42 protein-coding genes (2 of these 42 cut by a window edge) are annotated in these 57,671 nt (G+C 45.8%); 25 read left to right on the top strand and 17 right to left on the bottom strand.

The window, feature by feature from the left end; translation table 11 throughout:
- A protein-coding gene (locus tag CCC32_RS07455) for a glycosyltransferase family 2 protein (RefSeq protein WP_502705608.1) crosses the window boundary here: on the top strand, positions 1 to 162 show its end. 777 nt of this gene lie to the left of the window's left edge; 162 of the gene's 939 nt are visible here — the last part of the coding sequence; the start codon falls outside the window, past its left edge; it ends in the stop codon at positions 160 to 162.
- On the opposite strand, the gene CCC32_RS07450 is transcribed toward CCC32_RS07455, so the two are convergent.
- From CCC32_RS07450 to CCC32_RS07435, 4 genes are all read right to left on the bottom strand, one after another.
- Positions 152 to 4,135, bottom strand: a complete 3,984-nt coding sequence (locus CCC32_RS07450; protein ID WP_197065824.1) for a translocation/assembly module TamB domain-containing protein — start codon at positions 4,133 to 4,135, stop codon at positions 152 to 154. The genes CCC32_RS07455 and CCC32_RS07450 overlap by 11 nt on opposite strands.
- A gap of 561 nt (positions 4,136 to 4,696) precedes the next feature.
- Positions 4,697 to 4,828, bottom strand: coding sequence for a hypothetical protein (locus CCC32_RS07445; protein ID WP_022317323.1), 132 nt, complete (start codon positions 4,826 to 4,828; stop codon positions 4,697 to 4,699).
- Between the two features lie 15 nt (positions 4,829 to 4,843).
- Positions 4,844 to 6,424, bottom strand: a complete 1,581-nt coding sequence (locus CCC32_RS07440) for a DUF4270 domain-containing protein (RefSeq protein ID WP_042519442.1) — start codon at positions 6,422 to 6,424, stop codon at positions 4,844 to 4,846.
- 32 nt (positions 6,425 to 6,456) lie between these two features.
- Complete coding sequence (locus CCC32_RS07435; RefSeq protein ID WP_022317321.1) at positions 6,457 to 7,269, bottom strand: glycogen/starch synthase; 813 nt, start codon at positions 7,267 to 7,269, stop codon at positions 6,457 to 6,459.
- A 217-nt stretch (positions 7,270 to 7,486) separates the two neighbouring features.
- On the opposite strand from CCC32_RS07435, the gene panC reads away from it, so the two are divergent.
- Positions 7,487 to 8,341 (top strand): pantoate--beta-alanine ligase, encoded by an 855-nt coding sequence (gene panC, locus CCC32_RS07430; protein WP_022317319.1) that lies wholly within the window; start codon positions 7,487 to 7,489, stop codon positions 8,339 to 8,341.
- 12 nt (positions 8,342 to 8,353) lie between these two features.
- On the top strand, positions 8,354 to 8,701 hold the full coding sequence (panD, locus tag CCC32_RS07425; protein ID WP_022317318.1) for an aspartate 1-decarboxylase: 348 nt from the start codon (positions 8,354 to 8,356) through the stop codon (positions 8,699 to 8,701).
- Between the two features lie 113 nt (positions 8,702 to 8,814).
- On the opposite strand, the gene hemW is transcribed toward panD, so the two are convergent.
- The gene (gene hemW / locus CCC32_RS07420) at positions 8,815 to 9,939 is read right to left on the bottom strand and encodes a radical SAM family heme chaperone HemW (protein WP_287073386.1); all 1,125 of its coding nucleotides are present in this window, start codon (positions 9,937 to 9,939) and stop codon (positions 8,815 to 8,817) included.
- 174 nt (positions 9,940 to 10,113) lie between these two features.
- Here hemW and fusA2 point away from each other — a divergent pair, with 174 nt between their 5' ends.
- Positions 10,114 to 12,273 (top strand): elongation factor G2, encoded by a 2,160-nt coding sequence (gene fusA2, locus CCC32_RS07415; protein ID WP_287073384.1) that lies wholly within the window; start codon positions 10,114 to 10,116, stop codon positions 12,271 to 12,273.
- A gap of 175 nt (positions 12,274 to 12,448) precedes the next feature.
- Here fusA2 and tamL read toward each other — a convergent pair whose 3' ends face one another.
- Complete coding sequence (gene tamL, locus CCC32_RS07410) at positions 12,449 to 14,620, bottom strand: translocation and assembly module lipoprotein TamL (RefSeq protein WP_287073461.1); 2,172 nt, start codon at positions 14,618 to 14,620, stop codon at positions 12,449 to 12,451.
- A gap of 121 nt (positions 14,621 to 14,741) precedes the next feature.
- Here tamL and CCC32_RS07405 point away from each other — a divergent pair, with 121 nt between their 5' ends.
- Complete coding sequence (locus CCC32_RS07405) at positions 14,742 to 15,494, top strand: TrmH family RNA methyltransferase (protein WP_042519439.1); 753 nt, start codon at positions 14,742 to 14,744, stop codon at positions 15,492 to 15,494.
- Positions 15,495 to 15,524: 30 nt separating this feature from the next.
- Here CCC32_RS07405 and CCC32_RS07400 read toward each other — a convergent pair whose 3' ends face one another.
- Both CCC32_RS07400 and rfbC read right to left on the bottom strand, forming a co-directional pair.
- Positions 15,525 to 16,322, bottom strand: a complete 798-nt coding sequence (locus CCC32_RS07400; RefSeq protein WP_156139336.1) for a DUF4738 domain-containing protein — start codon at positions 16,320 to 16,322, stop codon at positions 15,525 to 15,527.
- A 77-nt stretch (positions 16,323 to 16,399) separates the two neighbouring features.
- Positions 16,400 to 16,948 carry a dTDP-4-dehydrorhamnose 3,5-epimerase gene (rfbC, locus tag CCC32_RS07395; protein WP_287073380.1) on the bottom strand — a complete coding sequence of 183 codons (549 nt, stop codon included), beginning with the start codon at positions 16,946 to 16,948 and terminating at the stop codon, positions 16,400 to 16,402.
- 134 nt (positions 16,949 to 17,082) lie between these two features.
- Between rfbC and CCC32_RS07390 the strand changes: the two genes are divergently transcribed.
- From CCC32_RS07390 to CCC32_RS07365, 6 genes are all read left to right on the top strand, one after another.
- Positions 17,083 to 18,216 carry an HU domain-containing protein gene (locus CCC32_RS07390; RefSeq protein ID WP_287073378.1) on the top strand — a complete coding sequence of 378 codons (1,134 nt, stop codon included), beginning with the start codon at positions 17,083 to 17,085 and terminating at the stop codon, positions 18,214 to 18,216.
- Positions 18,217 to 18,222: 6 nt separating this feature from the next.
- On the top strand, positions 18,223 to 18,756 hold the full coding sequence (locus CCC32_RS07385; protein ID WP_022317311.1) for an FHA domain-containing protein: 534 nt from the start codon (positions 18,223 to 18,225) through the stop codon (positions 18,754 to 18,756).
- Positions 18,757 to 19,102: 346 nt separating this feature from the next.
- Entirely contained in the window at positions 19,103 to 22,669 is a 3,567-nt protein-coding gene (gene ileS / locus CCC32_RS07380; protein ID WP_287073376.1) for an isoleucine--tRNA ligase, read from the top strand.
- A gap of 44 nt (positions 22,670 to 22,713) precedes the next feature.
- Positions 22,714 to 23,097, top strand: a complete 384-nt coding sequence (locus CCC32_RS07375) for a TraR/DksA family transcriptional regulator (RefSeq protein ID WP_022317309.1) — start codon at positions 22,714 to 22,716, stop codon at positions 23,095 to 23,097.
- A gap of 5 nt (positions 23,098 to 23,102) precedes the next feature.
- Positions 23,103 to 23,759, top strand: a complete 657-nt coding sequence (locus tag CCC32_RS07370; RefSeq protein ID WP_287073372.1) for a lipoprotein signal peptidase — start codon at positions 23,103 to 23,105, stop codon at positions 23,757 to 23,759.
- A 65-nt stretch (positions 23,760 to 23,824) separates the two neighbouring features.
- Entirely contained in the window at positions 23,825 to 24,790 is a 966-nt protein-coding gene (locus tag CCC32_RS07365; protein WP_042519511.1) for a DUF4296 domain-containing protein, read from the top strand.
- A gap of 355 nt (positions 24,791 to 25,145) precedes the next feature.
- Here CCC32_RS07365 and CCC32_RS07360 read toward each other — a convergent pair whose 3' ends face one another.
- A complete protein-coding gene (locus tag CCC32_RS07360) occupies positions 25,146 to 26,603 on the bottom strand; it encodes an aminoacyl-histidine dipeptidase (RefSeq protein WP_044065923.1) in 1,458 nt (485 codons plus the stop codon).
- Between the two features lie 295 nt (positions 26,604 to 26,898).
- Here CCC32_RS07360 and CCC32_RS07355 point away from each other — a divergent pair, with 295 nt between their 5' ends.
- From CCC32_RS07355 to CCC32_RS07335, 5 genes are all read left to right on the top strand, one after another.
- A complete protein-coding gene (locus CCC32_RS07355; RefSeq protein WP_042519431.1) occupies positions 26,899 to 27,489 on the top strand; it encodes an OmpH/Skp family outer membrane protein in 591 nt (196 codons plus the stop codon).
- Between the two features lie 400 nt (positions 27,490 to 27,889).
- Entirely contained in the window at positions 27,890 to 29,458 is a 1,569-nt protein-coding gene (locus tag CCC32_RS07350; RefSeq protein ID WP_042519510.1) for an NAD(P)/FAD-dependent oxidoreductase, read from the top strand.
- Between the two features lie 142 nt (positions 29,459 to 29,600).
- Positions 29,601 to 32,063, top strand: a complete 2,463-nt coding sequence (pheT, locus tag CCC32_RS07345; protein WP_287073368.1) for a phenylalanine--tRNA ligase subunit beta — start codon at positions 29,601 to 29,603, stop codon at positions 32,061 to 32,063.
- Positions 32,064 to 32,131: 68 nt separating this feature from the next.
- On the top strand, positions 32,132 to 32,863 hold the full coding sequence (locus tag CCC32_RS07340; RefSeq protein ID WP_042519429.1) for a YebC/PmpR family DNA-binding transcriptional regulator: 732 nt from the start codon (positions 32,132 to 32,134) through the stop codon (positions 32,861 to 32,863).
- A gap of 397 nt (positions 32,864 to 33,260) precedes the next feature.
- Positions 33,261 to 34,355 (top strand): nucleotidyltransferase domain-containing protein, encoded by a 1,095-nt coding sequence (locus CCC32_RS07335; protein WP_052485505.1) that lies wholly within the window; start codon positions 33,261 to 33,263, stop codon positions 34,353 to 34,355.
- 290 nt (positions 34,356 to 34,645) lie between these two features.
- On the opposite strand, the gene CCC32_RS07330 is transcribed toward CCC32_RS07335, so the two are convergent.
- Positions 34,646 to 35,284, bottom strand: a complete 639-nt coding sequence (locus CCC32_RS07330) for a DUF3256 family protein (protein WP_287073364.1) — start codon at positions 35,282 to 35,284, stop codon at positions 34,646 to 34,648.
- 561 nt (positions 35,285 to 35,845) lie between these two features.
- Between CCC32_RS07330 and CCC32_RS07325 the strand changes: the two genes are divergently transcribed.
- The 6 genes from CCC32_RS07325 to CCC32_RS07300 all read left to right on the top strand — a co-directional run bounded on the left by CCC32_RS07325 (position 35,846) and on the right by CCC32_RS07300 (position 43,924).
- Entirely contained in the window at positions 35,846 to 36,529 is a 684-nt protein-coding gene (locus CCC32_RS07325; protein WP_022317296.1) for a cell division ATP-binding protein FtsE, read from the top strand.
- Between the two features lie 31 nt (positions 36,530 to 36,560).
- Positions 36,561 to 37,877 carry an aspartate kinase gene (locus tag CCC32_RS07320; RefSeq protein WP_022317295.1) on the top strand — a complete coding sequence of 439 codons (1,317 nt, stop codon included), beginning with the start codon at positions 36,561 to 36,563 and terminating at the stop codon, positions 37,875 to 37,877.
- 45 nt (positions 37,878 to 37,922) lie between these two features.
- Positions 37,923 to 39,092, top strand: a complete 1,170-nt coding sequence (gene lysA / locus CCC32_RS07315; RefSeq protein ID WP_287073362.1) for a diaminopimelate decarboxylase — start codon at positions 37,923 to 37,925, stop codon at positions 39,090 to 39,092.
- A 33-nt stretch (positions 39,093 to 39,125) separates the two neighbouring features.
- Positions 39,126 to 40,292 (top strand): glycosyltransferase, encoded by a 1,167-nt coding sequence (locus tag CCC32_RS07310; protein WP_022317293.1) that lies wholly within the window; start codon positions 39,126 to 39,128, stop codon positions 40,290 to 40,292.
- A 283-nt stretch (positions 40,293 to 40,575) separates the two neighbouring features.
- The gene (locus CCC32_RS07305) at positions 40,576 to 41,844 is read left to right on the top strand and encodes a glycosyltransferase (RefSeq protein WP_287073360.1); all 1,269 of its coding nucleotides are present in this window, start codon (positions 40,576 to 40,578) and stop codon (positions 41,842 to 41,844) included.
- Between the two features lie 91 nt (positions 41,845 to 41,935).
- Positions 41,936 to 43,924: a fructose-bisphosphatase class III gene (locus CCC32_RS07300; RefSeq protein WP_022317291.1), complete on the top strand. Its 1,989-nt coding sequence runs from the start codon at positions 41,936 to 41,938 to the stop codon at positions 43,922 to 43,924.
- 137 nt (positions 43,925 to 44,061) lie between these two features.
- Here the strand turns inward: CCC32_RS07300 and CCC32_RS07295 are convergent, their stop codons facing one another.
- Positions 44,062 to 46,425, bottom strand: coding sequence for a bifunctional dihydroorotate dehydrogenase B NAD binding subunit/NADPH-dependent glutamate synthase (locus CCC32_RS07295; RefSeq protein WP_287073358.1), 2,364 nt, complete (start codon positions 46,423 to 46,425; stop codon positions 44,062 to 44,064).
- 107 nt (positions 46,426 to 46,532) lie between these two features.
- Between CCC32_RS07295 and CCC32_RS07290 the strand changes: the two genes are divergently transcribed.
- Positions 46,533 to 47,249 carry a PriCT-2 domain-containing protein gene (locus tag CCC32_RS07290; RefSeq protein ID WP_287073356.1) on the top strand — a complete coding sequence of 239 codons (717 nt, stop codon included), beginning with the start codon at positions 46,533 to 46,535 and terminating at the stop codon, positions 47,247 to 47,249.
- 202 nt (positions 47,250 to 47,451) lie between these two features.
- Here CCC32_RS07290 and pyrF read toward each other — a convergent pair whose 3' ends face one another.
- The 3 genes from pyrF to proS are packed head-to-tail and all read right to left on the bottom strand — an operon-like array spanning position 47,452 to position 50,920.
- Positions 47,452 to 48,276, bottom strand: a complete 825-nt coding sequence (gene pyrF, locus CCC32_RS07285; RefSeq protein WP_287073354.1) for an orotidine-5'-phosphate decarboxylase — start codon at positions 48,274 to 48,276, stop codon at positions 47,452 to 47,454.
- Positions 48,277 to 48,309: 33 nt separating this feature from the next.
- The gene (gene prfA, locus CCC32_RS07280; protein ID WP_044064544.1) at positions 48,310 to 49,422 is read right to left on the bottom strand and encodes a peptide chain release factor 1; all 1,113 of its coding nucleotides are present in this window, start codon (positions 49,420 to 49,422) and stop codon (positions 48,310 to 48,312) included.
- Positions 49,423 to 49,438: 16 nt separating this feature from the next.
- Complete coding sequence (gene proS / locus CCC32_RS07275) at positions 49,439 to 50,920, bottom strand: proline--tRNA ligase (protein ID WP_022317286.1); 1,482 nt, start codon at positions 50,918 to 50,920, stop codon at positions 49,439 to 49,441.
- Between the two features lie 387 nt (positions 50,921 to 51,307).
- On the opposite strand from proS, the gene mutA reads away from it, so the two are divergent.
- The gene (gene mutA, locus CCC32_RS07270; protein ID WP_042520074.1) at positions 51,308 to 53,170 is read left to right on the top strand and encodes a methylmalonyl-CoA mutase small subunit; all 1,863 of its coding nucleotides are present in this window, start codon (positions 51,308 to 51,310) and stop codon (positions 53,168 to 53,170) included.
- Entirely contained in the window at positions 53,167 to 55,311 is a 2,145-nt protein-coding gene (gene scpA / locus CCC32_RS07265) for a methylmalonyl-CoA mutase (RefSeq protein WP_022317284.1), read from the top strand. Before mutA ends, scpA begins: the two co-directional genes overlap by 4 nt.
- Positions 55,312 to 55,525: 214 nt before the next feature.
- On the opposite strand, the gene cbiB is transcribed toward scpA, so the two are convergent.
- The 3 genes in view from cbiB to CCC32_RS07250 are tightly spaced (each overlapping or abutting the next) and all read right to left on the bottom strand, a layout consistent with a single transcriptional unit that may run on beyond the window.
- The gene (gene cbiB / locus CCC32_RS07260) at positions 55,526 to 56,524 is read right to left on the bottom strand and encodes an adenosylcobinamide-phosphate synthase CbiB (RefSeq protein WP_156145341.1); all 999 of its coding nucleotides are present in this window, start codon (positions 56,522 to 56,524) and stop codon (positions 55,526 to 55,528) included.
- Positions 56,521 to 57,534 carry an aminotransferase class I/II-fold pyridoxal phosphate-dependent enzyme gene (locus tag CCC32_RS07255; protein ID WP_022317282.1) on the bottom strand — a complete coding sequence of 338 codons (1,014 nt, stop codon included), beginning with the start codon at positions 57,532 to 57,534 and terminating at the stop codon, positions 56,521 to 56,523. The genes cbiB and CCC32_RS07255 overlap by 4 nt, the downstream gene beginning before the upstream one ends.
- Positions 57,531 to 57,671 carry the 3' end of a cobyric acid synthase gene (locus tag CCC32_RS07250; protein WP_022317281.1) on the bottom strand. 1,323 nt of this gene lie beyond the right edge of the window, so the window shows 141 of its 1,464 coding nt (coding positions 1,324-1,464); its start codon lies beyond the right edge, outside the window; its stop codon occupies positions 57,531 to 57,533. Before CCC32_RS07250 ends, CCC32_RS07255 begins: the two co-directional genes overlap by 4 nt.

Raw genomic sequence — 57,671 nt, 5'->3', positions numbered from 1 at the left:
GGTAATACCATAGAGGGTTGGACTTCATTGCTCGTGAGCATGTGGTTCATTGGCGGTTCGATACTTCTGGCATGTGGCGTTACTGGTGAATATATTGGTAAAGTGTATCTTGAGGTGAAAGAACGCCCGAAATATTTCGTTGAGAAGAAGGTCAACGTTTGACAATCTTCTTCTTCTTTGTCTTGAACAAATCCCACCATGTCTTGAAATCCTTCTTCAGTATGATTCCAAGTCCTTGGGTGTTGAGTGATGATTTCGTGAAGTATCTGTCATTGGTCTGATTGTATACTTTAATGGCAACGCTCCCGTTGGGAGTAAGCAGATACTTAACGTCAAAATCACCGATGAACGACGACGTGGTGTTGGGGTTGTCTCTATACCCGAACTGTCCGTTTATCAGGAGCCTGTTGCTGAACAGGCTTCCTGAAAGCAGTCCTTCGTATTCTGCATTGTTGAAACCTTCGGTACCAGTACTTATGTTGGTGCCGAAGTTCCAGTTGTTGTTCTTTATCAGTGTGCCCAGGATATTGTTTACCTGTTGGCTTATCGTTCCGCTGAGCAGACTTTGCATAGCAAGACTTGTCTGGCTTTGCTGTGCATCTTCCTGTTTTGAGTTGTTTTTTGAGTCTGTGTAGAATCGTCCTATGGCAAGCAGATATACCACTTGCTGGTTCATTTCCTCCTCGCTGTTTATCAATGATCTCACCATTTGCTTGGCATCATTGTTTACTGTGGGCATGTCAAAGTCGAAGTCTACCTTTATGGTCTCTGGCGTTCCGCCGATATTCATGATGCAATCTACCTTTACGTTGTTGCTTGAAAAGCTGTTTCCGATGCGCAAATCAGCGAGTGAAACACCATTGACGGGGTATATGGCTTTGAGGTTCAGCTGAGAGTTGAACGGGTTGCCGCCGAAAACGATGTTGCTGCCTTGCTGGAAGCGGAAATCTTTCTTTATGATGTTCTGTATTGTGAGGTTGTAAGAACCATGGTCGATGACGTATGTGCCGTACATGTCAAAGCTGCCTTTGTTGAAATATGTGGCTTTAAGAGCACCGTTCCCGTTGAGGGATATCTTGTCGCCGGTAGCCTTGTCCATCAACACACGGAGGGTGAAGTCGGGGGTAGCGGCCACGTTGAAGTTGATGAACATGTCGGAAGCGTCGTTCAGATCCTTCTCATCTTCATCTTTCTTTGTTGCATGATAATAGTAGTCTTCTGTATTGTTCTCGACTTTTGGCGTTTCGTGACTGACCCATCTGAGAAAATTACTGTCGGTTATGGCGTCAGGACTAGCCGCATTGTATTCTATGAACGAACCTTTGTTTGGTGTCATGTCAATATCGAATACAATGCTGTGTGGGCGACCGGTGATATTGCAGTCGCCGGTGCCGTATACTGTGCCATAGAATGAGTTGTTGCCGTAGTCGTTGAAGTCGTAACACAGAAATTTGTTGGCATGTATGCCGAGGTCGAATGTCAGCCTCGTCAGATGCTTGTGATGCAAGGCTCCAGTGACCGTTGCCACATTGCCGTGTCGGTCTGTTACGGTGTCACCCTTGAATATGATTTCGTCGGGTACCATTCTTATCGTGTCGTTCTTCAGTCTGTATACAGTGTTGAGTGGACTGATGCCGATAGTGCCGTCGGCAACCAATAGTCCTTGGAGGTTTACCTCGCTCAAATCTCCGAATACCTGTGCAAAACCATTGGCATGTGCGTCGATTTTGTTCATGAAACTTCCGCAAAAGCTTTTCAAGAACTCAATGTTTGTATTATGGGCGGTTATGCCGAGATCTATATAATTCTTCTCTGGGGAGACATAGCCTTTGATGATTGTCTTGACATTGTTGTCATCATCCGCATGGGCGTCGATGTCTATCTGCTTGTCGTGCTTGTTCCATTTCACGTTGGCGAATAACTTGCCCATCCTTCCGTCCTGGAACTTGAAGTTATCGACAGTGAGGTCCACCCAGGCGTCTGGATCTTGCATGATTGACTTTAGATATGCAGTTCCCGAAGCCTGTCCGCCGAAGGTTACAGAATGGAAGTTGACTAAGTTCAGGATATAGTTCACGTCAACGTTTTGCAGATCTACCCTAAGAGAGTCGTCAGCACTGCTTGTCGCCTTTCCGTAAATTTTTATGAACTGTCTGTCACGCCCTATGGCAAAGTGGTTTACCTGTATCTTGTCCTTGTTGTATATGATGCTCGAAGGAGATATGTGCCATATTGTGTCATTAAGAGACAGTGTGGAGGGCTTGATGTTTATATATGCCGATTTTTCATTATTTGCATCATTATAGAAGCTTGTTTCTGTTTCAATAGTGCCTCGTATGTTCAGCGGTGAGTTGTAGGCCATGTCGATATGACTGTTTAACTTATTGTCTATAGCGCTTGCCTTGACATTCAGAAGAATGCTCTTTCCCTTGTCTTCAATTTTCTTTATGTTGCATTCGGCAATCAGACTGTCGTTGACTGTCTTGACATTGAGCTTGGCGTTCTTGAAAGATTCTCCTGCGTAAGTGAATCCAGGCATTGTAACATCAGCGTTTATCTCTTTTTTCATGTCGTTGATGTTTGCTTTGATATGAATCGGCTCGTTCGATGTGTATGGTATGCCTAAGATAGCGTGGATCCATTTAGTATCGTATATGTTTGCTTTGAGAGAGAAATTGTTGTCTGCACAATACACTTTATTGCGTTCGATGCCAGGAGCCGTAGGCAGTTGCTTCTTGATGATGGAAAGCATACTCTGTCCGATTGTAGAGAATTGGTATTTGCCTCTGATTTCAATTTCACCGATATCAGACTTGATGTCGATGTCTCCTTTGTTGATATTCGCTGTCAGTTCGTTGAGTGAGTAGTTCTCTGTAGGTGACTGCATGCTGAATTCTTTCAGTTGCAGCTTTCCTGTCAGATCATACAGACTCTTTCCTGTGGCGCAGATGTTGATCTGTGTAGAGAATCTTGCATCACCCCATTTGTTCGTTATGTTGAGGCGTTGCGGATTAATATTCTTCAAATCCATTGAAATGTCTGAAATGGGCGACTTCATGAAGTTCTTGATGGATCCGATGAGAGACAAATGGCAGTTCTCGTCGTTCACATTAAGTCTGCCGTTTATGTCTGTGCCGTTATACGCACCATCGATGTCAATGTCTTTGTATGTATATTTGTTGTATTCAAAGTCTGAAATTCGACCTCTGACTTTGGTATCAGTTATTTTGTTGTTGTGGATGCGGGCTTCGCCGTGCAGGTTTGCGCTTATATTCCCGAATTTATTGTCTGCCAATAGTTCATTCAGATTGATGCGGCCGGCTGAAATTTCAGCAGCTAGTTTCGTTGCCCTTTTCTGGATAGCAAACTGAATATTTCCTAGATTCGTGTTTACATTTCCGCATGCACTGATGTTGTCATTGTTAGTTTCACATGTTGCAGCGGCGGTAATTGCTTTAAGTTTTGTCAATGGGGTGGGGATATCTATTCTGGCAGTTCTTGCAGCTTTGAAAACCAATGCCAAATAACTCTCGTTTACAGACAGCTGGCTTATCTTTGCTTTCCATGTCTTGCAGCCGTCGAAAGGAGTAAACATGCCATTGGCATTAAACTTGAATGCTGTGTCTTGTGAATATAATGACAGTCTGCTGACTTTTGCTTTGCCGTCGGTGTAAGAGAAATCTGCAACTAAGTTTAACTTGTTGGAAAGATCATTCAGCTCTGGCACGATGAAGGCAAAGTCGGAAAGCGTTATATTGTTTCCAATGATGTTTCCTTTGCCTTTAATGGTATTGCCGACAATGCTACCGCCATCTGTTCTATAGGTGGCGGTAATGGAGTCTGAATAAATTGTACTGTGGGGCAGGCATAGTCTGAAATTCTTGACAGATGCCTTTTGGGGAGTTACAAGAGCACTGAATGTCAGTTTGCCTATGTTGAGGCCGGATTGCTCTTTGAACGATAGCTTCTTGACTATGGCGTTGGCCATATCGTTTGTGATGTGTCTTATTATTATGTGTGAGCTGATGTCGGAAACGTGGATATGGTAGGGAGATAGTTTATTCGAAGTGTTCGGCATATCCCATTGGTCATATTGTATCGCTCCGTTTCTTATGATGAAAGAGTTAATTCTCAAATCAAGTTCGCTTTCCTCTTTTTTATCAGAAGAAAGTGAATCAATTACGAATTGGAAATTTGGTTGTGAATATTTGTCTTTCTTGTATAATTTTGCTCTCAATCCGAATATTTGAGCCGATGAGATAGAGATATTTCCTTTGGCTAGTTCCAGAATGTCTATACTGATAGATACGCGGGAGGCGTGCAACATGTCTTTGTTGCTTTTGTCTAGCATGTTGAAGTCGTCAATAATGACCCTGTTGAGGAAACCTAAATTTATGTTGCTTATGGTTATTTCTGTGCCAAAAGTTTTTCTCAAGATTTTTGCCACATAAGCTCCTGTATATGCCTGTACTGACGGTATGTGAAGCAGTATTGACAATGCTATGTAAATGGACATGACGGTCCAAATTATAGTCGTGGTTATGTGGCGTAGTCTTTTCACCTTATATTCTAATTTGTTTGCTTTATGATAACTGTCTGTAGAACCTTTGTTTGCTTATCCTTTTTTAGTTGGTTCTTGACTGTATTATAATTTAAAAGAAGCGCCGACGTATTTATGCGTGGCGCTTCTTGAGTGTTACAAAGCTTCATCTTCAGGCTTTTCAATCCTGTTGTGACCTTTCAGCTTGATATGCTTTTTCCGCGCTATCCATTTAGCTTTCTTCTTTTCATAATCAAGCATGTGTCGTTCCAAGAAATTGTCTGCCATTTGTATTGATGTATATTATTTCTGGAATTTACTGTATACTACGTCTATTGTAATATTGGCGTCACCTGTCATAGAGCCTTTCACAAACTTCGATGCCGTAAGGCTCATGTCGTTTGTCACTTTTACGAGCTTCGTCGTTTGTCCCGTTGTGACATAAGTCGTTTCTACAGGTATGACAAGTACCTTGTTCCATGTAGGGTGTTTTTTCTCCCACATAGTCTTGGCATCTGCGCTCGACATTCCTTTTCCTTCATATTCCTTGATGCCTTCAGAGCGTTTCCTGCTCATGTAAGCAATCAGGTTTGCCACATTGTGGAAGGTATATGAGTTTTGTTTAGCCAATGACGACTGGTCGCTTGTTGCGAAGACGGCGGTGTATGTCTGTACATTGTCCGGTATCTTTCCTTCTTCGAAGAAACTTGTGCGCATATCGTTAGGTATGAGGAGAAGGGTGGTGGGGATGTCCAGATTGTATTTCTCGTGCTTCGTGTTGTTTATCCTCGTAAGGGAAATGCGCGCAGAATTGATTGTGTCGTTCTCGTGTCCGTTTAGAATCTCGTCCACAGGAATTGTCAGTTCGGTAAATATTCCCGCAGGTGACTTGATGTAAGTGATGTCGTTCTTGTTTCCTTCCTCAACCATCTTGTCTATGGCGGCATTGTCGTTGGAAATACGTGTCGACTGTATTACTTCTTCTGTACCTGCGAATGTAGTCACGACATTTACAGTTGTGTCTTTTTTCTCACCGTTGGTGGTCTTCTCATACTTGTATTTATAATATACAAGCATCTGGCTCATATTTATATAAGCCATTGAGCCAAGTCCATCTGATGATTTGAAATAGAAACCGGGACAGATGTTGTGGATGAAGCTGTATGAATCTTTGAAGAGCTTGGGATTACTATAGTATTTTTGCATTATATAAGTACCATAGTTATAGTATCCTTTTTTCTCCTTATCCTTGTATGCAGCCTTTTCTTCTATCAAGTTGCCATTTTCGTCGAGTTCTGAATTCGGCAGATTGATCTTGATTTTCTTTGGTACGGTGTCTGATGCCAAATCATATAAGGTATAAGTCTTGTTGACGTTGACTCTTCCCTCATCTGTGCGACAATAATTATCGTCAGACTTCAATGGGTTGAAGTCTGAATAATATTTCTTGTTTTCCTCCATTGGCTTTGACAACTCTAGCATATTGAGTTTCATGGTAGACAGAGAGTCGCCATAATACTTGTCGTAATATAGGTAGATCACGCACGAGTCTGCTATTATTGAGCCGTCTTTGAGTCTGCTTACTATTGATTTTTCTGCAGGCAGTTGTGTTCCTTCAAGAGTATAGAATTGTGTCAGGAAGTCTCCTTTCACGAATGCTCCTGTTTCAGGGTCTTTCACTTTTCCCAAATATCCAGTGGCTGATCTTGAATATACAGAGTCAGCCTTCACGGATTTTGAACTTATAGGGAAAGATCTTGCGGTGACATTGATGTTGTCGAGGTCGTCGATGATGCTTCCTCCGATGTTGTCAGTATTGTCATCACAAGAGCATAGACAAGAAAATATTAATGCGAGGCTTAGAAATACCTGTTTTGCTTTCATGAAATGTATTTGTTTTTCTGTGTTTATGGAATTTACTCCAAGATGCTGTCGTAGAAATTGTCGTATGCGTCAACGTCTAATTCTGTTGCGGCAGCCTGAGACATGAATGGAATACCCTTCGATTTTGTATATTCAACAAGTTGTTGGTTGACGCCAGGACCTGCCTCTATGACACCGTCGGAATAGTCGATGGCCAATTTTTCGAATTCTGTGAAGTCGAATTTCTCATTGTAGTTCTTCAGTATGTCGCTATGGGCATCCTTGAATTCAAGACATTGTCCAAATGTTTTCTCAATGTCCTTCTTCAAACCGTTTCCGAAGAGGGATGTGATGATCTTGGTGTTTGCGAACGAAGGCTCGTCCTTGTATGCGGTTTTCACATAATAGGGTACAATGTTGCCTATCCACCCCTGGCAATGGATGATGTCAGGGGTCCAATGCAGCTTCTTTATTGTCTCCAGTACGCCTCTTGCGAAGAATATTGAACGTTCGCCGTTGTCTTCGTATTCTTCGCCGTTTTCATCGTTTGCCATGAGTCTCTTTGTGAAGTAGTCGTCGTTGTCGATGAAATATACCTGTATCCTTGTCGAAGGGATTGAAGCGACCTTGATTATCAGAGGGTGGTCAGTGTCATCAAAGATTATCATCATCCTTGAAAGACGAATCACTTCGTGTAGCTGGCCTCTCCTTTCGTTTATGTTTCCCCATTTGGGCATGAAGGTCCTGATTTCATATCCTTTTTCAAGTATGGACTGAGGAAGCTCGCGGCCTATGTGGGACAATTCGCTGTCAGAAACGTAAGGCGTTATCTCTTGGTTGATAAATAGAATTTTTTTTGACTTCATCATTGTTTTTCTTTAATCTTTGCAAAGATACGAAAAAAAACTTACTTGGTGCCTTGCTTCTCGCAAAATTGCTCAAAACTCATTGCTAATTGGCTTTTTTTTAAACATATTCTTTCTTGTTTAAGAAAAATGTTGTTATTTTGCACCGATTTTTCATTCGCAGTCGGTCTCTTTCGGGTGATTGGCATTTTTGGAAAAGGTTTATAAATATAATATAATGAAAGTTTTTAGTAAGATAGCAGACCTCCAGAACGAGTTGTTCGAAGCTCGTAAGAATAAAAAAACAGTAGGTCTTGTTCCCACGATGGGAGCTCTTCATGCAGGACATGCGTCTTTGGTTAAAAGAAGCGTTTCGGACAATGACGTTACAGTAGTGTCGGTATTTGTCAATCCGACGCAGTTCAATGATAAAACCGACCTGAATACTTATCCGCGTACACTTGATGAGGATTGTAAGTTGTTGGAATCCGTAGGGGCTGATTGTGTGTTTGCTCCTTCTGTAGAAGAAGTTTATCCATCGCCTGATACGAGAAGCTTTGAATTTCCACCAGTGACAACGGTTATGGAAGGCGCTCACAGACCAGGACATTTCAACGGAGTATGCCAGGTCGTAAGCCGGTTGTTTTACATCGTACGTCCAGACAAGGCTTATTTCGGAGAAAAGGATTGGCAGCAAATTGCAGTAATCAAGGCGTTGGTGAAATATCTAGGTCTGAAGTTGAATATTGTTGAATGTCCTATTGTCAGAGAAGAGGACGGATTGGCAAAGTCGTCTCGCAACACATTGTTGGCTTCAGATGAGCGTTCTGTTGCTCCCATGATATTCAAATATCTTAACGAGAGCGTGGATTATGCGAAGAAGCACACTTTGAAAGAAACCCATGATTGGGTAGTGGACAGTATCAATGCCGTGGACGGATTAGAAGTGGAATACTTCTCTATTGTTGATGGCGATACATTGCAGGATGTAGAGAACTGGGAGGATTCTTCGGATACGGTAGGATGTATTACTGTGTATTGTGGAAAGAAGCCAGTCAGGCTTATAGATCATATAAAATATAACGCCAAATAAAAGATATTTATCATGTTGATTGAAGTTTTGAAGAGCAAGCTGCATTGTGTTCAGGTTACAGAGGCAAATCTGAATTATATGGGTAGCATAACCATAGACGAGGACTTGATGGATGCGGCTAATCTTATAGCTGGTGAAAAGGTTCAGATAGTAAACAACAATAACGGAGAACGTTTTGAAACATATATAATCAAGGGAGAGCGTGGCAGCGGATGTATTTGCCTTAATGGTGCAGCTGCAAGAAAATGTGTTGTAGGTGATACAGTTATAATAATTGCTTATGCACTTATGGACTTTGAAGAGGCCAAGTCTTATAATCCGGTTGTGGTTTTCCCTGTAGACAACAAGATACAGAAGTAATTCATCTTTGCATGTCATATCATTGAAGCAGCGTATGGTCTTGGCATTACGCTGCTTCAATGTATCTACGCAAATCGTTTGAAGTGAAGATTATGCTTCCGGTTTCTTGTTTCCTATACGTGCATCAAGTCGCTGATAATGCTGTCGCTCACAAACAGTCCCTTCCTTGTCAGATGTAGGTGGCTGCCTTCGAGTGTCATCAATCCATTTTCGATATGTGGGGCAGCTTCTTTGTACAGGAAGGCAAGATAGTCTTCGCCAAAATTTTTCTTTATGCCGATCATGTCAATTCCTTCGCATGTGCGTAGTCTTGTCATGACCACGTCGTCAAATCTTGAGTCCTTGGTTAGAAATTCAGTTTCGGCAGGAATCGTTTTATTACTGATAGATTCCATGTAGGACGATATGTCGTCAATGTTCCATTGTCTTGACATTCGGTTGAAAGAATGTGCAGAAGCTCCGATGCCCAGGTATGGGATGTCATTCCAATAGTTGCTGTTGTGTATAGACCGGTAACCGCTTTTTGCAAAGTTGCTTATCTCGTAATGTTCGTATCCGGCAGCAACAAGTTTGTCTATAAGTATGTTGTACATGGCAAGATACGTTTCCTCGTCGCATTCCTTTATCCTGTTCTCAAGAAGAAGTTTTGTCATTGCAGTCCCCTCTTCATACATCAGACTATAAGCAGAGATGTGCTCAATCTCCAGGTTGAGGGCGCTTTCAATGTCTGTCCTCCATGTTTGTATGCTTTCTTGTGGAAATCCGAACATTAGGTCAATGCTGATGTTCGACACGTCAGCCTTTCTCAGCCTTTCCACCGCCGATATGATTTGTGACGCATTGTGCCTTCTCCTTATGAAGGATAGAATATCGTCAGAAAAAGACTGTGCTCCCATACTGACCCTATTGATGGGAGAACTTTTTATATAATCGGCAAGAGATTCCGTGATGTCGTCTGGGTTGCATTCAAAAGTCGCTTCTATGGAGTCTTCCACCTTATTATATTTATATATGGCATCGAAAATCCTGTCAATGTCAGTTTGGCAGAGCTGTGAAGGCGTGCCACCTCCAAGGTATATCGTGGAGATTCTGTCGTCCAGATAATCCCTTCTCAACCTTAATTCTTCGCAAAGGCTGTCTACGTAACGTGAACGAAGTTCTTCGTGAGTTGTTGAATAGAAGCCGCAATAGATGCAACGGCTCTTGCAAAATGGGATGTGAACGTATAATCCTGACATAATTTGTAATTTTTGTATTGCAAAAGTACTAATATGTTTTAAAAAACAGGATTTTTTGTAGCAAATATTTTGTAAAATGAAGAAAATATGATAACTTAGTTGCCGTTAAATCTAATTAAGTCGCCACAAGAACATGAAAGCACTTGGAACGACAAATCTAAAATCTATAATAACATGAGAGTTTACCAGACTAATGAAATCAAGAACATTGCCTTGCTTGGCAGTGCGGGTTCCGGCAAGACTACTCTTGCCGAAGCGATGTTGTATGAGAGTGGTGTCATCAAGCGCCGTGGTACAATAGAAGCAAAGAACACGGTTTGTGACTACTTTCCAGTAGAACAGGAATATGGCTATTCTGTATTCTCTACTGTATTTAATGTGGAGTGGAATAACAAGAAACTGAATATTATCGATTGCCCTGGCTCAGATGATTTTGTGGGCGGAGCAATTACAGCGCTTAATGTCACAGACCAGGCATTGGTGCTTATTAACGGTCAGTATGGTCCGGAGGTCGGAACTCAGAATTTATTTAGATATACAGACAAGCTGAAGAAGCCGGTTATCTTCCTCGTCAACCAGTTGGATAGCGAGAAGTGTGATTTTGAATCCATTATTGCACAAATGAAAGATATCTACGGCACCAAGTGCGTGCAGATACAGTATCCTTTGAATACGGGACCAGAATTCAATTCCCTTATCGACGTGCTTCTCATGAAGAAATATTCATGGACGCCTGAGGGCGGTGCACCTATCATCGAGGATATTCCTGAAGAAGAGATGGAGAGGGCTATGGCTCTACATAAGGAGCTCGTTGAGGCTGCTGCAGAGAACGACGAGACTCTGATGGAGAAATTCTTTGAAGAAGAGACACTTACAGAGGATGAGATGCGTGAGGGTATCCGCAAGGGACTCATCACACGCTCGATATTCCCAGTGTTCTGCGTTTGTGCAGGCAAGAGTATGGGCGTTCGTCGCTTGATGGAATTCCTTGGTAACGTAGTGCCGTTCGTTAGTGACATGCCGAAGGTGCATAATACGAGAGGACAGGAAGTTCCTGCCGATACCGACGCGCCTACTTCTTTGTATTTCTTCAAGACAGGAGTAGAGCCGCATATTGGTGAAGTCTCATATTTTAAGGTTATGAGCGGAAGCGTGAAGCCGGGTGATGATTTGACGAATGCAGACCGTGGATCAAAGGAGCGTATGGCGAATATCTTCGTATGTGCAGGAGCTAACCGTCAGTCTGTAGAGCAGTTGCAAGCTGGGGATATCGGTTGTACGGTAAAATTGAAGGATGTCAAGACCGGTAATACTCTCAACAGTAAAGACTGCGAGAATAGATTTGATTTCATCAAATATCCTAACTCAAAATATTCACGTGCGATAAAGGCTGTCAACGAAGCTGACACAGAAAAGCTTATGGCTGCTCTGACTAAGATGAGACAGGAAGATCCGACATGGGTCGTTGAGCAGAGCAAGGAACTTCGTCAGACTATCGTTCACGGACAGGGAGAGTTCCATTTGCGTACATTGAAATGGAGACTTGAAAACAATGAGAAATTGCAGGTTGAGTATCAGGAACCACGTATTCCATATCGTGAAACAATCACAAAACTTGCACGTGCAGACTATCGTCACAAGAAACAGTCAGGTGGAGCTGGCCAGTTCGGTGAGGTACATCTTATCATAGAACCTTATGCCGAGGGAATGCCGGATCCTGTTTCTTACAATATCAATGGCCAGGAGTTCAAGATGAATATCAAGAACAAGGAGGTCGTTGATTTGGATTGGGGAGGCAAACTTGTATTCATCAACTCTGTTGTTGGAGGAGCCATCGACCAACGTTTCATGCCTGCAATCTTGAGGGGAGTGATGGAGCGTATGGAGCAGGGACCGCTTACTGGAAGCTATGCTCGTGATGTTCGTGTTGTCGTTTATGATGGAAAGATGCATCCGGTAGACAGCAATGAGTTGTCATTCATGTTGGCTGCAAGAAATGCGTTCTCAGAGGCATTCAAGAATGCAGGTCCAAAGATTCTTGAGCCGATTTATGATCTGGAAGTTTTTGTCCCTTCAGATTTCATGGGAGATGTGATGAGTGACCTTCAGGGACGCCGTGCTCTAATCATGGGAATGGATTCTGAGGCAGGTTATCAGAAGCTTCAGGCGAAGATTCCATTGAAGGAACTCTCAAACTACAGTATCTCACTGAGTTCTATAACAGGTGGTAGAGCTTCGTTCACAACTAAGTTCGCAAGCTATGAACTTGTTCCTAACGATATTCAGCAGGAGCTGATTAAGGTTCATGAAGCAGAAATCGACGGAAAAGAATAAAGGTCTGTTGGAAACATAAATTAAGGGGGCATGTCATGAGATATGTCCCCTTATTTATGTTGAAAACGTGTAGAGTCTTTTCCCATTTGAATTGTGCAAGTCTTGCCGTTTTCGAAAGTACTGACAGAAGTGGTTTGTCTCTTGATTTGTATTTTCTGTTAGTTGTTGTGATTATTTAGAATGGCATGCCTACAGCGAAATGGAATGCAAAATCTCTGTTCATGTTCGGGTGGAATAATGGATAATGATCATTTTTAGATTCGTAAGCTGGATTTATTGCTTTCATTCCCATGTCGAAGCGCAGGATGAAATAGCTGAAGTTCAAGCGTATCCCCAATCCATAGGCAACGGCAATTTGTTTGTAGAAAGAGTCCAGATGGAACTGTCCACCTGGTTGTTCCTTGTATTCTCTCAATGTCCAAATGTTTCCAGCATCAATGAATGCCGCTCCGTGTAGTTTCCAGAACAAGGCGGTTCTGAATTCCATATTGAGGTCGAGTTTCATGTCTCCAGTTTGGTTTATGAAGTCAATGGCGCCATCTTTGCCTTTGAAGCTACCTGGGCCGAGTCCGCGTACGCTCCAGCCTCTGACCGAGTTCGCACCACCGGAGAAATATCTCTTTTCAAACGGTAAGACTGTACTGTTGCCGTAAGGATAGGCCACACCGAGAGCTGCATGCATAACAAGCTGGTTGTTCTGGTCGAACGAAAACTTGTGTGTGTAGTCGAAGTCGAATTTCGCATATTGGGCATAAGCGATGTTGAAAATCTTGTAGTGTTTATTGGCATCCTTCTGCATTTTCGTGATATGCGATATACCGTTGAGGATATTACCGGCTGTCTCGCAGTTTATTTTGAATGCATTGTTTTTGTGGCTGTATGTCATTCCAAATCCGATTTTCATGATGAAGAGATCTTCGTAGTTGTATTTCAAAATGACGTTTTTATTGTCTACATTATCAAGATAGTTGTCTTTGAATGTAGATGATATCCATGGCATATAGACATAATTGAGGTCTATGATGTCAACTTTGTATTGGTGTTTTTGGCTAGAGTCTGTCCATCTGTATCTTACAGAGCCTGAGAATACTCGTCTGTGGAACTCTGGACGGTTTTGCAGGTTATAGCTCACTCCGATTTCCGTCGTAGAGTAAGAACGCCTTTTGAAGTCATATGACAGAAACGGACACATGAAGCTGGGGAAAAGAATCTTTGACTCTATTCCGTATTCTATATAATTCTGATTCTGGTAGCCTTCAAGACCGGTTATCGCTTCGTAAGCCCCTCTTAGTTTCACGCTGAACACTTCAGAGCCTCTGAACAGATTCCTGTTTTCGTATGTAAGCGATACTGCGGCACCAAGGTCTCCGGCTGTATTTGTACCTTCAGGTTGGAAACTGATACTGTTGGGGGTGCTCGGACTCACTCTGATGTTGCAGTCGAGCAGGCCTTCACCTGCTTCTTTGAATTGAATGTTCGTGTATTTCACAGCTTGAAGCTTTCCGAGACTGTTATATGTTCTTTTGAGCATTTCAGAACTGAAGGGCTTACCTTCTTCGAGCCATGTGTTTTCCTTAAGCACATTAGCTCGCAATGGAATTCTGTCTCCTTCTGTGCTACTGTAGATAATATTGTTTATCTTGTAGCAAGTATGTAGTGTGTCTGTCTTTACTCCTGGTTTTTCGTATTTTGCTATGTGGAGTATCAAATCTACAAGTTCTTTGCCAGGTATTGAGTCTGCCGTATACGATATGAAATTCTTGTGAAAGTGGTAATATCCATTGTTTGTCAGGGCAGATGTTATAATTCGGCGCTCCTGTTCAAGACTGTTGATGCTGAATACCGCTCCTGCCTTTATCCTTTTTTCTTTAGGGTATATTACATCAAGCTTCTTTTCGATGTTGTCGTCTTGGATGTCGTATGTTATGTTGTTTATGTGAAATTTCTTCCCGGGAGTAAGGATGTATGTTATATCAATCTTGTTTTTCTTATGAATCTTCGTACGGGTCTCCACATTGGCATTGAGAAACCCGTTGTTCTGCATTGCGCTTCGAAGATCGTTGCAAGTCGATTCTGTAAGTGTGGAATCCAGAGTTACTGGCTTTTCCCCGATATTCTTTAAAGTCTTGTTGATCCACTTTGTTGAATCTTTGCCTGCAAGTGAATATGTCGCAAGTGGTATGCGTAGTGCTGAAAACCACTTTGTGTTTCCTTTCTGCTTTATATATGGTTCATATTCTGAAGCGTTTATGCTTTTGTCTGTGCTCTCTATCATCACCTTGTTAATGAGAAACTCGTTTTCCGGTATGAATTTGGTTATGCTGCATCCCGTCATGACAGATGTCATAAACGCCACACAAAAGTGTATTAAGATATGTTTTATAGGTTTGTTCGTCACTTCTCTTGGTTTTGTTGTGCAAAAGTATAAAAAAAATTGTACTTTTGTGGCTCAAAAACTATAAAATGAAATGTTAAGCAAGAATCAGATAAAATTAGTTCATTCGTTGCAGTCAAAGAAAGGACGCGACAAAGAGGGTTGTTTCGTTGCAGAAGGTCCTAAGGTGGTGTCAGATTTGATGGAGATACTGAAGCCGAAAATGTTTTTTGCCACTCAGGGGTGGATAGATTCTAATCCTCAGATAGATAATGATATAGTTGTTGTCACGGATGATGAACTGCGTAAAATCAGTTTCTTGCAGCATCCACAGGGAGTGCTTGCCGTATTCCCGATGCTTGTGAGTCAGCCTAAATGTGATTTCGACGATTCTTCCCTTTACATTGCCCTTGATGGGGTGCAGGATCCTGGTAATCTGGGCACTATCATACGTGTGGCCGATTGGTTTGGTATAACGAAAATTTTCTGCAGCCGTAACACCGCTGACGTGTATAACCCCAAGGTCGTGCAGGCTACTATGGGCAGTATCGCCAGAGTGCGGGTTGAATATTGCGATTTGCAAGTGCTTTTCGATTCGCTCCCCGCCGGTTATCCCGTTTATGGAACATTCCTTGATGGTGAAGATATTTATAAGAAATCCCTCACTCCCAACGGTATTATAGTGATGGGGAATGAGGGGAATGGCATTTCCGCAGCTATGCGAAGCCGTATAAACAACAGGCTTCTGATACCGAACTTTCCTGAGGGGCGCCAGACTGCAGAAAGTCTGAATGTGGCAATAGCCACTGCCATAACATGTTCGGAGTTCAGAAGATGTTCGTCTTGAACTTTTCTGGTCTCTTTGCGTCTTGGCCTTCTATTTCGTTACGTTCATTGAAATCTTTCCGTCAGTCGTTATGACAATATTCACCATGTAGCTTACATAGCTGTCGGGGATGGCGAGTTCTGCTATATAGTGGAATCCTTTGCTGTCGGATGTGCTTGCTGTAAGGTCGCTCAATACGCTCTGTTTCAGAAAGTCTTTGGGAACATATTGTGTGAAGTCGCTTTTCTTAAAGTCTTTTGAGAAAATCTTTGTTTCCTGCTTGAAGATCCCCAGGTGGATAGTGTTGTCGAAATATACGCTTTCGATTTCCAGCCCGTCATCATTATATGATGTCTTCAACACTTTATATGTTGTAGGATTTACTTGAATGTAAGAGTGGTATCTCTCATTGTTACAGAACAATATGGTGTCGCTTTTAATTGTCTTGTTCTGGTTTACGCTCGTTGGCTTCTTGTTGGCGAACTGTAGTTCAAAGCTCGGGTCTTCGCCTTTTATCAGTTTCACTATGTCGCCATTTGAGTTTTTAAATTCAAATATATGCGCCGATTGTTTTAATATGGCGTATTTAGAGTCGTTTGCGCTTTTTAGTTCCAGAGTGTCGCCATATATGGCAAATTTGATAGGCTGGCTCAGGGAGTCTGGGTAGTATATGGTGTCCCCTTTGACTTTGAAGACGACATTCTCTTCGTCAGAGTCTACCCATATGCCTTGAAAAAGTTGTTTTGCCTTCAGGTCTTCTGTACGTACGGCTGTGTCTTCTCCTTTGTTTTTGCATGAAAAGGCAGTCGTGCACAAGAAAACCAAAAGGATGAAAGTCTTTATGTTCATTGTCATTAGATGTTGTGTGCCATAAGGCATCTGTGTTCATTTTGAGTCTCTGTCAAGAGATTGTCGGCGTATTTGCATCATTCGAACAAGACTGCCTCGGAAAATAGTTTTCCGTTGAAGTCTTTGTCGCTTGCCTGCACGTCTTTTTTTTCGATAGGCCATTCTATGTTGATTTCCGGGTCGTCGAATCGTATGGATGCTTCATACAGTGGGGCATACACGTTGTCTACCTTGTATGTGAATATTGCTTCTTGGCTCAAGACAAGAAATCCGTGGGCAAATCCTCTCGGTATGAAAAGTTGTCTTTTGTTGTCTTCGCTGAGTTCCACCTTCACGTGTTTGCCGAATGTGGGTGAGCTTTTTCTTATGTCTACAGCCACGTCAACCACTTTGCCTTTGATTACCCTTACGAGTTTCGCCTGCGAATATTCTCCCTTTTGATAGTGGAGTCCCCTTAAGACGCCGTAAGACGATTTCGATTCGTTGTCTTGCACGAAGTTCACGTTTCCGATGTTCTTTTCGAATTCTTCCTGTTTGAATGCCTCAAAGAAATAACCTCTTGGGTCGTTGAAGACTTTTGGTTCTATAATGAAAACTCCATCAATCGCGGTCTTTATAAAGTTCATGGTCGTATTTTATTTTGTTGCAAAAGTAATCAATATTATTTTATTCCGTATGTGTTTTTTACTTTTTTTTATTTCACCGATTGGTTTTGAAAGTTTTATTTGGCATTGTAATGGGAAAAGTGTAATTTTGCAACGTGATAGAATTGAAAAGACATATTGAAATATTGCTTTTGGACAATGACTGTGTTGTCGTGCCAGGCTTGGGAGGCTTTGTGGCGCATCATATAGATGCTCGCTATGATGCCCGTGATGGTGTGTATCTTCCGCCGTTGCGTACGCTTGGGTTCAACCAGAAACTCGATATGAACGACTCCCTTCTGGCGCAGTCGTATGTCGAGGCGTACGACATGAGCTATCCGGAGGCGATGAGAAAGATAGACGAGGAAGTTGGCGAACTGAAATCGGTGTTGGAAAAAGACGGTTTCTATGATTTGAGCGACATCGGAACTTTAGTCGTGAATGCTGACGGCCGTTATGAATTCGACCCTTGTGAGTCTGGTATCCTTACTCCGTCTTTGTATGGCTTGTCGAGTGTAGATGTGTCTCTATTGCTTGAGGATGGCGTGACTGCGACAATTCCTGCAGCAATTGATATGCCGGTGAAATCTATTACAGAGGAGCAGAGTGGGTCTGAAAAGTCTGCTGCTCAGCAGTCGCAGCAAGTGTTCCCGTATGGTGAATCGAAACTCGCAGAAAAACTATGCGCTGATGGTGACGTTGATTCGGAGAAGACAATCAGTATAAAGGTCAGTCTGATACGTAACGTGTTGGCCGTAGCGTGTGCCGTCTTGGCTTTCTTCATGTTGGCGACACCGATTAATAATGTAAATGACGAGACGTCGGTTTCAATGAGTGGAATCGGTAGCGGTCTATTATATAACTTGGTTTCCAGAGATGCGAACTCAGGAGTAACCAATGTAGTGGGTGAGAAAATCAATGCCATTCCAAGTGCCAAGTCTGGCAATATTATGGATAAAAAGATCGAGCCCCCAATAAAAAGAGTGGAACCTGTGTCGAAGCAGAAAGACATGCAGACGGAAGTCTATTGCATTGTTCTGGCTTGCAGAATAACCAAGTCTAATGCCGACGCTTTCGTCAAGAGTCTGCATGAGCAGGGGTTGGTCGAGGCCAGAGTCCTTGAGCAGGAGGGTGAATCCTTGAAGGTGGTATATGGTAATTACGAATCTAAAACGAAAGCTTTAAGCGAATTGACACAACTTCGTGAAAATGAGATGTTTTCAAGTTCTTGGATATATAAGGAAAACTAAAAAAAGATGAAAAGAGTACGCTGCCCTAAATGTGACAACTACATCATATTCGACGAGACAAAGTATGCCGACGGACAGTCTTTGGTATTCCAATGTCCAGAGTGTGGCAAGGAATTCGGTATACGAATGGGTGTGTCGAAATTGCGTGAACGCCAGAAAGACGAGAATCCAGACGAGAATGCGGATGAGAATGGATGTGGTTCAATCGTCGTCATTGAGAATGTCTTCCATTATAAACAAGTCTTGCCATTGAAGATGGGTGACAATATAATAGGTCGCTATATGAAAAATGCGAAGGTGGACTTGAAGATAGAGACAAACGACCCGAGTATGGATATCAGCCATTGCGTTATAAATGTTTCGAGAGACAAGAAGACGGGCAAGCTAAAATATATATTGCGCGATGGACCTAGTTATACTGGAACTTTCGTAGACAATGAAATCCTTGGCGATAAAGAGCGTCGCGTGATTTATGACGGCACTCTGTTCACTCTCGGAGCTACTAGCATAATACTGCGTGCAGCAGAAGAAGATGATTGATTTATTCTTTATGCATTCAGAAAAGAGTGCAGACAAGGAATATTACTGATAGGGTTAAGCCGTAAAACTCGGCTACTTATGATATGAAACTCACTGAGTTGCAACATGTAATTCAGTGAATTTTTTGTATGTACTCCATATGTATTCCTTTTCTTTTGGAACATAACTTGTTTCCTTTGCATTGTCTTCATCCGTTCTTTGTTTCAAACGTGTAATAATAAATAGGAATGGAACGGCTTCTATTTGTCTAATGGCAAAGAATTTATAAAGTATTTTGCAGAAAAATATTTTTTGTGTATCTTTGCCGCTCGATAATAGAATGTAAAGAAACAAATACAAAAAACATATGACCAAGAAATTTGCCGAGCATTCAGGCTTGGATCTGACAAAAGTAAACAATGAGATATTGGAAATGTGGAATAAGAATGATATATTCCACAAGTCTATTGATGAGCGTGAGGGATGTCCACAGTTTGTGTTCTTCGAAGGTCCTCCTTCGGCAAATGGTCATCCAGGCATTCATCATGTGCTCGCCCGTTCAATCAAGGATACCTTCAACCGCTATAAGACGATGAAGGGAATGCAGGTACACCGCAAGGCTGGATGGGATACCCACGGACTGCCTGTTGAACTCGGAGTGGAAAAGGAACTTGGCATTACCAAAGCAGACATTGACAACAAAGAGTCAAGCAAATATATCTCTGTAGAGGATTACAACCACAAGTGTCGTGAGAACGTAATGAAGTTCACGGCCGAATGGAGAAAACTAACTGAGGAGATGGGATATTTCGTAGATCTTGACCATCCTTATATAACATACGAGAATAAATATATTGAAACCTTGTGGTGGCTTCTGAAGCAGTTGTACAGCAAGGATCTTCTGTATAAAGGATATACCATCCAGCCTTACAGTCCGGGTGCAGGAACGGGACTCAGTTCTCACGAGCTTAACCAGCCCGGATGTTACAGGGATGTGAAGGATACAACCTGTACTGCCCTCTTTGAGGTGCTTGACCCGAAAGAAGAATGGACGAAATGGGGCAAGCCATATTTCATGGCGTGGACGACAACTCCTTGGACCTTGCCTTCAAACACTGCTCTTTGTGTGGGTCCATCCATAAAATACCTTGCTGTACAGACATACAATGCTTACAATGACGAGCAGGTGACTGTCATAATCGCCGAACCGCTTCTGCATTCCTATTTTAAGGCAGAAGGAAGTGAGGCTCCGATGGATGACTATAAGCATGGCGACAAGGTTGTTCCTTATCGTGTCGTTGGCGAGTATATGGGTACTGAACTTGAGGGATTACATTACAAGCAGCTGATGCCATGGGTTAAGCCAACGGCTAAGGTTGATAAAAACTCTCCTGCATTCGTTGCCGAATATGCTTCGGCACATCCCGAAAAAGTCTTCGTCGCAGAGAATGGCAAGGATAGCTTTGTTGAAATGGAAGACAGCGCTTTCCGCATTATCCTTGGTGACTATGTCACTACGGAAGACGGTACAGGTATCGTGCACATCGCCCCAACATTTGGTGCAGATGACGCCAAGGTGGCTAAGGATGCTAGAATTCCATCCCTGTTCCTGATTAACAAGAAGGGTGAGACACGTCCTATGGTTGACCTGCAGGGTAAATATTACACGCTTGATGAACTTGACGCAAACTTCGTGAAAGATTGCGTGGATGAAGGAAAATACGGACATCATGCAGGTGATTTCGTAAAGAACGCCTATGCTCCAGAATTCAATGTGGACGGTAAATATGATGAGAAGGCTGCAGCAAAAGCTGAAGACCTGAATATCGTGTTGTGTATGGAGATGAAACAGGAGGGAAGCGTGTTCAAGATAGAAAAGCACGTGCACAATTATCCACACTGCTGGCGTACAGACAAACCTATCCTCTATTATCCGCTTGATAGTTGGTTCATACGTTCCACTGCAAAGAAGGAGCGTATGGCAGAACTCAACAAGACAATCAACTGGCAGCCAGAATCAACTGGAACAGGACGTTTTGGCAACTGGCTTGAGAATCTTAATGACTGGAACCTCTCTCGTTCACGCTTCTGGGGAACACCGCTTCCGATCTGGCGTGATGAAGATGGAGAGGAAATCTGTATCGGTTCGCTTCAGGAACTCTATGATGAGATAGAAAAGAGTGTAGAGGCGGGATATATGAAGTCAAATCCTTTGAAAGACAAAGGATTTGTTCCAGGTGACTATTCAAAGGAAAATTATGACAAGGTGGATCTCCATAGACCATACGTTGATAATATCGTTTTGGTAAGCCCTACAGGAAAGGCAATGAAGAGAGAAACCGATCTTATTGATGTGTGGTTTGATTCAGGCTCTATGCCTTATGCGCAGATTCACTATCCGTTTGAGAACAAAGAACTGATAGACAAGCGTCTGGCTTTCCCTGCGGATTTCATCAACGAGGGAGTAGACCAGACACGTGGATGGTTCTTCACTCTGCATGCCATAGCAACTATGGTGTTCGACAGTGTCGCTTTCAAGAACGTCATCTCTACAGGACTCGTTCTTGATGCCAAGGGAGACAAAATGTCGAAGCACAAAGGAAATGTCGTTAACCCGTTCACGATGATTGACAAGTATGGTGCTGATCCGGTGCGTTTCTATATGATGACGAATTCAGAGCCATGGGACAACTTGAAATTTGACGAGAAGGGAGTAGACGAAGTTAGAAGAAAATTCTTCGGCACCCTATACAATACATATTCGTTCTTCAGTCTTTATGCTAATGTAGACGACTTTGACTACTCTCAGCCTGAAGTGCCTCTGAATGAGAGACCGGAGATTGACCGCTGGATTCTTTCCGCACTTCATTCATTGATAAAGGGTGTTGACAAAGAACTCGGCAATTATGACCCGACACGTGCGGGCAGACTGATTGACAATTTCGTAAACGATGACCTCAGCAACTGGTATGTACGTCTGAACCGTAAACGCTTCTGGGGCAAGGAGATGAGCAAGGACAAGTTGTCGGCTTACCAGACTCTCTATACATGTCTTGAGACTGTAGCCAAACTGTTGGCGCCTTTTGCTCCTTTCTACTCTGACCAACTCTATCTCGATCTGACCAAAGCAACGGGCAGAGGTGGAGAACAGTCTGTACATTTGGCTAAATACCCTGAGGCAGACGAGAGCTTCATCGATTCGGATCTGGAAATCCGTATGGGAATGGCACAGAAAATCACATCAATGGTGCTTGCTCTTCGTCGCAAAGTAAATATCAAGGTAAGGCAACCGCTTCAGGCTATCATGATTCCTGCAGTTGATGATGAACAAAAGAATCATATAGAGGCAGTCAAGGACTTGATAAAGAACGAAGTAAACGTCAAGGAATTGCGCTTCGTTGAAGGCTCTGGAGTATTGGTGAAGAAGGTGAAATGTAATTTCCGTACGATGGGAAAGAAGTTCGGAAAGCTCATGAAGGGTATTGCAGCAGCAATGGGTAATCTTTCTCAGGAAGAGATTTCACAACTTCAGACAACAGGTTCTTATGAGCTCGAGGTTGAAGGTCAGAAGGCTGTTGTTGAAACAACTGACGTAGAGATAATCAGTGAGGATATCCCAGGATGGCTTGTCAGCAATGAAGGTAACCTTACTGTCGCTCTCGATGTCGAGCTTACAGACGAGCTGCTTAATGAGGGAATGGCACGTGAACTTATCAACCGTATCCAGAATATCCGTAAAGAGATAGGTCTGGAGATTACAGACCGTATTAACGTGACGCTTTCTCCAGATTCCAAAGTGGAAGCAGCACTGGCAGGATTTGCTGATTATATCAAGGCGCAGGTCCTCGCTGATAATGTATGTATTGCAGACAACGATGGAATAGCAGCTGAAATCGAAGATTTGAATATCAACATCAAAGTAGCTAAGGCGTAATGCCTTAGTTGCTTTATATGTCTAACTCTTAAGAAATCAATATTATGGCAACAGAAAAAACACGTTATAGCGATGAGGAACTTGAAGAGTTCCGTGAGATAATAAACTCAAAGTTGGCTCTCGCACGTCGCGATTATAGTCAAATGATGCGCTCTTTGATGAACGCTGATGGTAATGACGTTGACGACACCTCGCCTACATACAAAGTGTTGGAGGAGGGTAGTACGACGCAGTCAAAGGAAGAGATGATGCAGTTGGCTAGCCGTCAACAGAAATTCATACAGGGACTTGAAGCTGCATTGGTGCGTATTGAAAACAAGACTTATGGAATCGACCGTATTACCGGCGAGTTGATACCTAAGGAGCGCCTTCGCATCGTGCCTCACGCAACATTGAGCGTTGCATCGAAGAATGCAAGAAAGAAATAAAAACGATGGCATTTATTAAGGTAAACAAGAAAGGGCTTCTCGTAAGCGTCGTGATAATACTGGCACTCCTTATCGACCAGATCATAAAGATTGAGGTTAAGACAGGAATGCCGTTGGGAGGACAGATCCATATAACGGACTGGTTTTATATAAAGTTTATTGAGAACAACGGCATGGCATATGGCATGACGTTTATAAACAAGCCTGTTCTAAGCGTTTTCCGTATAGTTTTGATCAGTTTGCTTGGATGGTATATTTGCCGTCAGGTGAAAACTGGAGCACGTACGTTCTATATTATTGTCCTTGGCCTTGTTTTTGCAGGAGCTTTGGGCAATCTTATAGATTGTATGTTCTATGGTCTTGTATTCAGTGGCTCATCGCCTTATTTCACATCTTATCTCGTCCCGTTTGGAGAAGGCTATTCCGGCTTCCTTACAGGTAGGGTCGTGGATATGTTTTATTTTCCGTTGATAGTCACGACATGGCCTAAATGGGTGCCGGTTTGTGGAGGTGATGAATTCGTTTTTTTCAGTCCGATATTCAATTTCGCTGATAGTTGTATCAGTGTAGGTTTTGTACTTCTTGTGCTTTTCTGTCGTCAGGAACTTGCACAATTGTCTTCGGATTCTAAAAAGTCAATGCGAAGAGATGAGCCAGAGTGATTCTGCCCTTTTGATGGGCGACAATGGAATTTGGATTTTTTTAGGGTAAGGTTTTGAACAAACAAATGATGGAACGAGGTTTCTATTTTCTTACATTGCTGTTTCTGTCCTGCTCTTTGCTGTATTCGTGCAAGCCACAGGTTCCTGGCGAATATCTGCAACCTGACGAGATGGAAGATATCTTGTATGACTATCACATAGCTTTGGGTATGCTTGATGACAACTCTGATGACGGAATGAAGCGAACCATGTATGAGATGTCTGTATTGAGGGAACATGGAGTTTCACAAGCGTTGTTTGACTCTTCACTTGTTTATTATAGTCGTCATTCGGACAGATTTCAGAAGATTTACGAGAATCTGACAAAACGTCTTGGTGACGAGGCTGTAGCATTAGGTGCTTCGGCAAGTGATATAGGCAATTTTGGAGACAGTATGGAGAAAGGCGATACGGCAAATGTCTGGAAAGATGCCACGTCATTTATGTTGGCCACTCTTCCTCCCAACAATGTCAGATCCTTTACTTTGTCTGCAGATACGGCTTTCCACAATGGGGATAAAATCGTGTTGAGTTTTAAAACACAGTTCATCTTCCAGGATGGGTATAAAGATGGCGTGGCTCTGTTGGCTGTAAGATTCTCCAACGACAGTGTTGCAACTCGTACTGTCCATCTCTCTGAGTCAACGAGCTATGATTTGGCGATATCTGATGATGCAAGGCTTGGTATAAAGAATGTAAGTGGCTTTATTACTTTGCAAGGTTCGGCAAACTCTTCTCAGACGACTTTGAAGCTGATGTTCGTTGAAAACGTTCGTTTGATAAGATGTCATGTAAACGGTATCCCATCTTCAGCTGCTTCTTCCGTAGATGTAATTGATTCTGTAAAGGCTGATGGGCTGAAACCCGTTACTGAACAGTCTCAACATCCGCAACCTGTCAAGCAGTCTCCTCAGCCTCTTAGGGAAATTGGCCCACAACCTGATAAGCTGATGAGGATGACGGATAATAAACTTTCTGACAAGATATCATGAGCAGGAGGGGATTCACACGTAGGATAGCATCTAATGGTGTTTCTTTAGATGGAAAGGAACTAGGGCGCTATGTTGTTGAGTTGCGGGATGATGAGGTGATTGATTATTATCCCTTATTGTCTGAGCTGCCTTTTACTGAATGGATACCCACGTCGGTAAAGTTGGTTAGAGAAAAGGGGCGCATTATATGGTTGGTGTAGTGATTTTCCGAATCTGCTTTTTGTCCTGTTTTCAATGATGCCTTTCCAGTTCGTGGTGTCATCGTTTTAATATGAAACAACAATAAAAGCTGAACTGCATTTTACATATGCGGTTCAGCTTTTATTGTTGTTCTCTTTTCTAGAGTCTGATCTTGTTATTTCTTAGGCATGTTCTTTAGAATCTCTAACAGGTGATCCCAAACCATTTGTACGGTAGGAATGAGAAGACGCTCGTCTGGAGAGTGAACGCCACGGAGTGTAGGTCCGAAAGAAACCATATCCATCTGTGGATATTTCTCTGAGAAGAGACCACATTCCAGACCGGCGTGAATACCGATTACCAGTGGGTCTTTCTTGAAAAGTTTCTTGTATGTTTCAACAACTATCTTTGTCAGCTCGCTGTTTGGATTCATCTTCCATGCTGGGTAAGAGTCGTCAACAGTGACTTCAGCTCCTCCCAATATGAAAGCTGCCTTGACTGTGTTTGTCATATTCTGCAGGTTGCTCATCACGTTTGAGCGTTGTGAAGCTACTACAACGATTTCTGTATCCTTCGTTACAACACTTGCAACATTGTTGGATGTCTCCACCATCCATTCAAGTTCTTTGTCCTGGCACATTGCCAATACACCGTTATATACGGCTTGAAGGGCGTATATGAACTTTGTAGAGTTCTCTTTCGGTAAAACTCTTTCAGCCTCGCAACTCTCAAGGGCGGCGGTCATATTTGGTTCTGTTACGTGGAACTCATCCTCAAATCCTGCTACCATGATGTTCCAGTCAGCCTTTATGGTTTCCTTGTCTTTTGCAGGCACGGCGAACACTACCATTCCATCGCGGGGGATAGCGTTGTGCATGCGGCCGGCATTGAAGTTAGCCAAGCGGAGGTCTGTCTTCTCCTGCTCGGTGAAGAGGAAACGGGTAAGGAACTTGATGCAGTTTGCACGCTTCTTGTTGATGTCGTCACCGCTATGTCCGCCTACGAGTCCGTTGATGCTTGCCTTCATGAAGAAATAGTCAGCGGGAGCCTCTTCCTTGTTGAATTTGAAGGTTGCAGTAGTTGTCTGTCCACCGGCACAACTTATAAATATCTGTCCTTCGTCTTCGCTATCCAGATTGATAAGCATGTTACCTTTCATGAATCCAGACTCCATTCCGTGAGCTCCGGTAAGTCCTGTTTCCTCGTCGCGTGTGAATACGCATTCAATAGGTCCGTGCTCTATCTCGTTGCTGTCGAGAATAGCCATTTCGATGGCACATCCGATACCGTCATCAGCTCCCAGAGTAGTTCCCTTTGCCTTCATCCATTCACCGTCAACATAAGTTTGGATAGCGTCTTTCGTGAAGTCGATATCGACGTCTACAAGTTTTTCGCAAACCATATCCATGTGGCTCTGCAGAATTACGGTCTTGCGGTCTTCGTATCCCTTGGTAGCAGGTTTCCTGATGATTACGTTGCCTGTCTTGTCTACCTGTGTGTCGAGGTTTCTGCTCTCTCCGAATTCTTTCAAGAATTCAATCATCTTCTCTTCGTGTTTAGAAGGGCGGGGAATTTGGTTGACCCTTGCAAATTGTTCAAAGACACAAGCTGGTTTTAATTCGCTGTTGTTCATAAATGTATATTTATTTAAAGTTTAAAGTTTGTAAGTTCAGAATCTTTGAATGATGAAAATATTGTTAGCAACGTCAATAAAATCAGTAGCTTGACCAAAATTCTTCATTCTTCATTCTTTATTTTTCATATAATATTCTATCTTTGCATGCAAATTTAGGCAAAAAGCTTGAAAACCGCTTATTGCGCATGTTAATATTTGCAATATATGCAATAATTAATGGAGAATCCGTTATATATGCGGTGTCTGATGGCAAATATAAATTGGTAATAACAAAAAACGGAATATTAATAAGATGAACAAGAAAATGGTTCGTGTAATGTCAGTTATGGCGATTGCTTTGCTGGCAATGGCTTCTTGCAACAAGGAAGCGCAAAAGGTTGATGAAAAGACTCAGGCTCATGCTACTCAGTCTGGCTCTGTAAAGATTGCTTATGTTGAGGTAGACTCAATCATGTCACAGTATAAATTCTGTAAGGAATATTCACTTATACTCCAGAAAAAGAGTCAGAATATAGAAAACACTCTGGCTGCTAAGCAGAATTCTTTGCAGGCTGCAGCTGCAAAGTTTCAGCAGGATGTACAGAACAACAAATATACTCAGCAACAGGCTGAGGCTGTCCAGGCAAATCTTCAAAAACAGGGTGCTGACTTGCAGGCTCTTCAGCAGAGACTAGGAGCAGAGTTCCAGAATGAGACCAATACATTCAACAAGGCATTGCGCGATAGCATACAGCATTATCTTGCTGCATACAATAAAGACAAGAAATATGGCTTGATATTGAGCAAGGCCGGTGATAATATTCTCTATGCTGACAAAGCATACGATATAACCAATGAGGTTATCGCGGGCTTGAACAAGGCTTATAAGCCAGCTAAGAAATAAATACGATGATAATAAAGGTTAAGGGACGATACCAAGGATTCGTTCCTTAATTTTTTATTTCGCTTTTCATCGTCGTTCTTGTCCTATGATATAGGTATAGTTTTGCATTGATGAAATATGATTGACAGGCAGAAGACATTGGTCTCTATATGTTGAATGTATTTTAGATGCTTTAATGGGGTGTCTTCTTCTGTCGGAATAGGTGGGTATTAACACTGAGTTCTTATTGTGCTCATTGTTATTTTTGCTTGATTGTTGTTCTGTGTAACCTTTGTCTTGCATAAGAAACACTTGTTCGCATGTCTTCATGGCGTTGTTTCCGCATTGTCAAAGCAGTCTTTTGCCTTAATGGAGAATGGCGATTTCTTTTCAGGATGCTGATATCAATATAAATGATAATATGATAAAAGAGTTACATGTTAGAGTCGCTCCTCAGATTGCGGCTACAGAAAGTCTATTGAAGGATTATCTTGCTGAAGAACTGGCAATTGATACACGGACAATCACGTCAGTGCGAGTGCTCAGACGTAGTATTGATGCTAGGCAACGCAATATATTTGTGAATCTTAAAGTGAGGACATACATAAATGAACAACCGACAGACGAGGAGTACGTGCATACAGAATATAATGATGTGTCGGATGGCAACTGCGTCATTGTGGTAGGAGCCGGTCCGGGAGGTCTTTTTGCTGCCCTGAGGCTTGTGGAGAAAGGCTTTAGACCAATAGTCTTAGAGCGTGGCAAGAATGTGCGGGACAGAAAGAAAGACCTGTCGCTTATAACCAAGATGCAGAAAGTAGATCCAGAGAGCAATTATTGCTTTGGCGAGGGTGGAGCAGGGGCATATTCTGATGGAAAACTGTATACTCGAAGTAAGAAACGGGGCGACATAGAAAAAATACTCAATGTCTTCTGCCAGCACGGTGCATCTACATCAATTCTCTCAGACGCTCATCCGCATATAGGTACCGACAGGCTTCCGTCGGTCATAGAATCAATGCGCAATACTATAATCAGATGTGGTGGTGAAGTTCATTTCCAAACTAAGATGACTTCATTGTTAGTTGAAGGTGATGCGGTAATAGGCGTTGAATGCATAGACCTCCAGAATGGCATCCAGAAGGTTTTCCATGGACCGGTTATCCTTGCCACTGGCCATTCTGCCCGTGATGTGTATCGGTATCTTGGCTCGGCTGGCGTAGCGATAGAGGCAAAAGGCATTGCAGTCGGAGTTAGACTTGAACATCCTGCTGCGCTAATAGACCAGATTCAGTATCATAACAAGAAAGGACGTGGCAAGTATTTGCCTGCAGCAGAATATAGTTTTGTCACTCAGGTTGAGGGTAGGGGCGTTTATTCTTTCTGCATGTGTCCGGGTGGCTTCGTTATTCCTGCGGCTACTGACAAGGAGCAGATTGTTGTCAACGGCATGAGTCCCAGCAATAGAGGAACACAATGGTCTAACAGTGGTATGGTCGTAGAGGTTAGGCCGGAGGACATAGACGGAGAAGGGGATTTGAAAATGATGGCTTTTCAGGAAAAATTGGAACGTGATTGCTGGATAAACGGCAATATGCGGCAGACTGCTCCTGCACAAAGAATGGGAGATTTCGTGAAGTCGAAGCTTAGCTATGATTTGCCAAAGGCATCTTATGCTCCGGGATTGATTTCCAGTCCGTTGCATTTTTGGTTGCCCCCAATGATAAGCCATAGATTGCAGCAGGGGTTCGTGAAATTTGGCGGTATGAGTCGCGGTTTCTTGACAAACGACGCTGTGCTTATGGCGGTAGAAACAAGGACTTCCTCACCAGTACGGATATTGCGAGACAAAGAGACTCTCCAGCATGTTACTTTACATGGGCTCTTCCCGTGTGGCGAGGGTGCTGGTTATGCAGGCGGAATAGTCTCTGCAGGAGTAGATGGAGAGCGATGTGCCGATGCAGCAGCTGAATATGTAGCCAGACTTTAACTGCCTTTCATTCAGAAAGAGAATAGGCGTTTTAGAAGGTTACGTCAGGACATATTGTCATTTTTTAGGTAAAGGTTTGTTTAATAGCCTATTTTTTAGTACTTTTGTCCCGACTCAAACGAAATTGTAAAAATACATCATAATGAATATATCTTACAAATGGTTGAAGGAGTATGTTGATTTCAACCTTACTCCACAAGAAGTATGCGACGCTTTGACTTCTGAAGGTCTTGAAGTAGATTCTCTTGAGGAAGTGCAAAGTATACAAGGTGGTCTCAAAGGCCTGTTTGTAGGCAAGGTCCTTACTTGTGAGGCCCATCCCAATTCGGATCATTTACATGTTACAACTGTTGACTTAGGACATGAAACCCCTTCTCAGATAGTGTGCGGAGCGCCTAATGTTGCTTCTGGTCAGAAGGTTATTGTGGCAGATTTGGGTTGTGTGCTTTATGATGGCGATAAGGAATTCGTTATCAAGAAGTCTAAACTACGCGGAGTGGAAAGCTATGGTATGATATGTGCCGAAGATGAAATAGGCGTAGGTACAAGCCATGATGGTATCATCGTTTTGCCGGATACTGCTAAAGAGGGTACACCCGCTGCAGAATATTATAATCTGGAGAGTGACTGGTTGATAGAAATCGACATAACGGCCAATCGTGCGGATGCTCTTTCGCATTGGGGAGTGGCACGTGATCTCTATGCGTGGTTGAAACGTAATGGCTATGAGACAAGTCTCCATCGTCCGGGCTGCGATGCATTTGAAGTTGACAATGAATGTCTTCCGATTGATGTCGAAATTCAGTGTGCCGAGGCTTGTAAACGTTATGCTTGTGTTAGTCTGACAGGCTGTAAGGTTACCGAAAGTCCGGAATGGCTTCAGAAAAAACTCAACGTAATAGGCATTCGTCCGATAAACAACATAGTTGACATTACCAACTATGTGATGATGGCATATGGACAGCCACTGCATTGCTTTGATGCAGATATGGTGAAGAATCACAAGATAGTAGTTAAGACTATGCCAGAGGGAACGCCTTTCGTTACTCTTGATGGAGTGGAACATAAGCTCAGTGAGCGCGACCTTGCCATATGCAATGCTGAAGAACCGATGTGTATAGCTGGCGTTTTTGGTGGCAAGGGTAGTGGCACTTACGATACTACGGTGAATGTAGTGCTTGAGAGCGCATATTTCCATCCGACCTGGATACGTAAAAGTGCTCGTCGTCATGGATTGAGTACTGATGCATCTTTCCGTTTTGAGCGTGGTATAGATCCAAACGGAGTGATTTATGCTCTGAAGCAGGCAGCTCTGTTGTGTAAGGAACTTGCTGGTGCAAAGGTGTCTATGCAGATAAAGGATGTATATCCTGAACCGATACCCGATCCTGTGGTTGAATTAAAGTATGAATACGTTAATTCTCTTGTTGGTAAAGTCATTGGGGAAGACATGATAAAGAGCATTGTCGAATCTCTTGAGATGAAGGTGCTGGATGAGAATGCCGAAGGTCTGAAACTTCAGATACCAGCTTATCGTGTTGACGTGCAGCGTCCATGCGACGTGGTTGAGGATATCTTGAGGATTTATGGCTATAACAACGTAGAGATACCAACACAGCTGAAAAGCTCCTTGGTGATAAAAGGTGAGGAAGACTTGAAACATAAAGCTGAAAATCTTATAGGAGAGCAGCTGGTAGGATGTGGATTCAATGAGATATTGAACAACTCTCTTACAAAGGGTGACTACTACAAAGCTCTCAACCACTATCATGCAGATCATCTTGTTCGCATTATGAATCCGTTGAGTTCCGATCTTAATGTGATGCGTGAGACATTGTTGTTTGGCGGATTGGAGAGTCTTGAATATAATATAAAACGCAAGAATCCTAATCTTCGTTTCTTCGAGTTTGGCAATGTCTATGATTACAGTGCAGAAAAGCATACAGTGGATAATCCACAGGCTGCTTACAAGGAGGAATATCATCTTGGCCTTTGGCTTACCGGTAAGAGGGTGAGTGGCAGTTGGGCTCATCCCGAAGAAGACACATCGTTCTATGAACTGAAAGCATATGTCGAGAATATCCTTCGTAGAGTAGGGTTGTCGTTTGCTGCTGTCGTGTTCAAGAAAAGCGACAATGATATTTTCTCGTCAGCAATCGCTATAGAGAACAGAGGAGGAAAACTCATTGCCGAAATGGGTGTTATAGCAAAGAAACACCTCAAAGAGTTTGATATTGAGTTGCCGGTATATTATGCAGAGATTAACTGGACTCTCCTTATGAAGGCAGTACGCAAGAATACTGTAAACTTCCATGAGATAAGCAAGTTCCCACCTGTAAGCCGTGACTTGGCGTTATTGGTAGACTCTAATGTAGAATTCGTTGAGATAGAAAAGATTGCCTACCAGTCTGAAAAGAAGTTGCTTAAAAAAGTAGAACTCTTCGATGTATATGAGGGAAAGAATCTTCCTGCTGGCAAGAAGAGTTACGCCGTTAACTTTATCCTTCAGGATGAGGAGAAGACACTTACGGAGAAGCATATCGAGGCAGTGATGACCAAATTGATTGCTAATCTGAAAAAGCAATTGAACGCTGAGCTGAGATGATGGTTTTTAATCACTGATGGTTTTTCAAAAAGATAACAATTTAAAAACATTATAAAACAATTACTCCAATGGGAAGAGCATTTGAATATCGCAAAGCGACTAAGATGAAGAGATGGGGACATATGGCCCGTACGTTTACAAAGATTGGCAAACAGATTGCCATTGCAGTCAAGGCTGGTGGTCCTGATCCTGAAAACAATCCTCACCTGAGAGCTATCATTCAGACTGCCAAGCGTGAGAACATGCCTAATGCTAACGTTGAGCGTGCGATAAAAAACGCAATGGGCAAAGACCAGAAGGATTTCAAGGAAGTAACCTACGAGGGATACGGACCTCATGGAGTGGCTATCTTCGTGGATGCCGCGACAGACAACACAACCCGTACTGTAGCCAACGTGCGTGCCGTATTCAACAAGTATGGTGGCAACTTGGGAACACAAGGTTCCTTGTCTTTCCTTTTTGATCAGAAGTGCGTGTTTACATTCAAGAAGCAGGCGGATCTTGATATGGACGAACTCATCCTTGAATTCATTGACTATGGTGTTGAAGAGGAATATGATTTCGATGAAGAGACCAACGAGGTTACTATATATGGTGACCCTAAGAGCTTTAGCGATCTGCAGAAGCATCTTGAAGCCAATGGTATCGAGATTACTGGTGCTGAGTTCACTCGTATTCCAACGGATCTAAAGGATGTTACTCCTGAACAACGTGAGGTAATCGACAAAATGGTTGATATCCTTGAGGATGATGACGACGTTCAGAACGTTTATACTAACATGAAACCGGCTGAGGAATAATACTATACATTTATTCTAAGGTACTTTTGGTTAATATAGAATGAATGTCATATACTATTTAGGGCAGTTTCTGAAATTTTTTTATTATCGAAACTGCCCTAAAATGTTATTATACATTTAATGTAGAAATTGAATGCGTATATCTAATTGTTGGGTTTGTTAACCCAAATCGGTCATTAGTGCTTGCTTGGATTTTGATTTTTTAGAAGAGTGGATTTTGTTTGGCTTTTAATGAGTAATACGAGCTGTTGCGAATTAAAAACAGACAAAAGGCATCTTATAAAAACAAATGACAGCAAGAAGTCATTAAATAATTCAATAAACGGCCTAATGACCGTTTGAGGGTAAATACCATGGATTTTTATACGACAAAATGAATTGTTTCTTCAATTAATTAATGGAAAGTTCAGAGAAATATTTCTTCGAGTTGATACAGATGGGGCTCTTTCATAGGTTCGTCTTATCAGGAACACCTAATGCGGATGAGTGGGCGAAAGTTTACGATATTGCCAATAATCAGACTTTGTTAGGAGTTTTGTTTCCTGTCATTGAGAGATTACCTCAAGAGCAACGTCCTCCACGTGATATCTTGTTTTCATGGTATGCATCATCCTGTAAAATTCGTGAAATGAACAAGCAGCTCAACACACAGGTAGTTTCTCTCTATAGGGGGCTTTCTTTGAAGGGCGTGAAAAGTTCTGTGCTAAAAGGACAGGGTGTGGCATTGTATTATCCAGATCCAATGTTGCGCAATCCTGGAGATATTGATATATGGCTGACTGGGGGAAGAAAGCGTATTGTATCCCTTTTGAAGAAATTGGATGTGGATATTGGTGAAATAGTGTATCACCACGTGGATGCATTTTTTTTTACTGATACAGACGTAGAGGTTCACTTTCGTCCTACATGGCTCTGGAATCCGATTCATAACATCCGATTGCAGAATTGGTTTGATAAGGTTGCACCATATCAGATGGCAAATAGTGTGATGATTTCAGAAGGAGGGGAGAGGATTGCTTGCCCGACGAGAGATTTCAATGCCGTCTTTCTTCTAATACATATTTACAGACATTTCTTTGACGAGGGGATAGGTCTTCGGCAGTTGATGGATTATTATTACTGTATTATAAGAGATGGTGACAATCGATATGTTGTCAATCTTCTGAAGCGGTTTGGGCTTTTGCGTTTTGCTTCAGCGTTGATGTTTGTCCTTCATGTCGTGTTCGGATTGCCTGAGGAAAAGTTTTTGGTCAACCCAAATGCTGAATATGGTGAACTACTTTTGAACGAGATTATGCAAGCGGGTAATTTCGGACATTTTGATGTCCGTATGTCACGAGATTGTGAAGTTGGCAGTATTGCCAACCTGAAGCGAAAACATAGTCGAAATGTTCAAATTCGACGATTGTCGCCAGATGAAGTATTTTGGGAAGTGCCTTTCAAAATATGGCATTATCTTTGGCGTCTCGTCGTTAACAGAAAAAGACCATAGATATACTGCTGGGTTCATTGGCGAGTTTTTTCCAGACTTCGTTGCTCAAAAAAACATTTTGACTTGGTTCGGACGGTAAGAGCCGTCCATCAAGGAACGGATGAGCATGTGCTTATTGGTCAAGAGCCATGGGAGCAGCAGCTTACAATAAAACAAAAAAATTGATTGTCTCACGACAACCAATCTTTTATTAACCTTAATAATCTAATACCATGAAAAACACGTTGCAAATATAGTTGATTATATAGTGAAATGCAACAGTTTCAATAAAAAGATTGTCTGAATAAACATTATTTAAAACAACGTCCATCCCATTTAAGACATCTTTGCATTTTAAAGTCTGGTAAATCCACATCTGTGGAAATTTTAAGTGGAACGTATGTGTTAAATGTCAATTCGCCATTTTCTTTATCCGAAAGAGAAACGACAATCATTATCGGGTCTAATACTGCAGGTTCTTTCTCCCCGGTTTCTTTTTTCAGGGAATCAATTACTTGACTGTAAAAATCATCTCTTGCAGATATTACTACGTTTTTCTCTGTATCAACTGGGGTCCAGTCAATGGTGTAAAAGTCCACATCGCTTTCAGCTGCGGGATTGCCGTAATACCTGTTCATGCATATCAGATCTGTGCCGGTGTCTTTTTTCAGAAGCAGTAACTGTACACCTGATTTCTCTGATAGTCTGACATAAATGAATTTGTCATTAAGAGATACCAATTTAAGTTCGCCCCCTAAAAGGTTCTTGATTCCTTCTTTATTTTCATCAACATTGTCATTGTCAACAATGTCGCTTCGGATACTGCTGTTCATTATTGGCAAAATAGAATCCGGCATTTCTTTCCAAACGTCCTTCATCGTTTTCTGTGCATAAATCCCTTGTCCTGAGAGTATTATTAATGATGTTGCTATAATCTTTAGAATGTTCATCTGCTAGAATTTAATTATGTTTATTTGTTTGAATACAAAATTATAAAAAAAACATTTATCTGGAAATTATATTGGCAATTATCCCCAATAATTATCGTTAAAATCATGATCGAGATTTAACGTGTAGTGTTTTATGCCCATGCCGGCTGTTTATTCCAAATCGAAGATGGATTGATGTCAGGGCATATTCCGACCTTAGCGAGGAACAGACAATAATCTGGTGTCGACAAGAGCTGATTATGTTGTCGGGGAGAAATAAATATATAGTAAACACGATAAAAATCTATTTTTATCATATCGTTTAATTTAGTGTCATTAAAAAATAGTATATTTGCATTAATTTTCATGTCAACAAGGCGTTTTCCGCTGATATTTATACATCGAGACGCTAAAAACATAATTAATTATTGTCAATAGAGACCTTTGAGAATATGTATTCCATATAGTTTCCTGAAAGTCCTTTGTATATTTGACATCTTTAATGTATGTGTTGTTTGATATGTTGATCATTCAAGATAAACAGGGAAATTGAAGTTAAAAAAATAATTAGAACAATATATAATGTTAGTTGATTTCAAGAATGTGAATATTTGCCAAGAATCCAAATGCGTTTTGGAGAATGTCAACTTCCATGTTGACGAAGGTGAATTCATATATATAATAGGTAAGGTCGGAGCAGGAAAGAGCAGTCTGCTCAAGACTATGTATTGTGAACTTGACATTGAAAGCGCAGATTGTGCCAATGTTCTTGACCACAATCTTTTGACAATAAAGCGCAGGCAGATACCACAGCTGAGGAAAGGGATAGGAATCATTTTCCAGGATTTCCAGCTTCTTCACGACAGGACCGTTTATGATAATCTCAGATTCGTTTTGCGCGCCACAGGTTGGCGTGACAAGGCTTCTGTAGATGACCGGATAAACGAAGTGCTTGATGCAGTGGGGATGAGTGACGCTATAAACAAGATGCCTCACCAACTGTCTGGCGGTGAGCAGCAGCGAATAGCTATATCACGGGCTTTGCTCAATACTCCAAAGATAATCATAGCTGATGAGCCTACAGGAAATCTTGATGTGGAGACGGCCTCTAATATCGTGTCCCTGTTGAAATCCATAAGCCAGAAAGGCACAGCAGTCATTATGTCAACCCACAACATCCCGATGATTGACAAATATCCCGGAATCGTATACAGTTGCCAGAACGGCACATTAGAGGAACAAGACATTGACAAGATGTCGATGTAGGAAATACACGCGAACACTAAAAGATATAATTATGAAAGTAATGAAATTCGGAGGCACATCTGTTGGTTCTCCAGAGAGGATGAAAAGTGTCTCAAAATTGATAACTAGCAGTGGTGAACCTGTTGTCATCGTGTTGTCAGCGATGTCGGGAACCACAAACTCATTGGTCGAGATATCCAATTATCTGTACAGGAAGAATCCGGAAGGCGCCAACGAAGTGATAAACCGCCTTGAACAGAAATACATGTCACACGTAGAAGATTTGTATTCTACAGAAAAATGGAAAAAGGAAACGCGTAGTTTTCTCCGTGAGGAATTCAATTATCTACGTTCGTTCACAAAAGACCTCTTCACTAGTTTTGAGGAGAAGAGCATAGTGGCACAGGGTGAGATCATGAGTACGAACATGGTCGTGAACTACCTGAAAGAATGCGGAGTCGATGCAGAGTTGTTGTCGGCACTTGATTTCATGCGCACAGACAAGAACGGCGAACCTGACACATCGTATATCAAGGAGAAATTGACCGCTTTGCTTGAGGAAGTCAAAGGAAAGCAAATCTATATAACACAAGGTTTCATATGCCGTAATGCCTATGGCGAGATAGACAACTTGCAGAGAGGCGGCAGCGACTACACCGCTTCGCTTATCGGAGCTGCGATAAACGCCGAAGAGATACAGATATGGACAGACATTGACGGAATGCACAACAACGACCCACGCATCGTTGACGGTACAGAAGCTGTAAGGCAGCTTCACTTTGAGGAGGCAGCAGAGCTTGCCTATTTCGGTGCCAAGATCCTGCATCCTACTTGCATCCAGCCTGCAAAATATGCCGGCATCCCCGTACGCCTTCTGAACACGATGGAACCGGAAGCTCAAGGCACTATCATAGATAATGTAACTTTGAGGGGGAAAATCAAGGCAGTAGCTGCAAAAGACAATATCACGGCTATCAAGATAAAGAGCAGCCGCATGCTTCTGGCTACTGGCTTCTTGAGAAAAGTCTTTGAGATTTTCGAGAGCTACCAGACGGCAATCGACATGGTGGCAACCAGCGAGGTCGGCGTTTCGATGAGTATAGACAACGACACCCATCTGGCTGAAATAGTGGATGAATTGAAGAAGTATGGCACTGTGACCGTAGACACCGACATGTGCATTGTCTGCGTTGTCGGAGATCTTGACTGGAGCAATGTAGGCTTTGAGACGCTCGCCACGGATGCATTGAAGAACATCCCCGTGAGAATGATTTCATATGGCGGCAGCAATTACAACATTTCATTTCTCATCCGGGAAAGCGACAAGAAGGCTGCGCTCCAGAGCTTGAGCGACACTCTCTTCAAATAAAGAAAAGCAATAAACGACACACAACAACGACACACAACACGAAGAATGAAAGGAATATTCCCCGTTGACAAGTTCATGGAAATCGAAACTCCGTTTTATTTCTATGACACGTCCCTCTTGAGCAAGACTTTAGAGGAGATAAACAGAGAGGCAGGCAGACACGATAATTTCCGTGTCCATTATGCAGTCAAGGCAAATGCCAACCCCAAGATACTGAATGTAATCCGCCATTACGGACTTGGCGCCGACTGCGTGAGTGGAGGTGAGATAAAGGCGGCCCTGCGTAGTGGTTTTCCGCATGACAGGATAGTCTTTGCCGGTGTAGGCAAAAGCGATTGGGAAATAGCGCTTGGCATAGACAACGACATACAATGTTTCAATGTCGAAAGCATCCCTGAGCTTGAGGTGATTGATGAAATCGCCAGGGCGAAGGGCAAAATCGCGAATGTGGCATTCAGGATAAACCCTGATGTAGGTGCCCATACCCATGCTAACATAACCACAGGTCTGGCAGAGAACAAGTTCGGAATACCTATGGAGGAGATGGAACCGGTAATCCGTCTTGCAGTCAACATGAAGAACGTGAAGTTCAGAGGATTGCATTTCCATATAGGTTCACAGATTCTCGACATGGGCGACTTTGAGGCGTTGTGCAATCGCATCAACGACCTCCAGCAACAGCTTGAGCGCCATCATATTATAGTTGAGTCATTGAATGTAGGCGGAGGTCTCGGAATTGACTATCATGAGCCTGACAGAGCCTCTGTTCCTGACTTCAAGGGGTATTTCAACACGTATGCCAGATTCCTGAAGCTTCGTCCTCATCAGACTTTGCATTTCGAGCTTGGGCGTGCTGTAGTAGGTCAATGTGGGTCGTTGATTACCAGAGTGTTGTATGTCAAGGATGGAGTTTCCAAGAAGTTCCTTATCCTTGATGCCGGAATGACAGATCTGATAAGACCGGCTTTGTATCAGGCCTATCATAAGATAGAGAACATTTCAAGCGACGGGCCTATGGAGACCTACGATGTGGTCGGACCGATCTGCGAGTCGAGCGACGTGTTTGCAAAGGCGGCAGACTTGAATTGTAGTAGGAGAGGGGATTTTATAGCCATCCGGTCGGCAGGTGCCTATGGAGAGATTATGGCTTCACAGTACAACTGCAGGAAGTTGCCTGACGGTTTCGTGTCTGAGGAGCTGAATATAGATTATTAACTTAAAACTTGGTTATAAGGAAGGCAGTATAAAATGTTAGTAGTTGATGATAAGACAATGGTGTTAGGAGGCGTTGCAATATTGCTTGCGCTTTTGTCTCCAATCGTAAACGCGTTGATTCTGAAATTGAAGGTAGGGAAGTCAGACATTGACGGCTCCTCATTGCCTGTCAACGATGTTTCATTGCCCGGCATTTCAGTAGTCATGACTGTTGATGACGAGGGTGAAGACCTCAAGAAGAATCTGCCACAATGGCTTGACCAGTCGTATGGCGGCAGATATCAGGTCATTGTAGTCGTTTCGGGCAACGACCCTCAGGTTGAGTCAATCCTCAAGCGATATTCGGGTTCCCCGTCGCTATACACCACTTTCATCCCGTCTTCGTCCCGCTATATGAGCAGGAAAAAGCTTGCCGTGACCATTGGCGTGAAGGCAGCCAGATACGACTGGGTGCTCTTGACGGATGTGGATTGCTATCCGGAGAAAGCCACATTCCTTGACTCCATATCCCGCAGGTCCATATCCGGCGATTGCCAGATGGTGTTGGGCTACAGCAATTTCAGCTCCGACGCCCCGTCAGCCCGTCTCTTCGACAACACCTACAGTCTCTATCGCCAGTTGGCCCTGTCGCAAAGAGGCAGGACAGCAGGCTATTCCGGTAAAGTAGTACTGTTCAGAAAATCCATGTTCATCGAGGGCAAGGGCTATGACGGGAATCTGAAATACACGAGAGGCGAGTTTGAATTCCTGGCAAACAAATTCTCCACGGAATCCAACACGCTGGTCTTTGCATCCCCCGACGCTATGGTGATAGAAGACACCCCGTCTCACAAGGGTTGGACAAACAAGTGTCTCAATTATCTTGCAATACGCAAGACGCTTCGCAACTCCAGACTCCCGAGGTTCACATTCAATCTTGGCATAGTTTCCATGCTGTCGGCCAACATCCTGCTTACCGCCCTGATAGCCTGTTCAGCCATCGCCCGGATGTGGATACTCTGCGGCTGTGCGGTCTTTGCGTTGCTCCTGTCATTCGTTCTGCGCACGGTGATTCTGTCCGTCCGCCTGCGCCCGTATCTTCACGGAATGTCGTTCGTCAAATTATGGTGGCTGGAACAGACGCTACCTTTCAGAAACTGCATGAGACTGCTGAAATATCGTTTCGCCGACAAATATGACTTCATAAGCCACAAGCTTTAAGCCCCTCGCCCAAACGGCCATCAATCAGCTTGTAAAAAAGCAAAGGCTGCAAGCAGTCATAAAATGTAACATCAATGATGAGCGTTTGGGCGTTAAAAAGCCAGTGCGATGCAATATATCCCGTTCCACAACGTTATAACAATAGACGATAATTGGAGTTGCCCCAAACTATAGGCAATAATGAGAGTTGCCCACAACAATAGACGATGATGAGGTTGACCCCAACAATATACGATAATGAGAGTTGACCAAAATACTGAATTGATTTTTAAAAGCATGTGCCATGAATATACTCCATTGCATTCCACGTTCAGATTCAGGTTCAATACGGCAGACCCTGCTTGACGACTTGTTTTCGTTCAACACACATGACCTCTCTAATTATGTGTTGACAGACAAGTCACAGCAATCTGAATTTGCAGCATGCGTAGGGACAGACAAGGTATATTGTTTCTCCTCCTCCCGTCCATGGATCAAGGGAGGCAAGAAACAGTTCAGGCATGTCGTTGCCGCTACCTCGGCAGAGATAATCCACATACATTCATTTGCAGACCTGTATTCTCTTCAGATCATGAGATGGGCCTTTGCCATGAGGATTCCCGTGGTCTTCTCCCCATACAACTCGATGATGCCCTGGCATTTGAGCGACATCCCTCTGCCCCTGAGGCTGAAGAGGACGATAGTTTCCCGGATGCTTCTCAAGCACACCGGAGCCACTGTCCTCACAAGCTCCAACCAGGAAACGGAGCGTATGAAGCAGATGTTCCGTCATGCGTTGGGCAGTTCGGGCCGCCTTTCCGTGGCCACCCGCATCAAGAGCATCAACGGTGAAGCAGACACCCTGCGCCTCGCATCCACCATGTTCTCCGTATACCGGAAGATCATCGACAGCAATCCCTTCTGGCTGATGAGCGAAAAAGACGTATATATAGAAAACGGTCTGGCGGCATTGGGAGCCATACTGTCTTCCGGCAAGGATGCCGACACCGTATTCCTGCCCCTGCAGAAGATAAAAACAGAACTCTCCACCCTTTCCGCCGAGCATTGGCGACGCATCCAGCTTCATTCCTCAGACCAGGACATTCTCCCCGAGGTGCGCATGGCCTACGAGTCGCTGATGGGCACACCCGGCGAGTTCGACCCCCAGACTGTGGACCGCCATTCTGTGGTTGCCTTCAGGAGCGAACTGAAAAGGGACAAGCCTTCGATAAAGACATCCAGAATGCATCAGGTTTCCGAGGACTATTCAGAATACAAGAGCGAACTTCTCCTCTGCGTCATGCTTCTCAACATGAAGCACCTGACAGACACCCGAAGAGTGACGCGCAGAAACCTTTCCGACCTGTATCTCTATGCAAGGTTTGAAGACTACAACGAATATGTGCTCGAAGAGATGCTTTCAGATCTGGGCATACTGGAGTTCAGTTCCCGCATCCTCACACTCCTCGTCCACAGCATGTTCCTTGAAAAAGGGCATGTACCCGTAAAACTCTCACGTGAAAAGGATTTATGCAAAATGCAGAAGCAACTTTTCAAATCCAATATAATGTGAAGAAGTAACTTTTCAAATCCATATGATATGGAGCAGCAGCTTTTCAACTCCAATATAATATGAAGAAACAACTTTTCAAATCTAATATAATATGAAGAAAAACTTAAACCAACCGCAAGAGAACGAACTGCAGTATCTGCAGTTGTTGTCAAAGACCTTCCCTACCATTGCGGATGCGAGCACGGAGATAATAAACCTCCAGGCCATCCTCAATCTGCCTAAGGGAACAGAGCATTTCCTTGCCGACATCCACGGCGCCTACGAGTCATTCCAGCATGTGCTGAAGAATGCTTCGGGCAACATCAAGAGAAAAGTGAACGAGCTTTTCGGCAACCAGATCCGCGATACGGAGCTCCGCGACCTCTGCACTCTCATCTATTATCCCGAGCAGAAGCTCGAGATGGTGAAGCTCGTAGAGGAAGACATCAACGACTGGTACCACATCACCATCCACCAGCTTGTCACCATCTGCCGCGATGTGTCGAGCAAATACACCCGTTCGAAAGTCAGGAAATCCCTGCCCAAGGAGTTCTCCTACATCATCCAGGAGCTTCTGCATGAGCATTCCGACGACATCGACAAGGCTGGCTACGTGACTGCCGTCATCGACAGCATGATAGAGACCGACAGCGCCGACGACTTCATCATCGCCATCGCCCACGTTATCCAGCGCCTTGCCATCGACCGGCTCCATATTCTGGGCGACATCTACGACCGCGGTCCTGCCGCCCACAAGATCTTGAACCTTCTCACCCATTACCACAACTGGGACATCCAGTGGGGCAATCACGACATGCTGTGGATGGGAGCCTGTGCCGGCAACGACGCCTGCATCACCAACGTGGTGAGAATCTCGCTGCGCTATGCCAACCTCACCACCCTGGAGGAGGGCTACGGAATAAACCTGCTGCCCCTTGCCACTTTCGCCATGGAGACCTACAAGGACGACCCATGCCTGGAATTCATCCCGAAGACCTCAGGCGGCACAGGCGTTCTCGATGAGAAGACCGTTCGCCTCATCGCCATGATGCACAAAGCCATCTCCGTAATCCAGTTCAAGGTGGAAGCCGCCTTGATAAAGAAGCACCCCGAATGGAAGATGAAAGACCGCATGCTCTTCAACAATGTTGACTACGACAAGGGCGTGTGCGTCATCGACGGCAAGGAATATGCCATGAAGAGCTGCCTTTTCCCCACGGTAGACCCCAAGCATCCCAACGTGCTGACGAAGGAAGAGGAGGAACTCATGAAGAAGCTCCACCATTCGTTCACCGTGAGCGAGAAGCTGCGCAACCACATAGAGCTGCTGCTCAGCCACGGCTGTATGTACAACATCACCAACAACAACCTGCTCTTCCATGCTTCGGTGCCTCTCAACGACGACGGCTCCCTGAAGGAAGTGGAGCTGTTCGGCGGCAAGAAATATAGCGGCAGGGAGCTGATGCACCATACGGGTCTCCTCGTGCGTGCGGCGTTCCAGAACGACAGTTCCGAGGCAATGCGTGATTTCGCGCGCGACTATTTCATGTATCTGTGGTGCGGTCCCGACTCCACACTCTTCGACAAGTCCAAGATGGCCACCTTCGAGCGTTATTTCCTTGAAGACGCCGAGACCCACAAGGAGTATAAGGGCAACTATTTCAAGATGAGAGACAACGAAGAAGTGGTGGACAGGATTCTCGACGCCTTCGAGGTGCGCCATCCCAACCGCCACATCATCAACGGCCACGTGCCCGTGCATGCCGGAAGCGGCGAGAACCCGATAAAGGCCAACGGCAAGCTGATGGTCATCGACGGCGGTTTCTCCAAGGCCTACCACAAGGAGACGGGCATTGCCGGCTACACGCTCATCTATCACAGCCGCGGCTTCTTCCTTGTGCAGCACGAGCCGTTCACGAGCGAGGAGGATGCCATCAAGCGCGGCACCGACATCAAGAGTTTCACCAAGATCGTGGAGATGTCTTCTCACAGGATGCTCGTTGCCGACACCGACATCGGCGATGACCTGCGCGGCCAGATCGAATATCTCAAGAAGCTCCTCTATGCCTACAGGTATGGATGGATAAAGGAGCGCGGATAGGGGGCTATATCTCCTATAAGTCCTATAAGACTGATAGGACTTATAGGACTGATAAGACTAATAGGACTGATAAAACCTATATCTCCTATAAGTCCTATCAGTCTTATTAGTCCTATCAGCTATATCCAGGCTGGGCATTATTTGCTGCCCTTGAGCGCCTTGTCCATGTTTTCGGCGGCACGTCTGCCGTCGCCCATAGCCAGGATCACCGTGGCTCCGCCGCGCACGATGTCGCCTCCGGCGAAGATTTCCTTCCTCGAGCTCTGCATGCAGTCGTCCACGGCGATGGTGTCTTTCCTGCCCAGTTCCAGTCCCTCGATGGATTTCGGCACGAGGGGGTTCGGCGACACGCCCACCGCTACTATCACCTGGTCGGTCTCCACGGTCAGGGTCTTGCCTTCTATCGGTTTCGGACTTCTTCTTCCGCTGGCGTCGGGCTCTCCCAGTTCCATCACCTGTAGCACCGCCTTGCATACGGCACCGTTTTTGTCGGCGATGTATTCAATAGGATTGTGCAGGTTGAGGAAATTTATCCCCTCCTCCTTGGCGTGTCTCACCTCTTCCAGTCTTGCCGGCATTTCAGCCTCAGAGCGTCTGTATACTATTGTCACGTCGGCTCCCAGTCTCTTTGCTGTTCTGCAAGAGTCCATTGCCGTGTTTCCTCCGCCAATCACGAGCACCTTCTTGCCGAAGTTCATCGGTGTGTCCGTCTTCGGGTCGGCAGCGTCCATGAGGTTCACTCGTGTGAGATATTCGTTAGATGACATTATGTTGATGGCGTTCTCTCCCGGTATGTTCATGAAGTTAGGCAGTCCTGCTCCGCTTCCCACGAAGAATCCCTTGAATCCCTCTTCCTTGAGCTGCTCTATGGTGATGGTCTTTCCGATGATACAGTCTGTGGTGAACTCCACTCCGAGCTTCCTGAGATTTTCTATCTCCACGTCCACAATGTGGTTGGGCAGTCTGAACTCCGGAATTCCGTATTTCAGCACTCCACCGATTTCGTGCAGCGCTTCAAACACGTGCACCTCGTAGCCCCTCTTTGCCATGTCGCCTGCGAAGCTTAGTCCCGATGGTCCTGAGCCCACCACTGCCACTTTCACTCCGTTGCTCTCCGGCCTTCCGTCGTTCTGTTCGCCGCATCTCTGTGCGTAGTCGGCTGCGAATCTCTCCAGATATCCTATCGCCACCGCCGGCTCGTTCATCTTCAGGTGTATGCATCTGCTTTCGCATTGCTTCTCCTGCGGGCATACTCGTCCGCATACGGCAGGCAGCGATGATGTGTTCTTGAGCACCCGTGCGGCTCCCTGTATGTTTCCGCGCTCTATGTTCTTTATAAACGAAGGTATGTCGATGCTCACGGGGCATCCTTCCGTGCACGACGGCTTTGCGCAGTCCAGGCATCTGTGGGCTTCGCGCTGAGCCATTTCGAGCGTTATCCCCTGGTTCACCTCTTCCTTGCGGTGTGCGATTCTGTATTCGGGGCTCAGCTCCGGCATCTCCACGCGTTCTATCGCCATGCGCTCCTTCGGCTTCATGCTCTTGCGCAGCTCTTTGCGCCATTCCGCCTCTCTGTCCTTGAGCTGCTCCAGTGTCTCTGTGGTGAAGGCTGCCGGGGCGCCATCGCCGTTGGTCTGCGCCTTGGCTCCGCAGTTGCATTCAGCGGTCTCTGGCCTGCACAGATGCTCTTCGAAATGTTCCATCTCTTCTCTCTCAACCGCCTTGAATGTGCCCATTCTCTTGAACATCTCGTCCCAGTCAACGAGTGCTCCGTCGAATTCCGGTCCGTCGATGCATACGAACTTTGTCTTTCCTCCGATTGTCAGTCGGCATGCGCCGCACATTCCCGTGCCGTCCACCATGATTGTGTTGAGCGACACGTCGGTGGGGATATTATATTTTCCGGTGAGCAGGCAGCAGAATTTCATCATTATCGGGGGGCCGATGGCCACCACCTTGTCAATGTGTTCCTGGTTGATGAATTTCTCTATTCCTATGGTCACCACTCCCTTCTCGCCGTATGATCCGTCGTCGGTCATTATGATCACTTCGTCGCTGTATTCCCTCACCTCGTCTTCGAGTATGATGAGGTCTTTGTTTCTTCCGGCTATCACGGAGAGAATTCTGTTTCCCGCCTTCTTGAGCGCCTTGATGATGGGCAGCAGGGGTGCTGTGCCCACTCCTCCTCCGGCGCACACCACGGTGCCGAAGTTCTGTATGTGTGTGGGGCTTCCGAGCGGTCCCACCACGTCTTCCACGTAGTCGCCCTCGCTGAGCCTGCAGAGTTTCCTGGACGAGAGTCCCACTTCCTGCACCACGAGCGTTATGGTGCCCCTGTGGGTGTCGGCGTCGGCTATGGTGAGCGGCATTCTCTCACTGTTTTTGTCCACTCTGATTATCACGAAGTTGCCTGCCTTGCGGCTTTTTGCTATGAGGGGCGCTTCGATTTCGAATTTGAATACTTTTTCTGAAAATTGTTGTTTCTGTATTATCTTGTTCATGCTCGTTAGTGGTTTTGATTTAACGAATCTGTGTATTAGATTTCTTTTGCCGTGCAAATATAGCAACATTTTTTGAATGCTGCCATTTTGCACGGCAAAAAATCAGTATGTCGGCGGCTTTCTCACTTTATTTCTATCCATGTGGGCTCTCCGGGCTTGCGGCTGTCGAGCAGCTGCATGAGGCGTGTCAGGGCTACGACAACTGGCTGAGACTCGCCTTCGCACTTTCAGACGGACTCGGAGAGGCTGGCAGACAGATTTTCGACCGCCTCTCGCAAATGAACGCCGACTACGACACTCGGGAATGCAACCGACTCTACGACAACTGCATGAAAGGAAACAAGGGAGGAATCACTATCGCCACCTTCTTCCAGATGGCAAGAGATCTGGCAAATGTTGACCTCAAGGAGATGGCAAGGGAAAGAGGGAAAAGAGAGGAAGAAAGTACCAAAAGTACCAAAAGTACCAAAGTACCAAAGTACCATAAGAACAATATAAAATGTAATAAAAAAGATAATATATTGATATATAACAACTTAGACAAAAGTACCATACTCCATTGGAACTTTGGTACTTTGGGACTTTTGGGACTTTCTTGTAAAAACTTTTCCAACGGCTATACATTCTCCGACAAGTTGGATACGGCAGACCTACCTCCCACACTCAAGAAAATCATGCACAACACGGCGGAACGGAATCGCAAAGCGGCGAAACAGAAGTGCAAAGCGGCGGAACAGAGAATGCAAGCAACTGATTGGCTAACCACAAAACACCTATATATGAACAACAACAGCAGACGAAACCCTCTGCCCGATTGGGGCTGAACAGAGAAAAGCCAAGCCGGCTTCGGAGTCTGTCGTATGACGACTTCCGGAGCCGGCTTTGTTCGTTTCGTCTTGCCGGGGGCAGACGGTTTCCCGTTGTCTGATTGATTGTCAGCGCTCAATACTATCTGTCCCTCCCCTTTGGGGGAGGCCAGGTGGGGGCTGGAGTGGTGAAGCAAGGTTACTTTCTCCAGTCTCCCGTTTATCTGATTTTCTCCAGTTCCTCCTGCATCTGCTGCTGCAGCTCGGCAGCCTTGGCGGCCGCCACCTGTGCAAAGTCAGTGCCGGAGCTGGCGTAGATGATGCCACGGCTGCTGTTCACGAGCAGTCCGCAGTCTTTGTTCATGCCGTATTTGCACACCTCCTCGAGGCTTCCGCCCTGTGCGCCCACTCCCGGCACGAGCAGGAAGTGGTCGGGGGCTATCCTGCGGATGTCTTCAAACATCTTGCCCTGTGTGGCGCCCACCACATACATCATGTTGTTTTTGTCGCCCCACTTCTGCGATGTGCGGAGCACTTTCTCGAAGAGACGCTCGCCGCTCTGGTCGGCGGTGAGCTGGAAGTCGTGAGACCCCTTGTTGCTGGTCAGGGCGAGCAGTATCACCCATTTGCCCTCGTATTGCAGGAACGGCACCACGCTGTCTTCTCCCATATACGGTGCCACGGTGAGCGAGTCGATGTTGTATTCCTCGAAGAATGTGCGGGCATACATGGTCGATGTGTTTCCGATGTCTCCGCGTTTGGCGTCGGCGATGATGAAGTGGTCGGGGTAGGCCCCCTTGAGATAGTTGATTGTCTTCTCGAAGGAGACGAGTCCCTTCACTCCCATGCTCTCGTAGAAGGCGAGGTTGGGCTTGTAAGCCACGCAGTATTTTGCGGTGGCGTCGATTATCTGCTTGTTGAAGGCGAAGATGGGGTCTTCGGCGGAGAGCAGGTATTGCGGGATTTTCTTGATGTCGGTGTCGAGTCCGACGCAAAGGAAGGTTTTCTTCGTGAAAATCTGTTTTATGAGTTCTTCTCTGGTCATAGCGTTATGAAATGTTTTTTTTGTTTGTCTTTTCTACAGCTCGTTCTCTTTCATCCTCTCGGCGTTTTCCTCCACTGTGAGCGCGTCAATCATCTCCTGAATGTCGCCGCCGAGGAATCCCTGCAGGTCGTGAGTGGTGAAGCCGATGCGGTGGTCGGTCACGCGGCCCTGGGGAAAGTTGTATGTGCGTATCTTTGCCGAGCGGTCGCCGGTTGAGACCAGTGTCTTGCGGCGCGAGGCGATGTCGTCGATGTATTTCTGGTGTTCGCGGTCGTATATGAAGGTACGCAGGCGCGAGAGGGCGCGCTCCTTGTTCTTGGGCTGGTCGCGGGTCTCCGTACATTCGATGAGAATTTCCTCCACTTCGCCCGTGTTGGGGTTTTTCCAGGGATAGCGCAGCCTCACGCCCGACTCCACCTTGTTCACGTTCTGTCCGCCGGCTCCGCTGCTTCTGAAGGTGTCCCATTTGATGTCGCCCTCGTTGATGTTCACTTCAAACTTGTCTGCCTCGGGCAGCACTGCCACGGTAGCCGCCGAGGTGTGCATCCTGCCCTGTGTCTCGGTTGCGGGCACGCGCTGCACACGGTGTACGCCAGACTCGTATTTCAGCACTCCGTACACTCCGTCGCCGCTCACGGCGAAGTCGATTTCCTTGTATCCTCCGGCTGCTCCCTCGCTCACGCTGGTCACTGAGAGTGTCCACCCCTTGGAGTCGCAGAATCGCTTGTACATGCCGAAGAGGTCGCCGGCAAAGAGGGCTGCCTCGTCGCCTCCGGCTCCGGCTCTGATTTCCATCTGCACGTTCTTGTCGTCTTCGGGGTCTTTGGGCACGAGTGCCATCTTTATCTCCTCTTCGATGCGGGGCTGCAGGGCCTCGTTTGTCTGCAGTTCCTCTCGCGCCATCTCCTTGAGGTCGGGGTCGCTCTCGTTGGCCAGGATGTCCTTGGCCTCCCTGATAGAGGAGAGGCAGCTGATGTATCGCTTCCGGGCGTCCATAATGTCGCCGAGGTCTTTGTATTCCTTTGTGAGCTTGACGTAGCGCTGCTGGTCGGCTATCACCCCGGGGTCGGTGATGAGGGTGGAAACCTCTTCGTAACGGCTCACCAGTCCGTTGAGCTTCTCTAATATACTGTTGTTGTCTGGCATCGGTATGCTTGTTTGATTAATAGCTTCTGGCGATTATCACGCGTTTTGTGGATGGCTTGCCCGACACCATGTCGGTGCCCGGTGTCTGCTCCACTCCGAACGGGATGCAGCGGATGGTGGCCTGTGTCTCCTCCTTTATCTTTGCCTCGGTCTCGGCGGTGCCGTCCCACGGGCAGATGAAGAAGCCTCCGTCTTTCACCTTTTCCTTGAATTCCTCGTAGTTGTCGCATTCGTAGATGCGCTCGTCGCGGTATGCCTTCGCCTTGGCGAAGATGTTTGCCTGGATGTCGTCGAGCAGCTGCTCCACGTGTTCCACGATGCCTTCGAGCGGGCGTGTCTCCTTCTCCAGGGTGTCGCGGCGCATGATTTCCACGGTGTTGTTCTCGAGGTCGCGTCCGCCCATCACGAGGCGCACTGGCACTCCCTTGAGCTCATAGTCGGCGAATTTGAATCCTGGGCGCTTGTTCTCGGCGTCGTCGTATTTCACGCTGATGCCGGCCTTTCTGAGGGCGCTGATCACGGGCTGGAGCTTTTCGCTGATGGCGTCGAGCTGTTCGCGGCCCTTGGTGATGGGCACGATCACCACCTGTATCGGCGCGAGCTTCGGTGGGAGCACCAGGCCGTTGTCGTCGGAATGGGTCATGATGAGCGCTCCGATGAGGCGGGTGGACACGCCCCATGATGTGGCCCACACGTATTCAGGCTTGTTGTCCTTGTTGAGATAGGTCACGTCGAAGGCCTTGGCGAAGTTCTGTCCGAGGAAGTGGCTCGTGCCGCTCTGCAGCGCCTTTCCGTCCTGCATCATGGCCTCGATGGTGTAGGTGTCGAGGGCGCCGGCAAAGCGCTCTGTCTCGCTCTTCACGCCTCTCACCACGGGCACGGCCATATACTGCTCGGCAAAGTCGGCATAGACGTGGAGCATCTTCTGTGCCTCGGCCTCGGCCTCCTCCTTCGTGGCGTGGGCTGTGTGGCCCTCCTGCCAGAGGAACTCTGAGGTACGAAGGAACGGACGGGTGCGCATTTCCCAGCGCATCACGTTGCACCACTGATTGCACATGAGCGGCAGGTCGCGCCATGAGTGTATCCAGTTCTTGTATGTGTTCCAGATGATGGTCTCTGAAGTGGGGCGGATGATGAGCTCCTCGTCGAGCTTGGCGGCAGGGTCTACCTCAACGCCGCTCTTGTCTTCCTTGGCCTTCAGCCTGTAGTGGGTCACGACGGCACACTCCTTGGCGAATCCCTCCACGTGTTCTGCCTCACGCGAGAGGAACGACTTGGGGATGAGCAGGGGGAAGTATGCGTTCTGGGCGCCTGTCTCCTTGAACATGGCGTCGAGCTGGTGCTGCATCTTCTCCCAGATGGCATAGCCGTAGGGCTTTATTATCATGCAGCCTCTCACGGGCGACTGCTCTGCCAAGTCGGCCTTTGTTACCAGGTCGTTGTACCACTGGCTGTAGTTCTCTGATCTTTTCGTAAGTTGTTTTAATTCTTTTGCCATTATCGTAATTGTTGTTTTGTTGACGTGATTGTATTCATTGCTGACGGGGTGTCGGCATGGGATTCCATCCGGGCCTCCTTTCCGTCATTTGGCTGCAAAATTATAAAAAAAAAACCAAACCATATATATATGCCGGGATATTTTCCCAAACCAAGGCCATGCGATTGACGGCTGCAGGCGGCAGTTTGCCACGTTGATATGTCAAAGTGTTTCGTAAAGACATGATTTTTGATATTGTTTTGTAAAAAACTCTTCCGTTTTTTTCTGAATATTGAAAAATTGCTTTACCTTTGCATTTAGGAGAAAGTGCCACACGGATTGTGGCGCCCGATTCATTGTGTTTGTATAATACTTTGAAACATATTAACTTATATAATACTACACACTATGTCGAATTGCAAAGAGCAACTCTTTACGGAGTTTAAGGCTCCTACACGTCAAGAATGGCTTGACAAGATTCAGGTGGACCTGAAGGGAGCCGACTTTAACAAACGTCTCGTCTGGCGCACAAACGAGGGATTCAACGTGCAGCCTTTTTATCTGAAGGAAGACCTTGAGAACCTCAAGACACCAGACTCACTTCCGGGAGAATTCCCGTTCGTACGCGGCAACAAGAAGGGCGACAACGCATGGTACGTGAGACAGCGCATCATGGCCGACGACGCCGCAGCGGCAAACGAAAAGGCGCTGGACATCCTGAACAGGGGAGTGGACTCGCTGTCGTTCAAGATACCGGGAAAGAACATCTCCAAGGATTTCGTCGAGACACTGCTCAAGGGAATCGAATGCGAAGCCGTGGAGCTAAACTTCAACACCTGCAAACGCCACACCCTGGAACTGGCAAAGATCCTGGACGGGTATTTCACGGCGAAGGGATATGACAAGACGAAGATCGTGGGTTCTTTCAACTGGGACCCGATGGAGAAAATCGTGGTGAAGGGACTCGACACGGTGGCCCTGCTCGCACAGGCACCGCAGATCGTGGAGGCAATGAAGGAATACCCCAACTTCCGCACAATCTGCGTGAACGCTGTGGCGCTCAACAACAACGGAGCCTACATCGTGCAGGAACTCGGATATGCACTGGCATGGGGCAACGAATACATGAACCAGCTCGTGGAAGCAGGAACAGACGCCGACGAGGCTGCAAAGAACATCAAGTTCAACCTCGGCATCTCGGAGAACTTCTTCATGGAAATGGCAAAATTCCGTGCAGCCAGAATGCTGTGGGCGGAAATCGTGAAGCAGTATGCACCGAAAGACGACGCATCATGCATGATGTGCGTGAACGCTGCCACATCAAAATACAACATGACGATGTTTGACAGCTATGTCAACATGCTCCGCTCACAGACAGAGGCAATGAGCGCCGCTCTCGCCGGAGTGCATTCAATAGAGGTGTTGCCGTTCGACGCCGTATACGAGACTCCTAACGAATTCTCGGAGCGCATCGCACGCAACCAGCAGCTGCTGCTCAAGGAGGAGAGCCACTTCGACAAGGTGGTGGACCCGGGAGCAGGAAGCTACTTCATCGAAGAGCTCACCACATCGCTCGCCAACGAGGCCTGGAAGATCTTCCTCAACGTGGAAGACAACGGTGGATTCCTGGAGGCTGCAAAGAAGGGAATCGTGCAGGACGACATCAACGCCACAAACGCCAAGCGCCACGACGCTGCCGCAAAGAGAAAGGAATTCATACTGGGTACAAACCAGTTCCCTAACTTCACGGAGAAAAGCGAAGGAAAGCGCGCAAAGAACGCATGCTGCGGATGCGCTGACAAGGGCGCACACGAGGAAGCCTTCAAGGCTATAAAGACAACACGTCTGGCTGCCGACTTCGAAGACCTGAGAATCTCGGTGGAGGAAAGCGAGAAGACTCCTACTGCCTTCATGCTCACTATCGGAAACCTGGCAATGAGACAGGCAAGAGCACAGTTCAGCTGCAACTTCCTGGCTTGCGCCGGCTACAAGGTGATGGACAACCTCGGATTCAAGACCGTGGAGGAAGGCGTGGACGCAGCACTCAAGGCTGGCGCCGACATCGTGGTGCTTTGTTCGAGCGACGACGAATATGCTGAATACGCAGTGCCTGCCTTCGAATACCTCAACGGCAGAGCCATGTTCGTAGTGGCTGGAGCACCGGCATGCATGGAAGACCTCAAGGCAAAGGGTATAGAGAACTTTATACACGTGAAGTGCAATGTGCTTGAGACATTGAAGGAGTATAACCAAAAACTGGGAATAAAATGAGAAAGAATTTTAAAGACATAGATATTTTTTCAGGTATAAAGAGCGTTGATGGCGCTGCTTGGCAGGAGTCAAACAACATCAAGGCAAACTGGAAAACCCCTGAACACATTGAGGTAAAGCCTGTTTATACCAAAGAAGACCTGGAGGGCATGGAGCATCTCGGATATACTGCCGGCCTTCCTCCGTTCCTGCGCGGACCTTACAGCATGATGTATCCTTTCCGCCCATGGACAATCCGTCAGTATGCAGGATTCTCTACTGCCGAGGAGAGCAACGCATTCTACCGTAGAAACCTCGCCAGCGGACAGAAAGGTCTGTCGGTGGCATTCGACCTCCCTACACACCGCGGCTACGACCCGGACAACGCTCGTGTGGTGGGCGACGTGGGTAAGGCTGGCGTGTCTATCTGCTCGATCGAGAACATGAAAGTGCTCTTCAACGGAATTCCGCTCAACAAGATGTCGGTATCTATGACCATGAACGGTGCCGTGTTGCCTGTAATGGCATTCTACATCGTGGCAGGACTGGAGCAGGGAGCCAAGCTCGAGGAGATGGCAGGAACAATCCAGAACGACATTCTCAAGGAGTTCATGGTGAGAAACACCTACATCTACCCGCCTGCATTCTCAATGAGAATCATCAGCGACATCTTCGGATACACATCCAAACTGATGCCTAAGTTCAACTCTATCTCTATCTCCGGTTACCACATGCAGGAGGCTGGAGCTACGGCAGACATCGAGCTGGCTTACACCATCGCCGACGGTCTGGAGTATGTGAGAGCCGGTGTGAACGCAGGTATCGACATCGACGCCTTCGCTCCACGTCTGTCTTTCTTCTGGGGAATTTCGATGAACCACTTCATGGAGGTTGCCAAAATGCGCGCAGCACGTATGCTGTGGGCAAAGGTAATCAAGCAGTTCAACCCGAAGAACGCAAAGTCGCTGATGCTCAGAACACACTGTCAGACATCAGGATGGTCGCTCACAGAGCAGGATCCGTTCAACAACGTGGGTCGTACCTGCATCGAGGCAATGACTGCAGCCCTCGGACATACTCAGAGTCTGCATACAAACGCTCTCGACGAGGCCATCGCATTGCCTACTGACTTCTCTGCACGTATCGCACGAAACACTCAGATTTATATACAGAACGAGACCAAGATCTGCAAGCACATCGACCCATGGGCTGGTTCATACTATGTGGAGAGCCTGACAAACGAGCTCGCACACAAGGCATGGGAGCACATACAGGAAATCGAGAAGCTCGGCGGAATGGCAAAGGCCATCGAGACCGGAGTGCCGAAGATGCGCATCGAGGAGGCTGCCGCACGCACACAGGCTCGTATCGACAGCGGTTCGCAGGTTATCGTCGGTACTAACAAGTATCGTCTTGACCATGAGGATCCTATCGACATCCTGGAGGTGGACAACTCTGCTGTAAGAGAGGAGCAGGTGAAGGGACTCGCTGAACTGCGTGCAAACCGCGACAACGAGAAATGCAAGGAGGCTCTTGCTGCACTCACAGAATGCGTGCGCACGGGAGAGGGCAACCTCTTGGAGAAGGCTGTGGAGTGTGCCAAGCTGCGCTGCACCCTTGGAGAGATCAGTGATGCCTGCGAGGAAATCGTAGGACGTTATAAAGCAGTTATAAGAACAATTTCAGGCGTGTATTCATCAGAAAGTAAGAACGACTCAGATTTCCATAAGGCATGTGAGTTGACGGAAGAGTTCGCTAAGAAGGAAGGACGCAGACCACGTATCTTCGTTGCTAAAATGGGTCAGGACGGTCATGACCGAGGTGCCAAGGTAGTGGCTACAGGATATGCTGACTGTGGCTTCGACGTGGATATGGGACCATTGTTCCAGACTCCGGCTGAGGCTGCAAGAGAGGCTGTGGAGAACGACGTGAACATCGTGGGTGCCAGTTCGCTCGCCGCTGGTCACAAGACTCTCATTCCTCAGCTTATTGAGGAACTGAAGAAACTCGGACGTGAGGACATCATGGTTATCGCCGGTGGAGTTATCCCGGCACAGGACTACGACTTCCTCTACAAGGCTGGTGTGGCTGCAATCTTCGGTCCTGGCACTTCAGTGGCAAAGGCTGCCTGCGAGATGATGAACATCTTGCTCGACAAGTAACAGCTATCTTCTTGACGGACAGGGGTTTGTCTCGTTTTGTGGAATAAAAACTTTTATCCGGACAAGTATGATTGTTCTGCGAAATTGGTCTGTTGCCTTTTGACAAGCGGCAGACAATTTGGAAATGCTATAAAAAAAGATGCGTCTTGCAATGGCAGGATGCATCTTTTTTTATAGGCTGATAAGAATATCCTTCCTCCTGGCAGACCACGGACTATACAACAATGGCAGCAGCTGCCACTACAGCGATGATTTCAGCAGCAAGGCAGATGTGCAGACTTGATGTCATGTCGGAGAATGTTATAGGACGGGCATTTGAACCGATATAGGGCTTATAGAACAGTTCGCCGAAATAATCGTGAGGACCGCCGAAACGGCAGTCGAGCAATGACGAGAGAGCGGCCTCAGGCCATCCGCTGTTAGGCGAGGCATGGCAACGGGAGTAACGTCTGGTAGTTTGCAGGTAATACGCAAGAGAGCGTCGTGAGCGCGATCTGGAGAACTGCATATAGCCCCATCCTGCCAATATCATCAGCAGGGCGGTGAGGCGTGCAGGCAGATAGTTGGCTATGTCGTCGATGCGGGCTGCCCAGCAGCCGAAGTCTTTGTAGCGCTTGTTCTGATAGCCTATCATGGAGTCGAGGGTGTTTATCATCTTATAGGCCATCATTCCCGGCACACCAAGCAGGGCAAACCAGAAAAGCGGAGCAATGACACCATCGGAGAGGTTTTCGGCAAGTGTCTCCAGAGCTGCCGTAGACACTTCCTGCCGGGAGAGCGACAGAGTGTCGCGTCCCACAATCCTGGCCACCTGCTGTCGGCCCTCGTCAAGTCCCAGTTCTAGTTTTCCGAATACCATCCTCACTTCGCGGCGCAACGTCTTTCCGGCAAGGCAGAAGAAGACGCAGAGCGACCCCAACGCATAGGAGAGCAGCGGAAAAGCCCATCCCGTGTCGTAGCTGTCTGTCAGCATTCTGAGCGCCTCTGTCAGCAGCCACATGATGCCGAACGTCATCAAGATGCTTGAAACGGCAAAGACAGCACCTTTAAGTCGCTTTCTTTTGCCGCAGTTGAGCCTGTGTTCGCCCATGGAAATCCATCTGCCCATATATACCACAGGGTGGGGGAGCCGTGAGGGGTCGCCGAAGATGATGTCGAGAGCCCAACCTGTGAGAAGGCTTGCTAACATGATGTGGGTATTCAGAAAATTCATTGTTTCATCCATTCTTCCAGAGATTTTATCAGTTTGTCGTTTTCTTCGCGAGTCTGCACGGCTATGCGGAAATGCTGCGGAGTGAGCGTCTCGAAGTTGCTTGCGTCACGTATCAGTATGCTGTGTGAAGCAACGAGGAATTCCTTCAGCGTGGCAGCGTCTGATTCCGGCAGTCTGCAGAGCAGCATATTTGAGTCTGAAGGATACGTCATTATGCCAAGTTCCTCAATGAGCCTGCCTACCCGTTCCCGCTCAGAGCAGAGAGCTGCCGTGTCGATGCTATAGTCTTCATGGTGTTTGAGCAGAAACATGCCGGCGCAGATGGCAAGGCTGTTTACCGACCACGGCATGCGGTGGCTGCGGAGCAGGGATATGAGCCGGCGGCTGGCAGTGACGAAGCCGAGGCGCAGTCCGGGGATTCCGAAGTCTTTTGTCATGGAGTTCAGCAGAAGCACATTGCCTTGACGGGCACACTCCCGGGGCTGGAGAGTACGCTTGAGCGTGTAGTGGGAGTAGCTCTGGTCGATAATGAACAATGTGTCGGGATTGTTGCTGATGACGGCAGACACGACATCGTGGTCTGTCACGGTGCCTGTGGGGTTGTTGGGGTTGCAGAACCACACGGTGTCGTTGTTGCCGAACCGGTCGGATGGCGTTATCTTTGACAGGGTGTGGATCCGGCTGCCGTACATGCTGCAGGCGTCGCCATATTCTGCGAAGGTGGGTTGCAGGATGTGTTGTGTCTTCCCACTGAAACATTGGGCAATGAGGTATATGGCCTCCGTGGCTCCGTTGGTCACCATAATGCAGTCTGCCTCAACACCTGTCTGCCGTGCTATCGCTCTTTCGAGAGATGCTGGCGCAGGTTCAGGGTAGCTTGTTATGAGTGGCAACTTTTCGGAGAGATAGGCGAAAAGCCGCGAATGGTCGAAGTGGTTGAATATGTTGGTGGAGAAGTTCATCTCCACATTCTTGTATTTATATAGGTCGTCGCCGTGTCCATGTATCATGGTGTCATTATTTTGATAAGTTTTTCTATGTCTACATATTTTCTCACGTGGTCGGCAAGGAGGTCGTACTGTCTGTTCTTGAATTCCTCAATGCTGACATTGCCTGCCTTGGCTTTACTCTTGCAGAGGGGGGTGAT

The sequence above is a fragment of the Prevotella sp. LMAG:51 genome, from assembly GCF_008680225.1.
In the GTDB taxonomy this organism is placed as follows: domain Bacteria; phylum Bacteroidota; class Bacteroidia; order Bacteroidales; family Bacteroidaceae; genus Prevotella; species Prevotella pectinovora.
This window is presented reverse-complemented; position numbering and strand designations above follow the sequence as displayed.

Bases quoted from the DNA above. Each gene is read 5' to 3' on its own strand.
- mutA (WP_042520074.1), top strand. From the start codon at position 51,308: ATGTCGAATTGCAAAGAGCAACTCTTTACGGAGTTTAAGGCTCCTACA.
- CCC32_RS07325 (WP_022317296.1), top strand. From the start codon at position 35,846: ATGTTAGTTGATTTCAAGAATGTGAATATTTGCCAAGAATCCAAATGC.
- CCC32_RS07320 (WP_022317295.1), top strand. From the start codon at position 36,561: ATGAAAGTAATGAAATTCGGAGGCACATCTGTTGGTTCTCCAGAGAGG.
- rfbC (WP_287073380.1), bottom strand. From the start codon at position 16,948: ATGAACTTTATAAAGACCGCGATTGATGGAGTTTTCATTATAGAACCA.
- CCC32_RS07350 (WP_042519510.1), top strand. From the start codon at position 27,890: ATGATAAAAGAGTTACATGTTAGAGTCGCTCCTCAGATTGCGGCTACA.
- panC (WP_022317319.1), top strand. From the start codon at position 7,487: ATGAAAGTTTTTAGTAAGATAGCAGACCTCCAGAACGAGTTGTTCGAA.
- CCC32_RS07400 (WP_156139336.1), bottom strand. From the start codon at position 16,322: ATGAACATAAAGACTTTCATCCTTTTGGTTTTCTTGTGCACGACTGCC.
- CCC32_RS07445 (WP_022317323.1), bottom strand. From the start codon at position 4,828: ATGGCAGACAATTTCTTGGAACGACACATGCTTGATTATGAAAAGAAG.
- CCC32_RS07300 (WP_022317291.1), top strand. From the start codon at position 41,936: ATGAAGAAAAACTTAAACCAACCGCAAGAGAACGAACTGCAGTATCTG.
- CCC32_RS07435 (WP_022317321.1), bottom strand. From the start codon at position 7,269: ATGAAGTCAAAAAAAATTCTATTTATCAACCAAGAGATAACGCCTTAC.
- tamL (WP_287073461.1), bottom strand. From the start codon at position 14,620: ATGACATCTGTCATGACGGGATGCAGCATAACCAAATTCATACCGGAA.
- pyrF (WP_287073354.1), bottom strand. From the start codon at position 48,276: ATGACCAGAGAAGAACTCATAAAACAGATTTTCACGAAGAAAACCTTC.
- CCC32_RS07330 (WP_287073364.1), bottom strand. From the start codon at position 35,284: ATGAACATTCTAAAGATTATAGCAACATCATTAATAATACTCTCAGGA.
- prfA (WP_044064544.1), bottom strand. From the start codon at position 49,422: ATGCCAGACAACAACAGTATATTAGAGAAGCTCAACGGACTGGTGAGC.
- CCC32_RS07370 (WP_287073372.1), top strand. From the start codon at position 23,103: ATGGCATTTATTAAGGTAAACAAGAAAGGGCTTCTCGTAAGCGTCGTG.
- hemW (WP_287073386.1), bottom strand. From the start codon at position 9,939: ATGTCAGGATTATACGTTCACATCCCATTTTGCAAGAGCCGTTGCATC.
- CCC32_RS07405 (WP_042519439.1), top strand. From the start codon at position 14,742: ATGTTAAGCAAGAATCAGATAAAATTAGTTCATTCGTTGCAGTCAAAG.
- cbiB (WP_156145341.1), bottom strand. From the start codon at position 56,524: ATGAATTTTCTGAATACCCACATCATGTTAGCAAGCCTTCTCACAGGT.
- fusA2 (WP_287073384.1), top strand. From the start codon at position 10,114: ATGAGAGTTTACCAGACTAATGAAATCAAGAACATTGCCTTGCTTGGC.
- CCC32_RS07385 (WP_022317311.1), top strand. From the start codon at position 18,223: ATGAAAAGAGTACGCTGCCCTAAATGTGACAACTACATCATATTCGAC.
- CCC32_RS07290 (WP_287073356.1), top strand. From the start codon at position 46,533: ATGTCGGCGGCTTTCTCACTTTATTTCTATCCATGTGGGCTCTCCGGG.
- CCC32_RS07305 (WP_287073360.1), top strand. From the start codon at position 40,576: ATGAATATACTCCATTGCATTCCACGTTCAGATTCAGGTTCAATACGG.
- CCC32_RS07255 (WP_022317282.1), bottom strand. From the start codon at position 57,534: ATGATACATGGACACGGCGACGACCTATATAAATACAAGAATGTGGAG.
- pheT (WP_287073368.1), top strand. From the start codon at position 29,601: ATGAATATATCTTACAAATGGTTGAAGGAGTATGTTGATTTCAACCTT.
- panD (WP_022317318.1), top strand. From the start codon at position 8,354: ATGTTGATTGAAGTTTTGAAGAGCAAGCTGCATTGTGTTCAGGTTACA.
- CCC32_RS07335 (WP_052485505.1), top strand. From the start codon at position 33,261: ATGGAAAGTTCAGAGAAATATTTCTTCGAGTTGATACAGATGGGGCTC.
- CCC32_RS07340 (WP_042519429.1), top strand. From the start codon at position 32,132: ATGGGAAGAGCATTTGAATATCGCAAAGCGACTAAGATGAAGAGATGG.
- CCC32_RS07365 (WP_042519511.1), top strand. From the start codon at position 23,825: ATGATGGAACGAGGTTTCTATTTTCTTACATTGCTGTTTCTGTCCTGC.
- CCC32_RS07295 (WP_287073358.1), bottom strand. From the start codon at position 46,425: ATGAACAAGATAATACAGAAACAACAATTTTCAGAAAAAGTATTCAAA.
- lysA (WP_287073362.1), top strand. From the start codon at position 37,923: ATGAAAGGAATATTCCCCGTTGACAAGTTCATGGAAATCGAAACTCCG.
- CCC32_RS07310 (WP_022317293.1), top strand. From the start codon at position 39,126: ATGTTAGTAGTTGATGATAAGACAATGGTGTTAGGAGGCGTTGCAATA.
- CCC32_RS07440 (WP_042519442.1), bottom strand. From the start codon at position 6,424: ATGAAAGCAAAACAGGTATTTCTAAGCCTCGCATTAATATTTTCTTGT.
- proS (WP_022317286.1), bottom strand. From the start codon at position 50,920: ATGGCAAAAGAATTAAAACAACTTACGAAAAGATCAGAGAACTACAGC.
- ileS (WP_287073376.1), top strand. From the start codon at position 19,103: ATGACCAAGAAATTTGCCGAGCATTCAGGCTTGGATCTGACAAAAGTA.
- CCC32_RS07360 (WP_044065923.1), bottom strand. From the start codon at position 26,603: ATGAACAACAGCGAATTAAAACCAGCTTGTGTCTTTGAACAATTTGCA.
- scpA (WP_022317284.1), top strand. From the start codon at position 53,167: ATGAGAAAGAATTTTAAAGACATAGATATTTTTTCAGGTATAAAGAGC.
- CCC32_RS07375 (WP_022317309.1), top strand. From the start codon at position 22,714: ATGGCAACAGAAAAAACACGTTATAGCGATGAGGAACTTGAAGAGTTC.
- CCC32_RS07355 (WP_042519431.1), top strand. From the start codon at position 26,899: ATGAACAAGAAAATGGTTCGTGTAATGTCAGTTATGGCGATTGCTTTG.